The following is a 56,513-nucleotide window of genomic DNA, read 5'->3' as shown; positions in this document are numbered from 1 at the left end:
TTCTCACCTGTGTGCGGTTGGGTGGGCGACATGGGAGAAGACCTTCAGAGTCGCAGGGCGGTGATCGCCGGTGTGGGTGTGGGTGGCCTGGCACTGGCGCTGACCGCGTGCGGTAGTAATGACGCCACGTCCGGCACGCAGGCCTCGGCGGCCACGACGGAGTCCAGCGCTCCGGCTGCCGCGGGTGGCGCACTGGCGAAGACCTCCGAGATCCCCGTCGGTGGGGGGACGGTTTTCAAGGAGCAGAAGGTGGTGGTAGTGCAGCCCAAGTCGGGCGAGTTCAAGGCGTTCAGCGCGATCTGCACCCATCAGGGGTGTTCGGTGGCCAGCGTCGCGAACGGCACGATCGACTGCCCGTGCCATGGCAGCAAGTTCAAGATCGAGGATGGATCCGTCACCGCCGGGCCGGCCAAGAAGCCGCTTCCGGAGCAGCAGATCAAGGTGGACGGAGACCAGATCACGCTCGCCTAGGCGCACGCCCGCCGTACCAGGATGGCTGGTACGGCGGGCTGCCTTGTCGGTGCGGACCGTTAGTCTTTGAACGTGGCGAGATCAACGCGCAGCCCCCTGAGTTTCCGGCCCCGGTCGGGCTCCATTCCCGACTCTCCGGGGGTCTACCGGTTCAGGGACACGCATGGCCGAGTGATCTACGTCGGCAAGGCCAAGAGCCTGCGGCAGCGGCTCAACTCCTACTTCGCCGACTTCTCCGCGCTGCACCCGCGCACGCAGTCGATGCTCACCACCGCCGCCGACGTCGACTGGACGGTGGTCGGGACCGAGGTCGAGGCGCTGCAGCTCGAATACTCCTGGATCAAAGAGTTCGACCCGCGGTTCAATGTCAAATACCGCGACGACAAGTCCTACCCCTACCTCGCCGTCACCCTGGCCGACGACTTCCCGCGCGTGCAGGTGATGCGGGGCGCCAAGCGCAAGGGCACCCGCTACTTCGGCCCCTACTCGCACGCCTGGGCCATCCGCGAGACCGTCGACCTGCTGCTGCGCGTCTTCCCCGTCCGCACGTGCAGCGCGGGCGTGTTCAAGCGGGCCGGGCAGATCGGCAGGCCGTGCCTGCTCGGCTACATCGACAAGTGTTCGGCGCCGTGCGTCGGCCGGATCACGCCCGAAGAGCACCAACTCCTGGCCGAAGACTTCTGCGACTTCATGGCGGGCAACACCGGCCGCTTCATCAAGCGGCTGGAGCGCGACATGCGCGAGGCCGCCGCCGAGCAGGAGTACGAGCGGGCCGCCAGGCTCCGCGACGACATCCAGGCCCTGCAGCGCGCTCTCGAGAAGCAGGCCGTCGTCCTTGGCGAGGGCACCGACGCGGATGTGATCGCGCTGGCCGAAGACCCGCTCGAAGCCGCCGTCCAGGTCTTCTACGTGCGTGGCGGGCGCATCCGCGGCCAGCGCGGCTGGGTGGTCGACAAGGTCGAGGAGGCCTCGCCCGGCGAGCTCGTCGAGCAGTTCCTGCTGCAGATGTACGGCGACGCGGGCGCCGAGTCGATGCCCCGCGAGGTCCTCGTGCCCGTGCTGCCGCCCGACGCCGAGGCGCTCACCGAGCTGCTGTCGGAGCAGCGCCGCGCTCGGGTCGAGGTCCGGGTGCCGCAGCGCGGCGACAAGAAGTCGCTGATGGAGACCGTCGAGCGCAACGCGAAGGAGTCGCTCGCCCAGCACAAGATCCGCCGGGCCGGCGACCTGACCAGCCGCAGCAAGGCGCTGCAGGAGATCGCCGACGCGCTCGACCTCGACCAGGTGCCGCTGCGCGTCGAGTGCTACGACGTCTCCCACCTGCAGGGCGAGAATGTCGTGGCGTCGATGGTGGTGTTCGAGGACGGCCTGCCGCGCAAGAGCGAATACCGCCGTTTCGCCGTCAGGACCAAGGAAGGCGACGTCGCCTCCATCTACGAGGTCATCCAGCGGCGGTTCCGGCGCTACCTGGAGGAGCGCTCGGCCACCGGCGAGCTGGCGGCCGACGACGACGCCGACGGACCCAACGGGCCCATCGACCCGGAGACCGGAAAGCCGCGCAAGTTCGCCTACCCGCCCAACCTGGTCGTGGTCGACGGCGCGGGCCCCCAGGCGGCCGCCGCCCAGCGGGCGCTCGACGAGCTCGGCATCGACGACGTCGCCGTGTGCGGTCTGGCCAAACGGCTCGAAGAGGTGTGGCTGCCCGGCGACGATCAGCCGGTGATCATGCCGCGCTCCAGCGAGGGCCTCTACCTGCTGCAACGCGTGCGGGACGAAGCACACAGGTTCGCCATCACCTACCATCGTGCTAAGAGGTCCAAGAGCGTAAAAGAGAGCGCGCTCGACGCCGTGCCCGGCCTCGGGCCGGCGCGCAGGCAGGCGCTGCTCAAACACTTCGGCTCCGTGAAGAAGCTGCGCGAGGCCACCGCCGCCGAGATCTGCCAGGTCCCCGGCATCGGTCCGGCCATCGCCGAGGTGATCGCGTCGACGCTGAAGGGGGAGGGACAGTGAGCCCGCCGAACGGAGTGAGGCAATGAACACCGAGCCGGCGTTCGTCATCGTCACCGGCATGTCAGGGGCGGGGCGCAGCACCGCGGCGAAGGCGTTGGAAGACCTGGGCTGGTTCGTCATCGACAACCTGCCGCCGGGGCTGCTGTTCGCCATGGCGGAGGAGGCGGGCAAGGTCAAGCTGGCCGCCGACAAGGTGGCCGCCGTCGTCGACGTGCGCAGCCTGGCCTTCACCACCGATCTCAACGCCGCCATCGAAGAGCTCGAAGGTCGCGGCGTACGCGTGCGCGTGGTGTTCTTGGAAGCCAGCGACGAAGGGTTGGTGCGCAGGTTCGAGAACGTCCGCAGACCTCACCCGCTCCAGGGCGAGGGCCGTCTGGTCGACGGCATCGCCCGTGAGCGGGGCATCCTGCGCGAGGTGCGGGCCAACGCCGACCTGGTGATCGACACCTCCTCGCTCAACGTGCACGAGTTGCGCAACAAGATCGTCAACTTCTTCGGCGGCGAGGACCGGCCGGGGCTGCGGCTCAACGTGGTCTCGTTCGGCTTCAAGTACGGGCTGCCGGTCGACGCCGATCTCGTGGTCGACTGCCGGTTCCTGCCCAATCCGCACTGGGTGCCGGAGCTGCGGCCGATGAACGGGCTTGACGCGCCGGTGCGTGACTACGTGCTCGGCCAGCCGGGCGCGAAGGAGTTCCTTGACGCGTACGAGGAGGTTCTGCAGGTGATCGCCGCCGGATACGCGCGCGAGGGCAAGAGCTACGCGACGCTCGCGGTGGGCTGCACGGGCGGTAAGCACCGCAGTGTGGCCATGGCCGAGCAGGTCGCCGGCCGGCTGCGTGACCGCGGCATGGAAGTACAGGTCAGCCACCGGGATGTGGGGCGGGAGTGACCGATGAGGGCGAAGCCCCAGGTGACGCGGTCGTAGCAGGCCCGGCGTCCGATGATCGGCCGCGGGTGGTGGCGCTGGGCGGCGGTCACGGGCTCTACGCCTCGCTCTCCGCGCTGCGCGGCGTGGCGGGTGACCTGACCGCGGTGGTGACGGTCGCCGACGACGGCGGCTCCAGCGGGCGGCTCAGGCGCGAGCTCGGCGTGCTGCCTCCCGGCGACCTGCGCATGGCGCTGGCCGCGCTCTGCGGCGACGACGAGTGGGGGAGCACCTGGAGCGAGGTCGTCCAGCACCGCTTCCGCAGCGAGGGCGACCTGCACGGCCACGCCGTGGGCAACCTGCTCATCGTGGCGCTGTGGGAGCTGCTCGGCGACCCCGTGGCGGGCCTCGACTGGGTGGGCCGGCTGCTCGGCGCCCACGGCCGGGTGCTGCCGATGGCGTCGGTGCCGCTCGACATCGTGGCCGAGGTGGAGCTCGACGGCGTCATCTCGACCGTACGCGGGCAGGTGGCCTGCGCGCTGACCCCCGGCCGGGTGCAGGCCATCTCCCTGGTGCCGGAGGATCCGCCCGCGCGGCCCGAGGCCGTGCGGGCCGTGCTGGAGGCCGACTGGCTGGTGTTCGGGCCGGGGTCCTGGTTCACCAGCGTGTTACCGCATCTCAAGGTGCCCGCGCTGGCCAGGGCGCTGCACGAGTCGAAGGCCAAGCGGCTGGTCACCCTCAACCTGGCGCCGCAGCCCGGCGAGACCGACGACTTCTCACCCCAGCAGCACCTGGAGGTGCTCCGGCAGCACGCGCGCGATCTTCGGGTCGACGTCGTGCTCGCCGACACCGGCGTGGTCGACGACCCCGACGCCCTGGAGAAGGCGGCCGCCGCGCTCGGCGGACGGCTCGTCATGGCCGACGTCGCCGCCGCCGACGGCTCTCCCCGACATGACGCACGACGTCTTGCCTCCGTCCTGGACGAGATTTTCCTCCAGAAGCGTTGATCCTGGTCGGCGCGGCGCAAAGGTGCGAGAGACTGCTGAGAGTCGGTCTGAATGGGGGAGGACTAACGCTTATGGCGATGACGGGTGTGGTGAAGGACGAGCTGAGCCGCCTGCCAGTGCTGAAGCCCTGCTGCCGGAAGGCGGAGGTGTCCACGCTGTTGCGGTTCGCCAGTGGGCTGCACCTGGTGGGCGGGCGCATCGTGATCGAGGCGGAGCTCGACACCAACGCCACCGCGCGGCGGCTGATCAAGGACATCGGGGAGGTGTTCGGTCACAAGGCCGAGGTGCTCGTGCTGGCACCCGCCGGGCTGCGCAAGGGATCGCGCTATGTCGTGCGCGTCTACCGCGACGGTGAGGCGCTGGCCCGGCAGACGGGTCTGATCGACAACCACGGGCGCCCGGTGCGCGGCCTGCCTCGTCAGGTGGTGGCGGGGGCCGCCTGCGACGCCGAGGCCGCGTGGCGCGGGGCGTTCCTGGCGCACGGCTCGCTGACCGAGCCGGGGCGCTCCATGTCGCTGGAGGTCACCTGCCCGGGGCCCGAGGCGGCGCTGGCGCTGGTGGGCTCGGCGCGCCGGCTCAAGATCCACGCCAAGGCGCGGGAGGTGCGCGGCGTCGACCGGGTGGTGGTACGTGACGGCGACGCGATCAGCGCGCTGCTCACGCGGCTCGGCGCGCACGACAGCGTGCTGGCCTGGGAGGAGCGGCGGATGCGCCGCGAGGTGCGGGCCACGGCCAACCGGCTGGCCAACTTCGACGACGCCAACCTGCGCCGCTCGGCGCGGGCGGCGGTGGCGGCGGGGGCGCGGGTGCAGCGGGCGCTGGAGATCCTGGGCGACGAGGCACCCGACCATCTGGTGATCGCGGGGCGGCTGCGGGTGGAGCACAAGCAGGCGTCACTGGAGGAGCTGGGGCAGATCGCGGATCCGCCGCTGACCAAGGACGCGATCGCCGGACGTATCCGGCGGTTGCTGGCAATGGCCGACAAACGCGCGACCGACCTGGGCATCCCCAACACCGAGGCCAACCTCACCGTGGACATGCTCGCCCAGTAGACCCGTTCTCTGTCCGGCTCTGTGCGGGACGTTCTTTGTCCGGCTCTGTGCGGGTGCTCCCCGTGCGTGGCCTGCCGTCAAGGCGGTTCATGCTTTACGGCAGGCACGGTGGGCGCCAACCGCCGTCGTGAGCTGGGCCCTGTCCAGGGGAACGCTCCTCCGGTGGAGGGACTTCTCGCCGTGACGTGCGGGCTCGTCGGCCGATCCCGTGGATCGGGTTTGTGCGCCTGTTCCGGTGACAGGGGCTTGTGCGCCGAGTCCGTGGGTCGGCCCGTGCGTCGTTTCAGGCGCGGCCCGGGTCTCTTGGGGCGAAGAGGTCGCCCGTGGGGCGGGAGGGGTTGGTGGGGCTTTGGAGGGGCTCGAAGGGGGCCCGGTACTCCGGTTCGGCAGAGGTCGGGTCCTCGTCCTCGGGTGGGGTGACGGACGTTTGGCGGGCTCGGACGCGGCCCACCCGGATGCGTACGACCACATAGGCCGTCAGAGCCGCCGCGGCCAGGGGCAGCCAGGGCTCCCAGGAGTCCTTCAGCGAGGACCAGAGGTTCGTCAGCTCGCTCGGGAAGGTGGTTCTGAGGCGGTCGAGGCTCAGGTCCGGCTGGCCGCCGGTGCTCGTCGCGCGGGCGGTGGTCCAGCCCAGGGCCACCGCCGCGATCGCGCAGAGGGTTGACCACCAGGGCAGCACCCGGCTGCTCGATCTGACCAGGCATACCAGGACCGACAGGAGGAGCGCGATGACGAAGGCGATCGCGGTCAGCGCCCAGAGGCCGTCGCCGGCCGCCAGGAAGGCAGCCGGAAGGAAGCGGGCTCCGTAGTGGAGTGCCGCCGCTTGCGCGATGGTGCAGATGAGCGTGGCTATGAAGCCCACGACCAGGCCAGACAGCAGGCCGGACCTAGGTTGTGACATCTCAGCCCCCAGAGAATGCCCGAATTTACTCCGATGAGTCGGGCACTTTACTCGAAGCTCACAAATTACGCGCCCGGATCGCGGATTCGCGCTAAGGGGAGTCCAGTGGTCTAAACCAATTTGGGTCCGATAGGGTTTGTCATCGAGGTTTTCACTCGCCATCACGTACGAGGAGATCGGTTCCCGTGAGCATCCGCGTAGGCGTCAACGGCTTCGGCCGCATCGGCCGCAACTTCTGGCGTGCGGTGGCCGCCAGTGGCAAGGACATCGAGATCGTTGCGGTCAATGACCTGACCGACAATGCGACGCTCGCCCACCTGCTGAAGTACGACAGCATCCTCGGCCGCCTGCCTTACGAGGTGAAGGTCGCCGGCGACGAGATCATCGTCGACGGCAAGGCGATCAAGGTCTTCGAGGAGCGCGACCCGGCCAAGCTGCCGTGGGCCGACCTCGGCGTCGACGTGGTGCTGGAGTCGACCGGCCTGTTCACCGACGCGGCCAAGGCCAAGGTGCACGCCGACAACGGCGCCAAGAAGGTCATCATCTCCGCTCCGGCGAAGAACGAGGACGTCACGATCGTGATGGGCGTCAACGACAACGCCTATGACGCCGCCAAGCACACGATCATCTCCAACGCCTCCTGCACCACCAACTGCCTGGCTCCGCTGGCGAAGGTCCTCAACGACGCCTTCACCATCGAGAAGGGCCTGATGACCACGATCCACGCCTACACGCAGGACCAGAACCTGCAGGACGGCCCGCACAAGGACCTGCGCCGCGCCCGCGCCGCCGCCGTCAACGTGGTGCCCACCTCGACCGGTGCGGCCAAGGCCATCGGCCTGGTGCTGCCCGAGCTCAAGGGCAAGCTCGACGGGTTCGCGATGCGTGTGCCGATCCCCACGGGCTCGGCCACCGACCTGACCGTCGAGCTCTCCCGTGACGTGACCGTCGAAGAGGTCAACGCCGCGTACAAGGCCGCCGCCGAGGGGCCGCTCAAGGGCGTGCTCAGCTACACCGAGGACGAGATCGTCTCCAGCGACATCGTCACCGACCCGCACTCCTGCATCTTCGACGCCGGCCTGACCAAGGTCATCGGCAACCAGGTGAAGGTCGTCGGCTGGTACGACAACGAGTGGGGCTTCTCCAACCGCCTCGTCGACCTCATCCAGTTGGTGGGCGCGGACCTCTGATGCGTAGGCTCGACGATCTCGACGTGAAGGGTCGGCGCGTGCTCGTACGCGCCGACCTCAACGTCCCACTCGACGGTGAGACGATCACCGACGACGGCCGCATCCGCGCGTCGGTGCCGACGATCAAGGCTCTGACCGGCGCGGGCGCGAAGGTCGTCGTCTGCGCTCACCTGGGCCGCCCCAAGGGCCGCCCCAACCCCGGCTTCTCGCTGAAGCCGGTCGCCGAACGCCTCGCCGAGCTGCTCGGCGAGGACGTGGCCTTCGCCACCGACGTGGTCGGCGACAGCGCGCACGCCGTCGTCGACGCGCTGCGCGAGGGCCAGGTCGCCCTGCTGGAAAACCTGCGGTTCGAGCCGGGCGAGGAGTCCAAGGACGACGCCGAGCGGGGCGCGTTCGCCGAGAAGCTGGCCGGACTCGCCGAGCTCTACGTGGGCGACGGCTTCGGCGCGGTGCACCGCAAGCACGCCAGCGTCTACGACGTGCCCCGGCTGCTGCCGCACGCGGCGGGCGGGCTCATCGTGGCCGAGGTCGAGGTGCTCAGGAAGCTCACCGAGGACACCGAGCGCCCCTACGTGGTGGTGCTGGGCGGCGCCAAGGTCTCCGACAAGCTCGGCGTGATCTCCAACCTGCTGGCCAAGGTCGACCGGCTGCTGATCGGCGGCGGCATGGCCTACACCTTCCTCAAGGCCCAGGGCTACGAGGTCGGCAAGTCGCTGCTCCAGGAGGACCAGCTCGACCAGGTGCGCGGCTTCCTCAACGAGGCCGCCGAGCGTGGCGTCGACCTCGTGCTGCCCGTCGACGTGCTGGCCGCGACCGGCTTCGCCGAGGACGCGCCGCACGACGTGGTCGAGGCCACCGCCATCCCGGCCGACCGCGAGGGGCTCGACATCGGTCCCAGGACCCGTGAGCTGTTCGCGGCCAAGCTGGCCGACGCCAAAACCGTCTTCTGGAACGGCCCCATGGGCGTCTTCGAGTTCGACGCCTTCTCCGGCGGCACCCGCGCCGTGGCCGAGGCGCTGATCAGGGCCGAGGCCCTGACGGTGGTCGGCGGCGGCGACTCGGCGGCGGCCGTGCGTAAGTTCGGCCTGCCCGAAGACGGCTTTTCGCACATTTCCACCGGTGGCGGAGCGAGCCTCGAATATCTCGAAGGCAAGACCCTCCCCGGACTCGCCGCCCTGGAGGACTGACCGTGAGAAAGCCGCTCTTCGCCGGCAACTGGAAGATGAACCTCAATCACCTTGAGGCCATCTCGCTGGTCCAGAAGCTCGCCTTCGCGTTCACCGACAAGGACTTCGACCGGGTGGAGGTGGCCGTCCTGCCGCCTTTCACCGACCTGCGCAGCGTCCAGACGCTCGTCGACGGCGACAAGCTGCGCATCGTCTACGGCGCGCAGGACCTGTCCCAGCATGACGCGGGCGCCTACACCGGCGAGATATCGGGCGCGATGCTGGCCAAGCTGAGCTGCACGTTCGTCCTGGCCGGCCACTCGGAGCGGCGCCAATACCACCGCGAGGACGACGACCTGGTCAACGCCAAGGTGCAGGCGGCGTTCCGCCACTCGCTCACGCCGATCCTGTGCGTGGGCGAGGGCCTGCCCGTGCGCCAGGCAGGCGAACACGTTTCACATTGCCTGAACCAGCTTGACGGTGGACTGCGCAAGATCTCCGCTGAGCAGGCACAATCGATAGTAGTGGCCTACGAGCCGGTGTGGGCGATCGGCACCGGCGAGGTGGCCACGCCCGAGGACGCCCAAGAGGTCTGTGGAGCACTGCGAGGCAGACTCGCTGAGCTGTACGACCCCGAAGTGGCCTCCGCAGTACGTATCCTCTACGGAGGGTCAGTAAAGTCAGGCAACATCGCTGGGATCATGGCTCAACCCGATATCGACGGCGCGCTCGTGGGCGGTGCCAGCATCGATGCCGGGGAGTTCGTAAAGATCTGCCGTTTCTCCGATATGTCCGGCTAACTGAGTCGTTCCGGGGGTGCGACTTGACAACAAGCCGTACCCTCTAGAGGCAAGTTTGAATCGTCACGCGTGACAGAGCATTGAAGGACTAGGCATACCGTGGAAATCGGAATCTCCATCGCCCTCATCCTGGCGAGCTGTCTCATGATCCTGCTCGTCCTGCTCCACAAGGGCAAGGGTGGCGGCTTGTCTGACATGTTCGGCGGCGGTTTCTCGTCGAACTTCGGTGGTTCCTCGGTGGTGGAGCGTAACCTCGACCGGCTGACCGTCATCACGGGCACCGTCTGGTTCGTCTGCATCATCGCTCTGGGCCTGCTCCTGCGGCCCTGAGTCAGGTTGACGCGTGACAGTGATTCTCCCCCCGTGTGTCACGGGGCGATCGAGCGAGGAGTTCATCCGTGGGTAGTGGCAACGCGATCCGTGGCAGCCGTGTCGGCGCCGGCCCGATGGGGGAGGCCGAGCGCGGCGAGGCAGCTCCGAGAGTGCGGGTCTCGTTCTGGTGCGCCAACATGCATGAGACGCGTCCCAGCTTCGCCAGCGACGCGGCGGTGCCCGAAATGTGGGACTGCCCACGCTGCGGTCTCCCGGCCGGCCAGGACGAGCAGGCCCCGCCTGCCCCGCCCCGGAACGAGCCGTACAAGACGCACCTCGCTTATGTGAAGGAGCGCAGGAGCGACAAGGACGGCAAGGCGATCCTCGAGGAAGCGCTGGAGCGTCTGCGCAACAACAAGTCTCCCTGGTAGGAACAGCAGGATCTTGTTAGCTCAGAGGTACATATGTCAGAAGGGCCCCGGCACCGCGCCGGGGCCCTTCTGGCGTTGCGCCCGGGGGCCTTGCGGGTTGCGGGCTGTTGAGCGGGGGCGCGTGTCGGGTGGTCGCACTGCTGAAGTCGGTCGTCATTCAGGGGTCTGGTTGGCCGCGTAAGGCCGAGACGCGTTCGCGGACCTGGTGCAGGCGGCGTTCGAGCTCTGGGAGGAAGCGCGGGTCGAGCGAGTCCCGGTCCGTGGTCAGGCGGTGGGCGGCCTCCTCCGCGACCCGCTCCACCAGCCGTAGTACGTCGGCCCGGCCGCTGAGGTAGCCCTCGCGTACGGCGGCGGCGTGCTCGGCGGCCAGTTCGTGGTCCACCCCCGTGGTGTCCAGGTCCAGCAGGTCGCGCACTCCCGAGGCGCCGATGGTGAAGGCCAGCGGCCACACCAGCGCCGCCAGATCGGTCCAGTGCAGCGGTACGGGCAGCAGCCACCCGCACACCGCGAGGATCGACGCCAGCCAGGCCACGGCCGCGACCCGTCTTCCCAGCCCCAGGTCGCGCCAGTACACGACCGTCAACGGGACGGCGAAGAGCATCGAGTGCAGGAACGGCATCCGGGTGAGTCCCCCGGCGACCATCGTGCGCATGAGCGACGTCGAGACGAGCGCGTCCACCGCGCCGAAGCAGAGCCCCGCGGCCAGCACCCACGCGTGCGCCGCCGTGCCGCGGGCGACGATGCGCCGGTGCGCCCAGAGGGCGACCAGCAGCCCGGTCAGCGTGAGGGCCGCGCCGGCCGGGAGTGGCACGCCGTCCATGTCGCGCCAGGAGTGACTGAGTGAGCCGATGGCGCCCAGCGCGATGGCGATCGGTCCCGCGTCGAACGGCGGAGTGTGCGGCCGGGCATCCTCGGGCAGCACCACCTTTCTGGAGCCGATGCGCAGTTCCTGCCGTCGTCCGAGGGGCCGTGGCTGGTCCGCGGTGACGGTGAGCACGCCCGCGGGGGCCAGTCGTACCAGGGCGTCGTGCAGCGCGGCGGTCTGCGCGGGGGAGAGCAGCAGTGCGCCGCTTCCGGACGAGGGGCGGAACTCCACGTCGCGGGAGAGGTCCGGACTGGCCAGATTGTGGCGCTGTTCCCAGCGCAGCAACGCGACCGCCAGGTACTCGGCGTGGTCGGCAGTCTCCTCCGCCAGCCGTTGCCGCCAGGCCGACAGAGGTGACGCCACCGGGCGGCCCGGCCCCGCCAGCAGTGGCCAGGTACGGGTCAGCAGGTCCACCACGGTGTCGGCGCCCACGGCCACGCTGTGCCGGCCGGCCAGTTCGGCCTGGCTCCTGGCGGCCTGCCGCTCCGCCGCGGCCACGCGCAGCCGCTGCCGCAGGCGCCCGCGCAGGTAGCGGCCGATGAACACGCCACCTGCCACGCCGCCTGCGGGCCAGAGGAAGGGCGCGAGACTGTACGGCCAGCCAGCCACGGTCAGTGCCACGTTGGTCACCGCCCCAGAGGTGAGGGGCACGGCCAGTGCCGCCCAGCCGTGCTCCAGGGCCAGCTCGTATGCCAGGGGAGCGGCCAGCAGGGCAGGGGCGTCGATCGGGTCTCCGGAGAGTGCGGACCAGACGGCCACGTCGACGACGTCCAGCGCCAGCCGTACCGGGACGGGGATCCTGTGGCGTCTGAGGGCGAGGAACACCAGCACGTCGTACGGGCACGAGGCGAGCAGGGTGAGCGCCGCCACGGGCGGCGTGAGGGTCTTCCAGAGGGTCACGCAGATCGTCACCCGCGAGGCCAGCCGCAGGTTGAGGAACAGGCGGATCGCGGTGAAGGAGGTGGACCGCGCGGTCCCACTGAGCGGCTCACTCATCCCGTGGCGATGGCGGCGGTGAGGGCGGCGGTGAGGGCGGTGGGGGTGGTGGTGACAGGGACGGTGGTGGGGGTGTCTTGACTCTTGTCGCCCATGTCAGGAACCGGGCGATCTGCGGCAGTGACGGCAGCGACTGGGCGCGGTCCGGAGCCCGGCCGTCGGAGGTCATCGCCGCGAGCCGGGCCTGCCGGTTGAACCGCTCCCGTAATCGGATCCAGGCCCGCGACCGGGGGCTGGCCCGTTCGCCCAGCCGTTCCGGCAGGTGTTCCGCCAGGGCGTGCGCCACAGCCGCGTTGACCCGGCTGGCGGCCGAGAGGCCGAGCCTGATCTCCTCCTCGGGGTCGGCGGGGCCGGGCACGGTTCCCGACGGGGAGAGTACGGCGGCGCGCAGACGGGCCGCGTCCCCGAGCTGGCTGCGGTGGTAGAAGTAGTCGGCCCTGGCCTCCCGCATGCGCCTCCGGACCGCGCCGTCGAGGAAGTGGCCGGTGAGCACGATGACCGTGGTCTGGCGGCGGCTCCGGACCCGGCGGACGGCCTCGACGACCGCCACGCCGGGGAAGTGGTCGTCGGGGCGCCGCTCGTCGGCGGCGTCCACCAGCACGACGTCGACGCCCTCGTACGACCAGCCGGCCGCCGCCCGGTGGTCGAGTCCCGCGACCACCTCCACACCCGGTGTCTCGGACAGGATGGCGACGATGCCGGTGCGGCTGATGTCGTCGTCGTCCACGACGACCACGCGCTTGCCGTGTGTCCCCGTCACACGGTCATTAGACTCCGGACCCGATGGCTAGTGCCAGATCCTGATGACCAGCGCGCCCGCGTTGTCGCCGAGGCAGCGGTCCTGATCATTGATCCTCATGAGCAGCCGGCCGCTGGTCGTGGCCCGCCAGCTCCGGTGCGCGCCCAGGGCACGCGAGCCGGTTTTGACCCGGGACAGGAGCCGGGCGTACGGGGAGTCGTCGCGGATCTTGCAGCCCTGGTAGATGTGCGAGTCGGTGTCCCAGTCGTACCCGTCGGCGCCCACCCAGGGGAAGGAGTTGTGGTCGACCGTCCAACTGCCGCCCACCTGTTCGACCCGGACGCGGTCGCCGCCGAACACGTAGATCCCGGTGTCCTGCCAGCCGCGTCTGGACGTGATGACCACGTCCTGGCCGCGCTGGGTCGTCGCCTGCGCGACTCCGGGAATGGTCACCGTCATCGCGCAGGCGAGCGCCGCGACGGCCCACGTTCGCCGCATTACCATGTCAACCTCCGTTCGAGTCGGAGGCGACCGTACCCGGGAAGGGTGCGCGTTCCGGAGGGCCGGATCGCGCGGCTACCCCTCGTGTACGGCGACGCCGTCCACGAACGTCATGCGCGCCCGAGTCGTCCAGATGTCGCGCTCCGGCAGCTCGAACGGGTCGCGGTCCAGGACGACCAGGTCCGCCGGGCGGCCCGGCTCGATCACGCCGGCGGGTGAGCGGTTGATCCAGGCCGAGCCCGCCGTGTACGCCGTCAGCGCGGTCGCCAGGTCGAGGCGCTGGCCGGGCAGGAACGGGGTCTGCGCCGTCGGGTAGCCGGCGTGCACCGAGCCGCCGGGCTCGGTGCGGTTGACGGCCACGTGCACGCCCTGCAGCGGATCGGCGCTCGACACCGGCCAGTCGCTGCCCGCGCAGAACCGCGTGCCGTGGGCCAGTAGGTCGGCGAAGGGGTACTGCCACGACGAGCGGGGCTCGCCCAGGAACGGCAGCGTCAGCTCGTCCATCTGCGCGTGGTGGGTCGCCCAGAGCGGCTGCAGGTTGGCCGTGATGCCGAGCGCGGCGAAGCGCGGCACGTCCGACGGCTCGATGATCTGCAGGTGGGCGATGTGGTGCCGGTTGCCGGGGGAGGTGCCCTCGAGGCTGTCGAGCGCCTCGCGTACGGCCCGCTCGCCGATCGCGTGGACGTGCACCTGGAAGCCGAGCCGGTCCAGCTCGGCCACGTACGTCCTGAGCTTGCCCGGGTCGACGTAGGACAGGCCCGTGCCGCCGCAGAGGCAGTACGGCTCCAGCGTCGCGGCCGTGAAGTTCTCCGTGATGCCGTCCTGCATGATCTTCACCGAGGTCGCGCGGAACCGGTCCAGCCCCTCCGCCGAGGCGCGCCGCGCGGCCAGGTCGTCGAGCTGGTCGAGACCACGGGTTCGGTCCCACCACAGCGCGCCCACCACGCGGGCCCGCAGCCTGCCGGAGCCGGCCGCCGACACGTACGTGGGCAGCTGGTCCACCGAGCCCGCGTACGAGCCGACGATGGCGTCCTGCCAGCCGGTGACGCCGAGCGAGAACAGGTACCGCTCCGCCTCCGCCAGCGCCCGGTCCAGGTCCTGGGCGGCGGGGCGGGGGGTGAGCAGGCCGACGAGGTCCATCGCGCCTTCGTGCAGGACGCCGCTGGGCGTGCCGTCGGCATCGCGCTCGATCCGGCCGTCGGCGGGGTCGGGGGTGTCGGCGGTGACGCCGGCCAGCTCCAGGGCGCGGGCGTTGACCCAGGCGGCATGGTGGTCACGCTGGATGAGGTAGACGGGCCGGTCGGCGAAGGCGAGCTGATCACGGTGCGGCAACCCACCCGGGAAGGCCGACATGTCCCACCCACCGCCATCGATCCACTCTTTTTCCGGATTTTTCGCCGCATAGTCGGCGATCTTCGCCAAGTAGGCATCGAGTCCGTAAATTTCGGATAGATCGCACTTGGCGCGCTCCAGGCCCGCCTGCACCGGATGCACATGAGCATCGGTGAACCCGGGCACCAGCAGGCCGCCCTCCAGGTCCACGGTCTCGTGGCCCGGCGCCAGCCGTACCAGTTCCCGCTCGTCGCCCACGGCGGCGATCACACCGTCGCGGACGAGTACGGCCTCGGCGAAACCAGCGTCGGCGACATCGGTCTTCGCGGTGAAGACGCGTCCCCCTCGGAAGAGCGTGTGCATGGTGCTCCCAGATCTCGGTGATGGGTCGGTGGTCAGTGGCCGGTGATGAGGTCGGCCACGCGGGCCAGCGCGGACGTACGCGGCATCGACCGCTCCCGATGGTCGGCCATCCGGTACAAGCGGTACATCGCGTGCACCCCCAGCCAGCGCAGCGGCTCCGGCTCCCACGCCCGCACCCGGCGCCCCACCCACGGCAGCTCCGTCAGCGCCGTCCGTTCGCCCAGGACGAGGTCCCGCAGCGTACGGCCGGCCAGGTTGGCCGTCGTCACCCCGTGCCCGGTGTAGCCGCCCGCCCAGCCGAGGCCGGTGGCCGGGGCCACGTGCACGGTCGAGCACCAGTCGCGCGGCACCCCCAGCACCCCCGACCACGCGTGCGCCACCGAGGAGGAGGCCGCGGCGGGGAAGAAGTCGATCAGCAGCTCCCAGAGCGCCTCGACCGTCCGCTCGTGCGTGTGCCCCCTGGCGTCCACCCGCGAGCCGTACAGGTACGGCCGGCCGCGCCCGCCGAAGGCGATGCGGTCGTCGGCGGTCCGCTGGGCGTACATGTAGTAGTGGGCCATGTCCCCGAGCAGCTCGGACCCCTGCCAGCCGACCGTCTCCCAGAACGAGGCGGGCAGCGGCTCGGTGACGATCAGCGAGCTGTTCATCGGCAGCCACTGCCGCCGCAGCCCCTTCAGCCGCGAGGTGAACCCCTCGGTCGCGCGGAGCACGTGACGTGCCCGGACCGTCCCGAACGGCGTCACGGCCCGCCCCGGGGCGATCTCCGTGACGGGCGTCCGCTCATAGACGGTCACCCCGAGCTCCCGTACGGCCCGCGCCAGCCCCTGTACCAGCTTGGCGGGCTGGACCCGCGCGCAGTGCGGGCTCCAGGAGGCGGCCACGGCCCCCGCCACCCGCAGCCGCTCCGCGGGATCGACCAGCCGCAGGTCGGTCTCCTCGATGCCCCAGGCGCGGGCGGCCGACACCGAGGCCCGCAGCCGCGCCGCCTGGGCGGGAGTGCGGGCCACGTTGACCACGCCGCCCTTGACGACGTCGGCGTCGATGGCCTCCTTCTCGCAGACCCCGATCACCTCGTCGATCGAGGCGTACATCTCGCGCTGCAGCCGCCGCGCCGCCTCCACGCCGTGCGTCGCGGCATAACGCTGATGCGATCCGGCCAGGTCGCCGGTCAGCCAGCCGCCGTTGCGCCCCGAGGCCCCGAACCCGGCGAAGTCCTTCTCCAGCACCACCACGTTCAGCGACGGCCGCGCCTGCTTGAGGTAGTAGGCGGTCCACAGTCCCGTGTAGCCCGCACCGACGATCACCACGTCCGCCTGGAGGTCGCCGTCGAGGCGTGGACCAGGGGAAGGCACGCCGGAAGCGCGGTACCAGAAGGACACGTCGCCGTTCACGAATCCGGACGACAAGGAGACTTGCGCGTTCATGGCCGTTATCCTCCTATACGCCGCATCTCGCTATGAAATTCGCATTCGAAACACGGCGGTAGCGGCCAGGTAACACCTCCCCGGCATCCTCTTCGTATGGGATTCTTGCGCATTCGCACGACGGTGGACGAGCGTCCGGGACGGCTGGCCTCCCTGGCCGCGGCCCTGGCCGACAGGGGCGGCAACATCCTCGGCCTGAGCGTCCAGTCGGATGCGGACGGCACCGTCGACGAGTTCGTCGCCGACATCCCGGCCGGTCCGGAGGCGGTGCGCGAGGCGCTGGAAGCGGCGGGTGGACGCCGCGTCCAGGTGGTCCCCGCGACGGCGCACGAGCTGACCGACGAACCCACCCGCGCGCTGCTGCTCGCCTCCCGGCTGCGGTCCATGCCGTGGCGGCTGCCGGAGTTCCTGGCCGAGCTGCTGCGCGCCGACGATGCCCGGTGGATCTATGGTGAAGCCGTGAGTGATCTTCCCGACCCGACCCTGCTCGTGGTGCCCGTAGCGGCCAAGCGGGCCGTCCGGCTGCGCCGCGCCGAGCTGCCCTTCACGCTGACCGAGGCGGCCAGGGCGGCCTCCTTCGTCCGGCTCGCGCAGCCGCCGGTCGAGCAGAGCGCCGGCGAGCCCGTGATCAGGCTGAGCGACGGTGAAGAGGTCACGGTCCGGCCGCTCACCTCGATCTACCGCGAGGCCGTACGCGACCTGCACGACAGGTGCTCGCCCGAGGCCCGCAGGTTCCGCTACTTCACCTCGATGCCCGCGCTGCCGGCGCGGATGTTCGACCGGCTCTGCGACCGCAGCCGCGGCCACTCGATCGTGGGCGGGCACGACGGCCAGGTGGTGGCCATGGCCTCCTTGATGTTCACTCCCGATCCCGGCATCGCCGAGATGGCCTTCCTGGTCGAGGACCGCTGGCAGGGGCGCGGTCTGGGCACGGCCCTGGCCCGATCGCTGGTGCGCGAGGCGCGTGATCTCGGCTACGCCGAGGTCAGGGCCACGATGCTGTCCGACAACGTGCGGATGCGGCGGCTCCTGCTGTCGCTGGGCGCCACGCTCGGCTACACCGAGGACCCGGGCGTGATCGAGGCCAGGCTGCCGGTCGGCGCGCTGGCGTCAGCCTGACTCCCGCTCGCCTTCGTCCGGCCCGGATTCCCGCTCTGACGGTTCCGGGTCGGACGCCGCCCGGTCGGGCCGCTGGATGCCCAGGTGGCGCTCGATGCGGTCGAGGCTCTCCTGGATCTGGGTGAGCCGCTCGCCGAGCATCGAGCCGGCGGCGAAGAACATCTCACTCGGCCGCTCCTTCGACCCCTGGCCGACCCGGGTGAGCACGCGGTGCCGCAGGTCGCCCAGCTCCACGCCGCGATCCACGATCGCGCGGACGGCGAGCCCCTCGCCCTCCCTGATCACCCCGAGCAGGATGTGCTCGGTGCCGATGTAGTTGTGGCGCAGTTGCAGGGCCTCGCGCAGCGAGAGCTCCAGGACCTTCTTGGCGCGCGGGGTGAACGGGATGTGCCCGCTCGGCGCCGTGTCACCCTGGCCCACTTCGCGCTCGACGTACGCGCGCACGTTCCCCAGCTCGACGCCGAGGCTGTCGAGCGTCAGCGCCGCCACGCCCTCGCCCTCGTGGATGAGGCCGAGCAGGATGTGTTCCGTGCCGATGTAGTCGTGGCTCAGCATCCGCGCCTCTTCCTGGGCGAGGACGACGACTCTTCGGGCACGGTCGGTGAAGCGCTCGAACACCGGTGGTCCTCCGTTCGAGTGGCGTGCCTCCACTATGCGCTACAAACCAGCGGATGTGGGGTATTTGACCAGTGTGGATCTTGACGAGGTGGCCGGTCGCCTGTATGCGCTCCCGCCGTCCGAGTTCACCGCCGCGCGCGCGGCCGAGGCCCGTGCCGCCAAGGACGCGGGCGACGTACGGCTGGCCCGCGACATCGCCGGGCTGCGTAAGCCCACGGTGTCCGCCTCGGCCGTGAACCGGCTGGTCCGCGAGCATCCGGACGACCTCGGCGAGCTGCTGGCGCTCGGGGGGCGGCTGCGTGAGGCGTGGGCGGCGCACGACGCCGAGGCGCTGGCGGAGCTGACCCGGCGGCGCGGCGAACTGGCGGGGGTCCTGTCCCGGCTGCTCAGGCGGGACACCGGCCTGTCGGCCGCTGCGGCGGCCGAGGCCGAGCAGACGCTCGACGCCGCCGTCGTGGACGCGGGCGCGGCCGAGGAGGTACGGCGGGGCCGGCTGGCCAAGCCGCTCAGCTACAGCGGCTTCGCCCCGGCCCCGGTGCCGCGCGGCAGACCTGCCAAAAAGCCGGCGGACTCGGCGGCCGAGGCGAAACGGCGGGAAGAGGCCGAGACCAGGAAGGCCGCCGAACGGCAGGAGGCGCAGAACGCCCACCAGGAGTGGGTCGCCGCCCTGGAGCAGGCCGGGAAGGAGCACGACGAGCGGGCCGAGCGGGTCGCCCGGCTGGAGCGGAAGCTGGCCAAGGCCCGCAAGAGGCTCGCTGAGAGCACCCAGCGGCTGGAGGTCGCCCAGCGGGAGGAGCGGCACGCGCGGCAGCGGGCGGAGCGTTAGGTTATGGTGTACGAAACGGTTCCGTACACCTGGAGTAGTGATGACCTGGACCCCCGCCGACATGCCCGACCTGAGCGGCAAGACGGCCATCGTGACCGGCGCCAACAGCGGCATCGGCCTGCCCACCGCACTCGAGCTCGCCCGACACGGCGCCCGCGTCATCGTGGCCACCCGCTCGGCCGCGAAGGGCGGCGCGGCCGTGGCGGAGATCCGCCGGGCCGTCCCTGGCGCCGAGGTCGAACACGGCACGCTGGACCTGGCCGACCTCGCCTCGGTCAGGAGCTTCGCGGCCGGCGTCGACCGGGTGGACCTGCTGGTCAACAACGCGGGCGTCGGCATGATCCCGCGACAGCTGACCCGTGACGGCTTCGAGATGCAGTTCGGCACCAACCACCTGGGCCACTTCGCGCTCACCGGCCTGCTGCTGCCCCTGCTGCTGTCGCGGCCCGGCGCGCGGGTGGTCAACGTCTCCAGCGACGCCCACAAAGTGGGCAAGCTGGACTTCGACGACCTGGGCCTGGAGCGCGGCTACAAGAAGATGACCTCCTACGGCCGCTCCAAGCTGGCCAACCTGCTCTTCACCCTGGAGCTCCAGCGACGCGCTCAGCGGTCCCAGGCGGACCTGGTCAGTGTCGCCACCCATCCTGGTGTCACGGCCACCAACTTCTTCACGCTGGGGCCGCTACAGCCCCTCATGGGGGTGTTCCTGCAGAGCGCGGCGGCCGGTGCGGTGTCCTCCCTGTACGCGGCCACCTCGCCGGAGATCCACGGCGGGGAGTTCGTCGGCCCCAAGACCCAGCTGCTCACGCCGTCGAAGGCGGCCCGCTCCGAGCAGCTCGCCGCCGAGCTGTGGGACGTGTCCACGCGGCTGACCGGCGTACGATTCGACGAGATCACCTACAGCTGAAGGACGTGCACGTGGCACCACTCGACCCCGAGCGGGAGCGGGCCATCCTCGACGCGACGCTGGCGCTGCTGTCGGAGATGGGCTACGACCGCATGTCGGTCGATCAGATCGCCAAGCGGGCCAAGGCCAGCAAGGCCACCATCTACCGCCGGTGGGCGGGCAAGCCGGAGCTGGTGGTCGACGTCATCTGCCGCCGGTTCGACATGGACACCCCGGCCGCCGAGGACACCGGCTCGCTGCGCGGCGACCTCGCCTCGGTGTTCGGCGGCCTGTGCGGGGCCGTCGAACGCAAGCACGGCCTCATCATGGGGCTGTCCTCGACGCTGGTCTCGCACCAGGAGCTGGCCAGGACGCTGCGGGAGCACATGCCGGCCAAGGACCTGGGCGGGGTGGAGGCGCTGCTGGGGCGGGCCAGGGAGCGCGGCGACCTGCCGGGGCCGGTGGATGCGGGCCGGCTGTTCGGGGTGGCGGAGGCGCTGGTCTGGCACCGCATGATCTTCCTCGGGCCACTGTTCGACGAGTCCTTCGTCGCGGACTCGGTGGACACGGTCCTGCTGCCGCTGGTCCACGCCTGGTCCAGATAACCTCACATTTTTGTGTGAAATTTCGCCTGAAACTCTGTTTTGGGGCGAAATGACGGGCTTATGGTCGTCGCCATGACGACCCCCACCGACGCCTTCATCGACGCCCTGCCCAAGGTAGAGCTGCATGTTCACCTGGTCGGCTCCGCCTCCGTGGCCACCGTCCTGGAGCTCGCCCGCCGCCACCCGGGCGGCCCGGTCCCCACGACGGAGGAGGGACTGCGCGCGTTCTACGCCTTCCGCGACTTCCCCCACTTCGCGCAGGTGTATGGGGCGGTCAACGCGCTGGTCCGCGAGCCGGAGGACGTCGCCATCCTCGTGCTCGGCCTGGCCCGCGACCTGTCGTCCCAGGGCGCCCGCTACGCCGAGCTGCAGGTCACCCCGTACGCCCACAGCATCGTCGGGATGCCCATGCGCGAGGTCACCGAGGCGCTCGACCTGGCCGCCCGCCGATCCGCGACCGACCACGGGGTGGAGATGGCCTACATCTTCGACATCCCCGGCGAGTTCGGCGAGGAGGCGGCCAAGATCACGGTCATGCACGCTCTGGAGGAACCTCCCGCCGCATTGGTAGGTTTCGGCCTGGGCGGGATCGAGCAGAGCCGCCCGCAGTACCGTGACGCCTACCGGGACGCGTTCGCGGCGGCGCGCGCGGCGGGGCTGCACAGCGTGCCGCACGGCGGCGAGATGACCGGTCCCGAGAGCGTCTGGGAGGTCATCGAGGGGCTGGGCGCCGAGCGCGTCGGCCACGGCATCTCCTGCCTCCAGGACCCGCGCCTGGTGGCCTACCTGCGCGAGACGCAGCTCCCGCTGGACGTCTGCCCGACGTCGAACGTCTGCACCGGGCAGGTGGCCCGCATCGAGGACCACCCGCTGCCCAGGCTGCTGGAGGAGGGGCTGTTCGTCACGCTGAACAGCGACGACCCGCCCATGTTCGCCACCACCCTGGCCGGGGAGTACCGCGTGGCCGCCCACGTGTTCGGCCTCGGCGAGCCGGAACTGGCCCAGCTCGCCCGCAACGGCGTGCACGCGTCCTTCCTGGCGCCGGAGCGCAAGCGGGCGCTCCTGGCCGAGATCGACGCGCTGACCGCCTGAAACGGCTCAGGGGGAGGCGATGCGGCCCAGGCCCGGCGGGAGCTTGGCCGCGGCGGCCCGGTCGAGCAGGAACAGCGTCCGCACCCGGCCCCTGGCCCCGGCCGCGGGCACCTGCACGGGCCCGGAGTCGGACAGCGCCAGTCGTACCGCGCCCGACTTCTCCTCGCCCGCCGCCACCACCCACACCTCGCGCGAGGCCTGGATCGTCGGCAGCGTCAGCGAGACGCGTGTGGGCGGCGGCTTGGGAGCGCCGTGGACGGCCACCACGGGCCGCGTGTCGTACAGCGCCGGCATCCCGGGGAACAGGGACGCCACGTGCGCGTCGGGCCCGATGCCGAGCAGCATCACGTCGAAGTTGGGCACCGGCCCGTGATCCTCCGGCCGGGCCGCCTTGCGCAGCTCGGCCGCGTAGGACTCGGCCGACTCCTCCGCCGACATCCCCGAGTCGGGCCCGCGCATGACGTGCACCCGCTCGGGGTCGAGCTCGACGTGGTCGAGGAGCGCCTTGCGGGCGCCCGTCTCGTTGCGCTCGGGGTCACCGGCCGGCAGGAAGCGCTCGTCGCCCCACCAGATGTCGAGGTGGTGCCAGTCGACCGCGTCGCGCGCCGGCGTGGCGGCGATCGCGGCCAGCGTCGCGTGGCCGACCGTGCCGCCGGTCAGGACCAGCGACGCCGACCCCTTGGCCGACTGCACGTCGACCAGCCGGGTGATGATCCGCGCCGCCACGGCCTTGGCGAGGACGTCGCCGTCACGATGGACGACCACATTGGGAACGCTCACGAGCTCACTCTTTCACGATGGGCACCCACCGGCCGGGCGCGACCCCCAGGACAGGGCCCGCGCCGGCCGGTGGGAGATGGGGTCAGGACTTGTGCGTGCGGGCCAGCCGCTTGACCGCCACCCCGTAGATCTCGTCGGAGTCGAGCCGCCGCAGCTCCTCCGCCAGCAGCTCGGAGGTCTGCCGCCGGGCCAGGGCCACGATCCGGTCCGGCTGGCCGGGCCGCGACAGCGTCGCCAGCCTGGCGTCGCTCCTGGACACCGCCAGCTCGCCGTCGGTCATCGTGAGCCGTACGGCGGTGATGCCGGGCCCGTTGGACTCGCCCACCTTGACCGGCGCGCCGAGGCGTTCCGACAGCCACGCGGCCAGCAGCGGCGCGCTCGGGTTGCCCTCGGACGCCTCGACCCAGCCCTTGCGCAACTGGCCCGCGGGCTGGTCGAACGCCGCCGCCAGCAGGCTGCGCCACGGCGTCAGCCGGGCCCAGGACAGGTCCGTGTCACCGGGGGCGTAGCCCTTGGCCCTGGTCACCAGCGACTTGACCCCGCCGTCGTGCGCGGACCTGGCATCGGAGATGCGCCGCTGGGCGAGCATCCCGATCGGGTCCTTGGACATCACTTCGGGCGCCAGGCCCGGCCACCACGCCACGACCGGCGTGTCGGGCAGCAGCAGCGGGCTGACCACCGAGTCGGCGTGCTGGGTCAGCTCGCCGTACAGCCTCAGCACCACCACCTCGCCCGGCGTGGACTCGCCGATGCGCAGCTCCGCGTCGAGCCGGTTGGTCTCGTCGGACTCGCGGTTGATCACCACGATGATGCGCGAGGGGTGCTCGCGGGCCGCCTCGCTGGCCGCGCGGAGCGAGTCGTACTGGTCGCGCTCCTCGCAGACCACGACCAGCGTCAGCACCATCCCTATCGCGGGCGCGCCCATCTGGTGGCGCAGGTGCGTGAACTGCGCGGAGATCTTCCCCGCCGTCGTGTCGGTGAGCATAAAGGTGGTCATCAGAGTCTCCTCCACACACGACCGTCACGCGCCATCATCGCGTCGGCGGACTCCGGCCCCCAGGCACCCGACGGGTAGCCCTCGGGCTGGCCCTGCGTGGCCCAGAACTCCTCGATCGGGTCGAGGATCTTCCACGACAGCTCGACCTCTCGCTGGTGCGGGAAGAGCGGCGGGTCGCCGATCATCACGTCGAGCAGCAGCCGCTCGTACGCCTCGGGGGACGACTCCAGGAAGGACTCGCCATAGGCGAAGTCCATCGAGACGTCGCGCACCTCCATGGCCGTGCCCGGCACCTTGGAGCCGAACCGCACGGTGATGCCCTCATCCGGCTGCACCCTGATGACCAGCGCGTTCTGGCCGAGGATCTCGGTGTCGTCCTTGCTGAAGGGCAGGTGCGGCGCCCGCTGGAACACCACGGCCACCTCGGTGACCCGGCGGCCGAGGCGCTTGCCGGCCCGCAGGTAGAACGGCACGCCCGCCCAGCGCCGGTTGGCGATCTCCAGCTTGATGGCCGCGTACGTCTCGGTGGTGGAGTCGGCGGAGATGCCGTCTTCCTGCAGGTAGCCGACGACCTTCTCGCCGCCCTGCCAGCCCGCGTCGTACTGCCCGCGCGCGGTGTTGAGCCCCAGGTCGGAGGGGAGCTGCACGGCCTTGAGCACCTTCTCCTTCTCCCGGCGCAGCGCGGAGGCGTCGAAGGACGTCGGGTCCTCCATCGCCACCAGGGCGAGCAGCTGGAGCAGGTGGTTCTGGATCACGTCGCGGGCCGCGCCGATGCCGTCGTAGTAGCCGGCCCGGCCGCCGATGCCGATGTCCTCGGCCATGGTGATCTGCACGTGGTCGACGTAGCTGCGGTTCCAGATGGGCTCGTAGAGGTTGTTGGCGAACCTCAGGGCCATGATGTTCTGGACGGTCTCCTTGCCCAGGTAGTGGTCGATCCTGAAGATCGAGCTCTCCGGGAAGGCCGAAGTGGTGATCTCGTTCAGCTCGTGCGCCGACTTCAGGTCGTGCCCGAACGGCTTCTCGATCACCACACGCCGCCACGACCCGTCGGGCGCGTCGGACAGCCCGGTCCGCTTGAGCTGCTCCACCACCACAGGGAAGAACTTCGGCGGCACGGACAGGTAGAACGCATAGTTGCCGCCGGTGCCCCGGGTCTCGTCGATCTCCTTCAGCGCCATCGCCAGCGCGTCGAACGCGCCGTCGTCGGAGAACTCGCCGGGCACGAAGTGGATGCCCTCGCGCAGCTGCTTCCAGACCTCCTCGCGGAAGGGCGTCCTGGCGTGCGCCTTGACGGCGTCATGGGTCACCTGGGCGAAGTCCTGGTCCTTCCAGTCCCGCCTGGCGAACCCGACCAGCGAGAAACCGGGCGGCAGCAGCCCCCGGTTGCCCAGGTCGTAGATCGCCGGCAGCAGCTTGCGCTTGGCCAGGTCCCCCGTCACGCCGAACAGCACCATGACACAAGGTCCCGCCACCCGGGGCAGCCGCTTGTCGCGCGGATCGCGCAGCGGATTGGCGGCCGCCACTTCGATGGTGGTGGAGGTGCCCGCGGCTGAGGTGGCTATTGTGGCCGCCGCCGTGCTGTCAAGGGCGGCCTCCTCCGGAGGTGCTTCGGGCTCTGTCATCTCAAGCCTCCTGTGCGGCTTCGAGCAGGTACGCGACTCCAGCCGCGCGATCGGTCAAATGCAGGCGTACGGCCGGCCGCCCGCGCTGCAGCAGTGCCCCGAGGTCGCCGAGCGCCTGCGCGAGCTGGAGCTCACCCAGCGTGTACGGCCTGCCGGGCACCGGCACGTCGTCGGCCACGGCGCCGGTGATCAGCAGGAACACCCCGTTCTGCGGGCCGCCCTTGTGATATTGGCCGGTGGAGTGCAGAAACCGCGGCCCCCACCCGAAGGTGACCGGCCGGTCGGTGCGCAGGGCCAGCAGCGCCCGGAGCGTGGCCGGGTCGGCCGCCATCCACGCGTCGGTCATCTGCTCGAAGTCCGCGCCTTCGGGGACGAACACATCGAAGGCCGACAGCCGGTCCAGGTACGCCATCACGGCCAGGTAGCCGTCATCGGGCACCGCGTGGAGCAGCTCGCTCAGCACGCCGGGCAGATCCTTGGCCCCGGTCGAGCCGTAGACCTCCACCGGCCCGTCGACCAGTACCGGCTCGCCCAGCGGCAACGCCTCCATGTCGAGCAGTGCGGCCGTGCTGGCCTTGGACTCGGCCACGTTCGGCTGGTCGAACGGGTCGATCTCCAGCAGCAGCCCGGCCACGGCCGTGGCGTACTCCCAGATGAGGAACTGCGCGCCGAGCGGCCCGTCGACGCGCACGTCGCCATCGTCGGAGTCGATCCCGACGACCAGCTCGTCACGGGCGCCGTTCGGCTCGGCGCCGACGACCGGCAGGATGCCCACGCCGTCCTTGCCCGTGGACTCGGCGACGAGCTGCTCGATCCACTCGGGCAGCCCGCTGATCGAGGACAGCCGGTCGTCGAGTATCAGCTTGTCGCGTCCGGCGAGCGCCGCTCCGCCGAGCGCCGCGCCCAGGTCGAGCCCGGGATTGCCGGTGTCGAGCGAGAGCAGGGGCAGGACCTCGTCGGCGTCGTCGAGCAGCCGTTTCACGTCGGCTCCGGCCAGCGCGCTCGGCACCAGGCCGAACGCCGACAGCGCCGAGTAGCGGCCGCCCACGTCGGGCACGGCCAGGACCACGGGGTAGCCGGCGTCCACGGCCGCCCGCTCCAGCGGCGAGCCCGGGTCGGTGACGACCACGATCCGGCCGGCCGGGTCGATGCCCGCCTCGCGGAAGAGCTCCTCGTAGACGCGCAGGTGGCTGTCGGTCTCGACGGTCGAGCCGCTCTTGCTGGCCACGACCAGGATCGTGGTGTCGAGCGGCTCCTCCAGCGCCCGCCGCACCTGACCTGGGTCGGTGGTGTCCAGGACGGTCAGCGGCACGTCGGCCGTCGCGCAGATCACCTCGGGCGCCAGCGACGAGCCGCCCATGCCGGCCAGCACCACGTTGGTCAGGCCCTCGGCGCGCGCCCGCTCGGCCAGCTTGCCGAGCTCGGGCAGCAGCTCGCGCGAGGTGCGCGGCAGGGTCAGCCAGCCCAGCCGGACGGCCGCCACCGCCTCCGCGTCCGCGCCCCACAGCGTGGGATCGCCGGCGGCGAGCCGCGTGGGCACGCCATCGGCGACGAGCCGCCCCGCGGCGGAGGAGGCGGCCTCGGCCACCCCCTCCTCGCGGTACGTGACGGTCATCAGGGGACCAGGTTCTTGCTGACGCTCTCGAGGAGTTCGTTCCAGGAGGACTCGAACTTCTCCACGCCCTCGTCCTCCAGCACCTTGACCACGTCGTCGTAGTCGACGCCCGCCTCCTTGAGCGCGGCCATGGTGTTCCACGCGTCCTCGTAGAAGGGGCGCACGGTGTCGCCGGTGATGACGGCGCCGGCGGCGGTCGCGTCGAGCGTCTTCTCCGGCATCGTGTTGACGGTGCCGGGGGCGACGAGCTGGTCGACGTACATCGTGGGCGAGTAGTCGGGGTTCTTGACGCCGGTCGAGGCCCACAGCGGGCGCTGCGGGCGGGCACCGGCGGCGCGCAGCCGCTGCCAGCGCTCGGAGTTCATCACTTCCTCGAAGGCGGCGTAGGCCAGGCGCGCGTTGGCGATGCCGGCCTTGCCCTTGAGCTCCGGCCTGCCGAGCTGGTCGAGCCGCTTGTCGATCTCGGTGTCGACCCGGCTGACGAAGAACGAGGCCACCGACTCGATCGTGCCCAGGTTGAGGCCCTTGGCCTGGGCGGCCTCCAGACCGGCCAGCCAGGCGTCCATGACCGCGCGGTAGCGCTCCAGCGAGAAGATCAGCGTGACGTTGACGCTGATGCCCTCGGAGATCGCCTGCGTGATCGCGGGCAGCCCTTCGAGCGTCGCCGGGATCTTGATGAACAGGTTGGGCCGGTCGACCAGCCACCACAGCGCCCGCGCCTCGGCCACGGTCTTCTCGCTCTCGCGGGCCAGCCGGGGGTCGACCTCCAGCGAGACGCGGCCGTCGACGCCGGCGGTGGCGTCGTAGACCGGGCGCAGCACGTCGGCGGCCCAGCGGATGTCATAGGCGGTGATGGCGCGCACGGCCTCGCCGATCTCGACGCCACGCACGGCCAGGTCGTGCAGCTGGGCGTCGTAGGCGTCGCCCTTGCTGAGCGCGCCGGCGAAGATGGTCGGGTTGGAGGTGACGCCCACCACGTTCTTCTCGCGGATCAGCTGCTCCAGGTTGCCCGTGCGCAGCCGCTCCCGGCTGATGTCGTCCAGCCAGATGGACACGCCCTGGCCGGAGAGCTTGTTGAGGATCTCACTCATTTTCGTTCAGTTTCCCGTCGTCTCGCCCTTGTCGTGACCCAGCTTGGCGAGGCTCGCCTTGGCCGCCGCGGCCACGCGCTCCGCCGTCAGCCCGAATTGCTCGTACAGCGTCTTATACGGTGCCGACGCGCCGAAGTGTTCAAGGCTGACGACCTCACCCTTCTCGCCGACGAACTCTCGCCAGCCGAGGGCGATGCCCGCCTCGACCGCGACCCGGGCCTTGATCGCTGACGGCAGAACAGTCTGCCGATACGCAATGTCCTGCCCGTTGAACCACTCGACACACGGCATCGAGACGACCCGCGTCGGGATGCCTTGCGCTTCGAGCAGTTCGCGGCCGTTGACGGCCAGCTCCAGCTCGCTGCCCGTGCCGATGAGGATCACCTGGGGCTGCCCGTCGGACGCCTCGTGCAGGATGTAGCCGCCCTTGGCCACGCCCTCGGGGCTGGTGCCCTCGAAGACCGGCAGGTTCTGCCTGGTCAGGGCGAGCGCGGCGGGCCTGTCGACGTGCTGGAGCACGCTCTGCCAGGCGTAGGCCGTCTCGTTGGCGTCGCCGGGGCGCACCACGTCGAGGCCGGGGATCGCGCGCAGCGCCCACAGGTGCTCGATCGGCTGGTGGGTCGGTCCGTCCTCGCCCAGCCCGATGGAGTCGTGCGTCCACACGTAGGTGACCGGCAGCTTCATCAGCGCCGCCAGACGCACCGAGGGGCGCATGTAGTCGGAGAAGACCAGGAACGTGCCGCCGTACGGCCGGGTGCCGCCGTGCAGGGCGATGCCGTTGAGAATGGCGCCCATGCCGTGCTCGCGGATGCCGAAGTGCAGCGTGCGGCCGTAGCGGTTACCGGGGAAGTCCTTGGTCTGGTACTCCTCCGGGATGAAGGACGGCTCGCCCTTCATCGTGGTGAGGTTGGACTCGGCCAGGTCGGCCGAGCCGCCCCACAGCTCGGGCAGCACCGGCGCGAGCGCGGTGAGCACCTCGCCGGACGCCTTGCGGGTGGCCATCGAGCCGCCCTTGTCGAACGTGGGCAGCGCCTTCGTCCAGCCGGCGGGCAGCTCGTGGTGGGAGATGCGGTCCAGCTCGGCGGCCCGCTCGGGGTTGGCCGCGCGCCAGGTTTCGTAGCCCTTCTGCCAGGCGGCGTGCGCCTCGTGGCCCCGGTGCGCCACCTCGCGCGCGTGCGCCAGCACCTCGGCGGGCACGTCGAAGCTCTTCTCGGTGTCCATGCCGAGGACCCGCTTGGTGGCGGCCACCTCGTCGGCGCCGAGGGCGGAGCCGTGGATCTTGCCGGTGTTCTGCTTGTTCGGGGCGGGCCAGCCGATGATCGTGCGCAGGCGGATGAACGACGGCCGGTCGGTCTCGGCGCGCGCCGACTCCAGCGCCGCGTGCAGCGCCTGAACGTCCTCGACGTAGTCGCCGGTCTCGGTCCAGTCGACGCTGAGCGTGTGCCAGCCGTAGGCCTCGTAGCGCTTGACCACGTCCTCGGACTTCGCGATCAGCGTGTCGTCCTCGATGGAGATGTGGTTGTCGTCGTAGATGACGATGAGGTTGCCCAGCTTCTGGTGGCCGGCGATCGCGCTGACCTCGTGGCTGACGCCCTCCTCGATGTCACCGTCGCTGACCATGCACCAGATGTGGTGGTCGAACGGCGAGGTGCCCACCTCGGCGTCCGGGTCGAACAGGCCGCGCTCGCGGCGGGCCGCCATGGCCATGCCGACGGCGTTGCCCAGGCCCTGGCCGAGCGGGCCCGTGGTGGTCTCCACACCGGCCGTGTGCCCGTGCTCGGGGTGGCCGGGGGTCAGGCTGTCCCACTGGCGCAGCCGCTTCAGGTCGTCCAGGTCGAGCCCGTATCCGGACAGGAACAGCTGGATGTACAGGGTCAGGCTGGAGTGCCCGCACGACAGGACGAAACGGTCACGCCCGATCCACGTGGGATCTGTGGGGTCGTGGCGCATCGCGCGCTGGAACAGCAGGTACGCGGCGGGAGCCAGGCTCATGGCGGTGCCCGGGTGACCCGAACCCGCCTTTTCGACTGCGTCCATGGCCAGGGCTCGAACGACGTCGACCGCTTGCTTGTCTAGGTCGGTCCATTCGAGGGCTGGCACGAGTTCGGTGCTCAAGTGCTCGGTCTCCGGAATCTAGTTGTCTTGTGGTGGTACCGGTTGGCATATCCCGCCCACACCGGACCCTAACTGAGTGGAGTCGGCGATCGATTCCCCCTCCACCCCGTGCGTGTCCCCCCATTGGCCGGACCGGACGACCCTGCTACTACAGTTTGGTTGTTCTCGTTGTCACAGGGACGCCTGGCGTCCGTCCATGAGATTCCGCTCCAATCAGAGGTTACGCGTTGACTCCGCACGTGCTGGAAGCGCCTTGACGGTGCTGACGAACAGGCAGACGACGGCCCCCGCTCCCGCGGCCGAGCCGCCAAGGACGATCGGCATGCTCGTCAAGGCCTACATCGCTCTCACCAAGCCGCGGATCATCGAGCTCCTGCTGATCACGACGCTCCCCGTGATGTTCCTGGCGGCCGGCGGGCTGCCGCCGCTGTGGACGTCCGTGGCGGTCATGGTGTTCGGCACCCTGTCGGCGGGCAGCGCCAACGCGCTCAACTGCTACGTGGACCGCGACATCGACCAGAAGATGCGCCGCACCAGGCGGCGACCGCTGGCCAGGCACCAGGTCTCGCCGACCGGCGCGCTCATCTTCGGCATCGTGCTCGGCGTGCTGTCCTTGGTCGGTCTCTGGCTGACCACCAACTGGCTGGCCGCCATGCTCTCCACCGGCGCCATCCTGTTCTACGTCATCGTCTACTCGATGATCCTCAAGCGGCGCACCGCCCAGAACATCGTCTGGGGCGGCATCGCGGGCTGCATGCCGGTGATGATCGGCTGGGCGGGCATCACCGGGCGGCTCGACTGGGCGCCGCTGGTGCTGTTCGGGGTGGTGTTCTTCTGGACGCCGCCGCACACCTGGACGCTGGCCATGCGCTACAAGGAGGACTACGCGGCGGCCGAGGTGCCGATGCTGCCCGTGGTGGCCACCGAGCGCCGGGTGATCCTGGAGTCGATCGCCTACACCTGGGCCACCGTGCTCTGCTCGCTGGCCTTGTGGCCGGTGGCGGGCACCACGCTGTTCTACCCGATCGCGGCCGGCGTCCTGGGCGTCATGTGCCTGTGGGAGGTGCACCGCCTGCTGGCCCGGCTCAACTCCGGCAAGAGCGGTGTCGACCTGCGGCCGATGCGCTTCTTCCACTGGTCCAACGCCTATCTGGCGCTGCTGTTCCTCGCCGTGGCCATCGACCCGCTACTGAGCTGACAGGCCACGCCACCTGGGCAGGACAGCACCATTTTGATCGGTTACAGTCACCGTATGGCGTCCCGTGATCCACGCTGGGTGTTGAAGGACCGCCCGTCGTTCGCGTTGATCATCGGGCTGATCGTGACCGGCCTGTGCGCGCTCGTCTCCTTCGCTTTCGACGTGTTCAACGGCGCGCCCGTGCAGTTCTTCATCTCGCTCCTCCTCGCGCTGGCGCCGGTGCCGCTGCTGCTGGCCGCCGTGCTCGCGCTCGACCGGATGGAGCCGGAGCCGCGCAGCAACCTCATCTTCGCCTTCGCCTGGGGGGCGGGGGTGGCGGTGCTGGTCGCGGGCCTGATCAACTCGCTCAACCTGCACTACATCATCGACACGGCCAACCTGAGCGCGGCCAACGCGCGCAACGTCGCCGCAACGTTCGGCGCGCCGGTGGTCGAGGAGTCGATGAAGGGGCTGGTGCTGCTCGGGCTGCTCAGATTCCGCCGGGCCGAGTTCGACGGGCCGACCGACGGCGTCATCTACGCCAGCATGGTCGGCCTCGGCTTCGCGATGAGCGAGAACGTCAGCTACTACGTCGCCGCGCTCAACTCCGACCAGGGCGGCATGGGGCTGGCCGTCACCGTGGTGCTGCGCGGTGTGCTGTCGCCGTTCGCGCACCCGCTGTTCACCTCGATGATCGGCGTCGCGGTCGCCTACGCCGCCCAGCGCAACGGGTCCGAGCGGGTCTTCATCATCATGGCCGGCTGGGTCGGCGCGATGCTCCTGCACGGGCTCTGGAACGGTCTCACCTCCTACGGCGGCTTCCCCGGCCTGGTCATCGCCTACCTGGTGCTGCTGGTCGTGCTGGTGGTGCTCATCGCGCTGGTGCTCAGGGACCGGCGGCGCATCGTCGCGCTGATCCACCGCTACCTGCCGCCGTACGAGCCGACCAAGCTGGTCAACCGGGCCGACATCTACATGCTGTCCGCCCTGTCGCGGCGCCGGCAGGCCAGGCAGTGGGCCAAGGTCCACGGCGGCAAGCGGGGGCTGCGCGCGATGCGCGACTACCAGCTCGCGGCGACCGAGCTGGGCCTGCTGCACGAGCGGGCCGCCAAGCGGATGGTCGACGAGCAGACCTTCCACGAGGAGCAGCGCGCCCTGCTCGAATGCATGAGCGCCGCCAGGGCCGGCTTCCCGATGACGCCCGCCCACTTCAGGGCCGCGGCGCGGGGCACCCCGCCACCGGGCTACGCGCCCGGCGCCCCCGGCTGAGCCAGGATCCGCCGCAGCGAGGTCTCGCGCGGACCGGGATAGACCGGGTCGGAGTGCAGCAGCAGCGCGTCGGCGAACGCCTTGCCGGTGGCGAACAGCTCACGGGTGGCCGAGGCGTAGGTGGTCACGGCCCACTGCTTGGCGGAGTCGTCGCCCACGCCGAAGGTCGTCAGCCCCGCCGTACGGCAGAGCGTGACCGCTCTCGGCAGGTGGAACACCTGCGTGACCACGGTCAGCCGCTCGGCGCCGAAGACCTGGCGGGCCCGCACGCACGAGTCCCAGGTGTCGAAGCCGGCGTAGTCGAGCACCATCACCGCGTCGGGCACGCCCCTGGCCCGCAGGTAGTCACGCATGGCCGTCGGCTCGTCGTACTCCTTGCGGCTGTTGTCGCCCGACAGCAGCAGCGCCTTGACCTTGCCCGCTCGGTAGAGCTCGGCCGCGATGTCGAGCCGCCGGGCCAGAAAGGGGGAGGGGTGGCCGCTGAACAGGCCCGCGCCCAGCACGAGCGCCACCTGCGAGGCGGGCACCCGGGCCAGCCAGCCGCCGGTGTCGGCCACCACGCGGCTGTCCGAGCTGTCGAGCCACGCCCACGTCATCGGCGCCAGGGCGAGCACGCTGAGCAGCACCAGTCCTTGGTACAGCCGGCGCAGGGTCTTCCGAGCGGGGCGGGCGAAAGCCACTCGACGACCTCACAGATAGGGGGACGTAGTCCCTCACACCTTAGACTTTGGCCGGTGTTTCCGTGGGGGAGGCGGCGGCCGGGGCCGTCAGCGGGTCGCGGGTGCGCAGTGAGGTGACCACTCTGAGCGTGGCGATCCAGACCAGGGTCGAGCCGAGCACGTGCACGCCGACCAGGAAGGCGGGCACCGCCAGGAAGTACTGGGTGTAGCCGATCACGCCCTGGGCCAGCTCCACCATGATCAGCACCAGCGCGGCCCGGCGGGCCGATCTGGGCGAGTCGGTCACGTGCAGCGCGAACATCAGCGCGAACGACAGCCCGACCACGAGGTAGACGATGTCGGCGTGCAGCCGCGCCACGCTCTCGATGTCGAGGTCGAAGCGGGAGGCCAGCGCGTCGCCGGAATGCGGCCCCGTGCCGGTCACCAGCACCCCGGCCAGCAGCAGCACGACCACCGCCGCGACCAGCACGTGGCCGAGGCGCCGGATGTCCCGGTGCGTCACCCGGCGGACCGGTCCGTCGCCCTCACTCGAGCGCGCGTAGAGCGCCCAGCAGGCGGCGATCAGCGCGATGGAGACCAGGAAGTGCACGCTGACCGTGAACGGGTTGAGCAGGCTCCTGACCACCAGCCCGCCCCACAGCGCCTGGAAGACGATGCCCGCGGGCTGCAGCAGGGCCAGCCGGAGCAGCGGACGGCGCCGCGGGGCCAGCCGCATCGCCGACACCACGCAGGCGAACCCCACCGCCAGCACCAGGAACGTCAGCAGCCGGTTGCCGAACTCGACGGCCATGGTGACGGGCGAGATCTCCGGATGCGCGATCGGCACGAAGCTTTCGGGGGTGCACCTGGGCCAGGTCGGGCAGCCGAGCCCCGAGCCGGTGACCCGCACGGCCGCGCCCGTCACCGTGATGCCCGCGTTGACCACCACGGAGGCCAGTGCCCAGCCGCGCATCGACTCGGCGGTCGGCGCCCAGAAGGAGAACAGGCGCCGGACCAGGGCGTTGGAGTGGTCCGTGGGTAGTTTCACGTCAACGAGCTTCACGTCAACGATGGTAAGGGCCTGGTTGTCCGGTCCTCCCATCGGGAACGTGCTTCTCAAGCGGCATGGGTATGTGACATATTACAGACCGGGAGGTGAAATGTCCGATGTGATCGTCATCGGCGCCGGAGTGGTGGGCGCCGCGTGCGCTTATTACGCCGCCCGGGCCGGACTCGACGTGACCGTGGTGGACCGCGGCCCGGTGGCGGGCGGCACGACGGGCGCGGGCGAGGGCAACGTGCTGGTCTCGGACAAGGAGCCGGGTCCGGAGCTGGACCTGGCACTGCTGTCCAACCGCCTCTGGGGAGAGCTGGCCGCGCTGGGCGGGTTCGAGTACGAACCCAAGGGCGGACTCGTCGTCGCCGAGACGGACGAGGTCCAGAAGCAGCTCGCCGAGCTGGCGGCGGAGCAGGGCGTCGAGTACGCCGTCGTGCCCGCCGCCGACCTGCGCGGCTACGAGCCGCACCTGGCCGAGGGGCTCGCGGGCGGCGTCTACTACCCGCAGGACGCCCAGGTGCAGCCCATGCTGGCGGCCGCGCACCTGCTCAGGCACGGCGCGGAGAGCTTCGGCCACGGGACGCTGCACCTGCGCACCGGGGTCACCGTGACCGGATTCACGCGGTCCGGCGACCGGGTGACGGGCGTACGCACCGACCGGGGTGACATCCTCGGCGGCGCGGTGATCAACGCGGCCGGCACCTGGGGCGGCGAGATCGCCCGGCTCGCGGGCGTGGACCTGCCGGTCCTGCCCAGGCGCGGTTTCATCCTGGTCACCGAGCCGCTGCGCGAGCCGCTGATCCGGCACAAGGTCTACACCGCCGCCTACGTCACCAACGTGGCCAGCGACTCGGCCGATCTGGAGACCTCGGCCGTCGTCGAGGGCACCCCGGCGGGGACCGTGCTCATCGGGGCGAGCAGGGAGCGGGTCGGGTTCGACCGGACGACCTCGCCGCGGGTGCTGTCCCGGCTGGCGGCCCAGGCCGTCGCCCTGTTCCCGGTGCTCCGGGACGTGCGGGTGATCAGGTCGTACTGCGGTTTCCGGCCGTACTGTCCCGACCATCTGCCGGTGATCGGCGCGGATCCGCGCGTGCCCGGGTTGTATCACGCGTGCGGGCACGAAGGGGCGGGGATCGGTCTCGCGCCCGCGACCGGGCTCGTGTTGTCCCAGCTGCTGACCGGCGCCCGCCCGGACCTCGACCCGCACCCCTTCCGCCCGGACCGCTTCGAGTCCTCTCACGCGAGCGAGGAGTCCGAGTGACCTTCCAGATCACGATCGACGGCCGGGCCGTGCCGGTCGAGCCGGGGCAGACGATCGGCGCGGCCCTGCACGCCGCCGGGGTCCGCGCGTGGCGCACCACCCGCTTCGGCGGGCGGCCGCGCGGGCTGTTCTGCGGCATCGGCGTCTGCTTCGACTGCCTGATCACGGTGAACGGCCGCCCACCAGAACGCGCCTGCCTGCTGGAGGCCCGGCCCGGAGACGAGGTGACGACCTCGTGAGCGCGCCCGACGACCGCCTGAGCGACAGCGACGACCGCCTGAGGGCGACTGACGACCGCGTCCGCGACGACCGCGTGAGTGCGGCCTGCGATCTCGTCGTGGTCGGAGGTGGGCCTGCCGGAGTGGCGGGCGCTCTGGCGGCGGCGTTGCGCGGCCTGAATGTGGTCCTCATCGACTCCGGAGCCCGTCTCGGCGGTCAGTACTTCCGTCACCCGGCCGACGCGGCGCGCGCCGTCACGCCGGGTCTGGACCGGTTCCTGCGGCAGGCCCGCGCGCTGGGCGAGCGGGCCGAGGTGCTGCTCGGACACCAGGTGTGGACCGTGACGCGCGACGGCGACCGGCTGACCGTCCACTGCCAGACACCGGACGGGCGCCCGGTGGAGATCCGCTGCCGTGACCTCCTGATCGCCACCGGCGCGCATGACCGGCCGCTGCCGTTCCCCGGCTGGGACCTGCCCGGCGTCCTGACGGCGGGCGGCGCCCAGGCGCTGCTCAAGGGCAACGGCGTCGTCGCCGGCGGCCGGGTGGTCGTCGGCGGCACCGGGCCGTTCCTGCTGCCCGTGGCCACGGGCCTGGCCGCGGCGGGGGCCGAGGTGCTGGGCGTGTTCGAGGCCAACGGCGGCCTGGCCCTGGCCCGGCATCCGGTGCTGGCCCTGGGCAAGGCGGGGGAGGCCGCGGGCTACGGCCTGGCCATGGCCAGGCACCGCGTGCCGTACCGGACGCACCAGGCGGTGATCGCCGCGCACGGCGAGCGCGAGCTGGAGGCCGTCACCGTGGCGCGGCTCGACGCCGACTGGAACGTGCTCGCCACCAGGGAGCTGGCCTGCGACACCCTGGCCGTCGGCTACGGCTTCGTCCCCCAGATCGAGCTCGGCGTCGAGCTGGGCTGCCAGACCCGCCAGGACGCGGACGGCATGCCCGTACTCGCGGTGGACGGCCGCCAGCGCACCACGGTGGAGGGCGTCTGGGCGGCCGGCGAGCCGACCGGTGTGGGGGGCAGGCACCTGGCCGAGCTGGAGGGCCGCATCGCGGGCCTGGCCGTGGCCGGAGCGCCGGTCCCCGGCGTGCTGGCCAGGCGGCGCCGGCGGATGCGCGCGTTCGGGGAGGCGCTGCACCACGCCTATCCGGTCAAGCCGGGCTGGCAGAGCTGGCTGCGCGACGACACGCTGGTGTGCCGGTGCGAGGAGGTGCCGGTCGCCCGCGTACGCGCGGCGCTGGCGCTCGGCGCCACCGACGCGCGCTCGGTCAAGCTGCTGGCCAGGCCCGGCATGGGCTGGTGCCAGGGCCGCGTCTGCGGCTACGCGGTCGCCTGCCTGGCCGGGGAGCAGCCCCGGCCCCCTCGCCGCCCCATCGCGCAACCCATCTCTCTCGGCGCCCTCGCCGACCTCGACACCCACTGATTTTGGAGGAAACTTTAATGACAAATCGCGCTAAGTCCTGGCACGGTGTCATGGTGGCCACGGCGCTCCCGCTGCACCCGGATCTGTCCGTCGACTTCGACGGCTATGCCGACCACTGCCGCTGGCTGGTCGAGAACGGCTGCGACGGCGTGGTCCCCAACGGATCGCTGGGCGAGTACCAGACGCTCACTCCCGAGGAGCGGGCCCGGGTCGTGGAGACGGCCGTCGAGGCCGTCGGCGGGGCGAACGTGATGGCGGGCGCCGCCGCGTACGGCGCGGCGGAGTCGCGGCGCTGGGCCGAGCAGGCGGGCGCGGCCGGCTGCGGCTCGGTGCTGCTGCTGCCGCCCAACACCTACCGGGCCGACGAGCGGTCCGTGATCGCGCACTACCGCGAGGTGGCCAAGGCCGGGGTGCCGATCGTGGCCTACAACAACCCGTACGACACCAAGGTGGACCTGACGCCCGCGCTGCTCGCGGCCCTGCACGGTGAGGGTCTGATCGTGGCCGTGAAGGAGTTCAGCGGTGATCCGCGCCGGCCCTACGAGCTCGCCGAGCTGGCCCCCGGGCTGGACGTGCTGATCGGGTCCGACGACGTGCTGCTGGAGCTGGCGGTGGCCGGCGCCGTCGGCTGGGTCGCGGGCTACCCCAACGCGCTGCCCGCCTCCAGCGTCGCCCTCTACCGGGCCGCGCTGGCCGGTGACCTCGACACCGCGCTGCCGCTCTACCGCACGCTCCACCCACTGCTGCGCTGGGACTCCAAGACGGAGTTCGTGCAGGCCATCAAGCTGTCGATGGACCTCGCGGGTCGTCATGGCGGGCCCTGCCGCCTGCCGCGCGTGCCGCTGACGGAGGAGCAGGCGGCGGCCGTACGCGGTGCGACGGAGAAGGCGCTCGCGGAGGGCCTGCGATGAGGACGAAACGGGTCTTCCACGCCGTCGACTCGCACACCGAGGGCATGCCGACCCGCGTGATCACCGGCGGCGTGGGCGTGATCCCCGGCGCGAGCATGGCCGAGCGGCGCGTCTACTTCCGCGACCACCTCGACCACATCCGCCGGCTGCTGATGAACGAGCCGCGCGGCCACGCCGCCATGAGCGGCGCCATCCTGCAGCCGCCGACCAGGCCCGACGCCGACTGGGGCGTGCTGTTCATCGAGGTGTCCGGGCTGCTGCCGATGTGCGGCCACGGCACCATCGGCGTGGCGACCGTGCTGGTGGAGACCGGCATGGTGGAGGTCGTCGAGCCGGTCACCACCGTACGCCTGGAGGTGCCCGCCGGGCTCGTCGAGGTGGACGTGGCCGTCGAGGACGGCATGGCCATGTCGGTGACGCTGCGCAACGTGCCCGCCTACAGCGATAGACTCGACGCCGTCGTCACCGTGCCGGGCTTCGGCGACATCCGCTACGACCTGGCCTACGGCGGCAACTTCTACGCGATCGTCGACCTCGACGACTACGGCCTGCCCTTCGACCGCAAGGCCAAGAACGAGATCCTCGCCGCCGGGCTGGCCACGATGGCGGCCATCGACGCCGCCGACGAGCCCGTGCACCCCGAGGACGACCGCATCCGCGGCTGCCACCACGTCTACTTCGCCGCGCCGGGCTCCAACGCGCACCACTCGCGGCACGCGATGGCCATCTACCCGGGCTGGTTCGACCGCTCGCCCTGCGGTACCGGCACCAGCGCCCGCATGGCCCAGCTGCACGCCCGCGGCGAACTGCCGGTGGGCCCGGACGGCTGGGACTTCGTCAACGAGTCGTTCATCGGTACCCGGTTCGTCGGCCGGCTGCTGGGGGAGACCACCGTCGGCGGGCGGCCCGCGGTCGTGCCCGCCATCACCGGCCGCGCCTGGGTCACCGGCACCGCCCAGTACTTCCTCGACCCGCGCGACCCGTTCCCCGAGGGGTTCGAGCTATGAGCGTCACCACGGTCGACTACCACACCGCGGGCGAGCCGTTCAGGATCGTCATCGGCGGCGCCCCCGACCTCCCGGGCGCCACCGTGCTCGAACGCCGTGCCGCCGCCCCCGGCGGACCGGCCGAGCGGGTGCGGCGGCTGCTCTGCCACGAGCCGCGCGGCCACGCCGACATGTACGGCTGCTTCCTGGTCCCGCCCGACGACCCCGGCGCCCACTTCGGCGCGCTGTTCTGGCACAAGGACGGCTACTCCACCGCCTGCGGCCACGGCACGATCGCCCTCGGCGTGCACGCTGTCCGCGAGGGGCTGGTCGAGGCGGACCCCGGCGGCGAGACGGACGTGGTCATCGACGTGCCGTCCGGCCGCGTCACGGCCCGCGTCCGCGGCTCGCGGGACCGCGTCGAGTCGGTCACCTTCGTCAACGTCCCGTCGTACGTCATCGCCCGCGCCGTCCCCGCCGCCGGCGTCAAGGTCGACCTGTCCTACGGCGGCGCCATCTACGCCGCCCTGCCGGTCTCGGCCGTCGGCCTGTCCGTCGAGGCCGCGAACCTGCCCGAGCTCATCGGCCACGCCCGCCGGATCAAGGCCGCCCTGGCGGACCACCCGGCCACGCGGCACCCGGCGGACGACCGGCTGTCCGGCGTCTACGGAGTGATCTTCTACGAAGGGGAAGGGCCGCACCAGCGCAACGTGACGGTGTTCGCCGACGGCGAGGTGGACCGGTCGCCGTGCGGCTCCGGCACGGCCGCGCGGCTCGCCCTGCTGTACGACGAGGGCCACCAGGGGCCGCTGATCCACACCGGCATCGCGGGCGGCACGTTCGTCGCCACCGTGGGGAAGGTCACGGACCAGGGCGTCGTCGCCGAGATCGAGGGCATGGCCTACCGCACCGGCAGGCACACCTTCGAGCTCGACCCCGCGGACCCCCTCGGCACCGGGTTCGTGCTCCGGTGAGCCCGCTGCCCTACCTCGACGCCGCCACCATCGAGCGGCTGGTGCCCGTGGCGCGGGCCGTACGGATCCTGGAGGAAGCCCTGCGAGCCGGGCTCGATCCGGAGGAGACGCCGCTGCGGCCGGTCGTCGAGCTGCCCGCCGGGCAGCTCCTGCTGATGCCCGCCGCCGCGGGACGCTACGCGGGCGTGAAGGCCGTCACCGTCGCGCCCGGTAACGCCGCGCGCGGGCTGCCCCGCATCCAGGGCACGTACCTGCTGCTCGACGGCGACACCCTGGCCCCGCTGGCCGCCATGGACGGCGTCGCGCTCACCTCGCTGCGCACCCCGGCGGTCTCCGCGCTGGCCGTCACGCACCTGGCCGAGCCGGACGCCCGCACCCTGGTGGTGTTCGGCACCGGCCCGCAGGCGTGGGGGCACATCCTCGCGCTGAGCGCGGTCCGGCCCGTCGAGCGGGTCACGGTCGTCGGCCGCGACCGCGCCCGCGCCGAGGAGCTCGCCGCCCGCTGCCGCGAGCACGGCCTGCCCGCTCTGGCCGGGCACGGTCCGGACCCCGACCTGCGTGCCGTGGCCGAGGCGGACCTGATCGCCTGCTGCACCACGGCCAGGGAGCCGCTCTTCCCCGGCGAGCTGGTCCGCGACGGCGCCACGGTCGTCGCGGTCGGGTCGCACGAGCCCGACGCCCGTGAGCTGGGCGGCGACCTCCTCGCCCGCGCCACCGTCGTGGTCGAGGCCAGGTCGGCGGCGCTGGCCGAGGCGGGGGATGTGGTCATCCCGGTGCGCCAAGGTACGATCACCACCGGTCACCTCGCCGGTAACCTCGCCGACCTGATCGCCGGCCGGGTGCCCACGGGTGCCGGTCCCCGCGTGTTCAAGAGCACCGGGATGGCGTGGGAGGACCTGGTGGTCGCCGCCGCCGCGTACGAGGCGTGGGCCTAGCGGGGCGTTCCCCAGCGGGCGTGTACTGAGAGTGAGGGGATGGCCGGATGACTGCCGAGAACCGGCTCGACCTGCCGATGGTGGGCGAGCGGCAGAGCTTGCGTGAGCAGGTCGCGCACGCGCTCCGTGCCGCGCTGGTCACCGGCGAGATGCGCCCGGGGGTGGTCTACTCCGCGCCGGTGCTGGCCGCGCAGTTCGGCGTCTCCGCGACGCCCGTCCGTGAGGCCATGCTCGACCTGGCCAAGGAGGGGCTGGTCGAGGCGGTGCGCAACAAGGGCTTCCGGGTCACCGAGCTGTCCGACCGCGATCTCGACGAGCTGACCGAGATCCGGCAGCTCATCGAGGTGCCCACCGTGACCCGCCTGGCCGACGCCTCGCGCGCCGCGGAGTTCGAACGGCTCAGGCCGGTCGCCGAGGAGATCGTCGCCGCGGCCGAGCGGGGCGACCTGCTCGGCTACGTGGACGCCGACCTGCGCTTCCACGTGGAGCTGCTGACCCTGTCGGGCAACGCCCACCTGGTCGAGGTGGTCAAGGACCTGCGCAACCGGGCCCGGCTCTACGGCCTCTCGCAGTTGCGGGAGCGCGGCACGCTGTCGGAGTCGGCCCGCGAGCACGTCGCGCTGCTCGACGCGCTCAAGACCGGCGACACCACGGCGGCCCGCAGCATCATGTCCGAGCACATCCAGCACGTCCGCGGCATCTGGGCCGACCAGCACTGATCACACCCTGGGGGCTATTTCGTGGCGCGCGTGGTCCCCAGGCTGGCGGCCACGATGCAGATGATCGCCGCCCACTGCTGCGCGTGCAGCATCTCGCCCAGCACCACCACGCCGACCAGCGCGGCCATCGCGGGCTCCAGGCTCATCAGGATGCCGAACACGTGTTTCGGCATCCGGCGCAGCGCGTTCAGCTCCAGCGAGTACGGGATCACCGACGACAGCAGTCCCACTCCCAGCCCGATCAGCAGCAACTGCGGCTGGAGCAGGTCGCCGCCGCCCGAGGTGATGCCCACCGGCGCGATCACGAGGGCCGACACGATCATCGCGAACGACAGCCCGGTCGTGCCGGGGAAGCGCCGCCCGACCGAGGCGGACAGCAGGATGTAGGCGGCCCAGCACGCGCCGGCCGCCATCGCGAGCCCGATGCCGACCCAGCTGATCGACGCCGACTGGCCCCACGGCGCCAGCAGCGCCACACCCGCCGCCGCCAGGCCGATCCACAGCAGGTCGAGCCGGCGCCTGGACGCCGCGACCGCCACGCCCAGCGGCCCGAGGAACTCGATCGCCACCGCGATGCCCAGCGGCAGCCGCGCGATCGCCTCGTAGAACACGAGGTTCATGACCGCCAGCGTCACGCCGAAGGCGACCCCGACCCCGAGATCACGCCACGACATCCCCTTCAGCTTGGGCCTGGCCACCGCGCCCATGATCAGCGCGCCCGCCCCGATGCGCAGGAACACCACCGCGCTCGGCGGCAGCGCCGCGAACAGCTCCTTGGCGAAGCCCGCCCCGAGCTGCACCGAGAAGATCGCCAGCAGCACCAGCCCGGAAGGCGGGATGGAGTCGGCAGCGGCACGCAGCACGCTGCCGGGTTTGGGGAGCCCCGATCCGCGGTCGAAAGGATCATCCAGGGCGAACGCGGTCACGGCACTCCTCGGTAGGTCGGCTGGCGGGTAGAACGGTACCGAGCCAGGCCGACATTCCCTCCCTGAGGTGGTACTAATACGCACTGGATCATTGAAACCCCCCATGCTCGTCCTGATCGCCGCCGACCTGGGCGTCCCGCTGGCCGGGGTGGCCTCCGCGCTGATGCCGGTGCTGGGCGCGCTGGTGGTGTCGAGGATCGTGGCACCCGCCCAGCCCGCCGACCTCGGCCCGGGGCGGGTGCCACGGCCCTGGAGCACAACGGGGTACGGCCGGCGGTGCACGTCAGCCTGACCGCTCGCCGCGCTCACACCCCCGCCGCGTTCAGGGGGCTGCTCACTCCCAGCGGAACGTACGCGAGGCCAGGCCCAGGGACAGCACCGCCCAGGCGGCCAGCACCGCCAGCGCCCCCAGCGGCAGGGCCGCGCCCCCGGCGAGCACGGAACGCAGCCCGCGGGTCAGCGCCGAGATCGGCAGCAGCTCCAGGACCGGCCGCACCCCGGCGGGGAACTTGTCCAAAGGGAAGATCACCCCACCCGCGCCGAGCAGCACCAGGTAGACCAGATTGGCCCCGGCCAGCGTCGCCTCGGCCCGCAGCACGCCCGCCATGAGCAACCCCAGCCCGCTGAAGGCCGCCGTGCCCAGCAGCACGAGCAGCAGCGCGGCCACCGGCGAGCCCTGGGGCCGCCAGCCGAGCGCCAGCGCGACCGCCACGAGCACCACCACCTGGACGCCCTCCACCGCGAGCACGGCCGCCGTCTTGGCCAGCAACAGCCCGGCCCTGGACAGCGGGGTCGCGCCGAGCCGCTTCAGCACGCCGTAGCGGCGCTCGAAGCCCGTCGCGATGGCCTGCCCGGTGAACGCCGTCGACATGATCGCCAGCGCGAGCACGCCCGGCGCGAGGAAGTCGATCCGCCGGCCGCCGCCGATGTCGATCAGCGGGGCCAGGGAGAACCCGACGAGCAGCAGCACCGGGATGATCAACGTCAGCAGCAGCTGCTCGCCGTTGCGCAGCGTCTGGCGCGTCTCGGCCGCCGCCTGCGCCAGCACCATGCGCGCGAACGGCGCCGCCGCCGGTGCGGGAGTGAAGTCGAGCGTGGTCATCGCAGCTCCCTGCCGGTCAGCTCCAGGAACACGTCTTCGAGCGTTCTTCGCTCGATGCTCAGGTCGGCGGCCATGACGCCCTCGGCGGCGCACCAGGTCGTCACGGTAGCCAGCAACTCCGGGCCCACCAGGCCCTCGATGATGTAGTGGCCCGCGGGCGACTCCTTGGCCGCGCTGCCGCCGGGCAGCGCGTTGAGCAGCTCGTCCAGCGAGAGCCCCGGCCGGGCCCTGAAGCGCAGCTGGCGCTCGGCCCCGGTCAGCGACGCCGGGCTGCCCTCGGCCACCACCCGCCCCCGATCGATGATCACCACCTGGTCGGCCAGGCGTTCGGCCTCGTCCATGTGGTGCGTGGTGAGCACCACCGAGACCCCCGCGGCCCGCAGCTCGCCCACCAGGTCCCAGCAGGCATGCCTGGCCTGCGGGTCGAGCCCGGCCGTCGGCTCGTCGAGGAACACCAGCTCCGGCCGGCCGATGACCGCCGCGGCCAGGGAGAGCCGCTGCTGCTGGCCCCCCGACAGGCGGCGGTAGGGGGTGCGGACATGGTCGGCCAGGCCGAGCCGTACCAGAAGCGCGGGAGCGTCGAGGGGATGGGCGTAGAAGCGCGAGACCAGGCGGAGGAACTCCCCGCAGCGCATCGCGGGCGGCACGCCGCCCGCCTGGAGCATGACGCCCACCCGGGGTCGCAGCTCGGGCCGGTCGGGCGGCAGGCCCAGCACCCGCACCGTGCCGGAGTCGGCCGTCCGGAACCCCTCGCAGATCTCGACCGTGGACGTCTTGCCGGCGCCGTTGGGCCCGAGCACGGCGGTGACCGCGCCACGCTCGGCGCGCAGCGACAGGCCGTCGACGGCGGTGCTGCCGCCGTAACGCTTGACCAGGCCGATGAGCTCGACGGCTGGGGATTCCATGGCCACGAGTTTAGGGACTGTCCGTAACGGTCCGCCTGGCAACCCTGCCCGGTCCGTCCGGGAGGCCGGATCCTGGCCGGATATGGACAGCTGTTGACCCGGCCATTTCTCGGAAAGTCCCCACCAGGAGTGAAAGTCTGAGAGTGACGTCCACATCACAGGAGGTTGCCATGTCACAACGCAGTGGCTATGCGCCCGGCGTCCCATGCTGGGTGGATCTGTCGAGCACCGACGTCGAGGCGTCCGTCCGCTTCTACGACGAGGTGTTCGGCTGGCGGGCGGAGATGATCGACGACCCGGCGGCCGGGGGCTACGGCCAGTTCACCTACGACGGCAAGAAGGTCGCCGGAGTGGGCCCCGTCTTCGGCGAGGGCATGCCCGCGACCTGGAACACCTACATCACCACCGAAGACGCCGCCGCCACCGCCGACCGGGTCAGGAACGCGGGCGGGACCGTCGTCATGGAGCCCATGCAGGTGTTCGAGGAAGGCACCATGGCCGTCTTCCAGTCGCCCGACGGGTCGTTCGTCTCGATCTGGGAGGCCGGCCGGCACCAGGGCGCCGAACTGGTCAACGAGCCGACCTCGTTCTGCTGGAACGAGCTCGTCACCCGCGACGTCGCCGGCGCGGAGCGCTTCTACTCGGCCGTCTTCGGCTGGACCCCCCACCTCCAGGAGATGGAGGGCGTCAAGTACACCGAATGGCACGCCGGGGACGCGAGCATCGCCGGCATGATCGAGATGGCGCCGCAGTACCCGCCGGAGACGCCGTCCCACTGGATGACGTACTTCGCCGTCGCCGACCTCGACGCCACCGTCAGCGCGGCCGAGCGGGCGGGTGCCACGATCCTCGTCGGCGCCATGGACGCGCCTCCGGGGCGGTTCGCCATGCTCACCGACCCGCAGGGAGCGGCACTCTCCGTGATCCAACTCCGCGAAATCAGCTAAACATCCCATAATCGGGAATCTGGCAGACCGGATCTTGGTTGAACCCCTCGGCCCTCGTGGGTCACACGCCTGCGAGGGAGAGGGGTTCACGCATGTCCGTGGCAGAAGCCACGCCAGTCATCACGTCACCTGTCGTCAAGGAGAAGCGCCGCGGACTCCTGCTGCTCGTCCTGGGAGCGCTGTCGGCCATCGGCCCGCTCTCGATCGACATGTACCTGCCCGCGCTGCCCGCCATCACCGGCGAACTGCTCAGCACCCCCGCGCAGGTACAGCTGACGCTGACCGCCTGTCTCATCGGCGTCTCCGTCGGCCAGGTGGTCGCCGGACCGGTGAGCGATGTGCGCGGCCGGCGGTTGCCGCTGATCGTGGGCGTGGCCGGGTACGCGCTCGCCTCGCTGCTGTGCGCCTTCGCCCCCTCGGTGCCCGTGCTCATCCTGTTCCGCCTGCTGCAGGGCATCCTCGGCGGCGCGGCCCTGGTCATCGTCCGGGCCGTCGTCCGCGACCTCTACGACGGCGCCGCCATCGCGCGCATCTTCGCCACGCTCATGCTCGTCAGCGGCCTCGCGCCGATCCTGGCCCCGATCCTGGGCGCGCAACTGCTCGCCTTCACCTCCTGGCGCGGCGTCTTCGTCGCGCTGAGCATCGCCGGGATCGTGCTGCTCGTGGCCATGCTCGGCGGGGTCCGCGAGACGCTGCCCGCCCACCAGCGGGAGAGCGGCGGCCTCAAGCACACCGTGCGCATCTTCTGGCGGCTGCTGCGCGACCGCTCGTTCATGGGCGGCGCGCTGACCGCGGGGCTGGCCTTCGCCGCCATGTTCGGCTACATCTCCGGCTCGCCGTTCGTGCTGCAGGAGGTGTACCACGCCACACCGCAGCAGTATTCGCTCATCTTCGGGCTCAACGCGCTCGGCCTGACCCTCATGGCCCAGGTCGGCGGGCGGCTCTCGGGACGGGTGGCGCCGGCCCGCCTGGTGGTCGCCGGCCTGTGCGTGGCCCTGGCCGGCGCGGCGCTGCTGCTGGCCGCCGCCGTCCTCGGGCTGGGCCTGGCGGGCATCGTCGCCGCGCTGTTCGTTATCATGTGCGGCCAGGGCCTGGTGCTTCCGGGCACCGGAGCGCTGGCCCTGGCCAGCCAGCCGCAGCAGATCGCGGGCAGTGCCTCCGCCCTGCTCGGTGTGCTCCAGTTCGCGCTGGGCGCCCTGGCCGCGCCGCTGGTCGGGCTGGTGGGGGCGGCCACGGCAGTGCCGATGGCCTCGGTGATGCTGGCGCTCATCGCCTGCTCTGCGGTGACCTTCCTGGTCATCGGCCGAGTTAGGTAAGCCTACCCTGCGTGAGAAATTCCATTCCTCGTCTTTCAGGATCCATTTGTGAAGCGGGAAGGAATTACGGCACACTGATGTTGTGAAAAACGTGCCCACGTCAATCGAGCCAGGAAACGAGCGCGGCACCCGCGCCCGGGTCGCTCGGCTGATCCTTGAGCACGGTCCTGTCGCGGCGGTCGCGCTGGGCGAGCGGCTCGGGCTCACGCCCGCCGCCGTCCGCCGTCATCTTGACGCGCTGCTGGCTGACGGGATGATCGAGCCTCGTACGGTGCGTCCGCGCGGACAGCGCGGACGAGGGCGACCGGCCAAGCTGTTCGCCATCACCGACGCGGGGCGCAGTGCTTTCGAGCACGCCTATGACGACCTGGCCAACAGCGTATTGCGTTTCCTGGCCGAGCGCGTGGGCGACAAAGCAGTGACCGACTTCGCCCGCTCGCAGGTGTCCAGCCTGATGCGACGACTGGAGCCGGTCATGCTGACGGTGCCGGCCGACCAGCGCGTACAAGTGCTGGCGCAGGCGCTGTCGGCGGAGGGGTACGCCGCCTCGGCCACCAAGGCCAAGTCGGGCGGCGACCAGCTCTGCCAGCACCACTGCCCGGTGGCGCACGTGGCGGCGGAGTTCCCGCAGCTGTGTGAGGCCGAGACGGAGGCGTTCGCGCAACTGCTCGGCACCCCGGTGCAGCGCCTGGCCACGATCGCGCACGGCGACGGGGTCTGCACCACCCATGTGAGCCCGCACGCGCTGGGCCTTGCAACGAGCAGGGCCACCCATAGCGACAAAAGCAAGGAGACCGGAAGGTGACTGTCACCGACCGCCCGGAGCTGGAAGGCCTCGGGAATTACAAGTTCGGCTGGTCCGACTCGGATGCCGCAGGGGCGGTGGCCAAGCGCGGCCTGTCCGAGGAGGTCGTCCGCAACATCTCCGCGCTCAAGAACGAGCCGGAGTGGATGCTCGACCTTCGCCTGAAGGGCCTCCGCCTGTTCGGCAAGAAGCCCCTGCCCACCTGGGGTTCCGACCTCACGGGCATCGACTTCGACAACATCAAGTACTTCGTGCGCTCGACCGAGAAGCAGGCCGCTTCCTGGGACGAGCTGCCCGACGACATCAAGAACACCTATGACAAGCTCGGCATCCCCGAGGCGGAGAAGCAGCGCCTCATCGCCGGTGTCGCCGCCCAGTACGAATCCGAGGTCGTCTATCACAAGATCCGTGAGGACCTCGAGGAGAAGGGCGTCATCTTCGTCGACACCGACACGGGCCTGAGGGAGCACGAGGAGCTCTTCAAGGAGTACTTCGGCTCGGTCATCCCGGTCGGCGACAACAAGTTCGCCTCGCTCAACACCTCCGTGTGGTCCGGTGGCTCGTTCATCTACGTGCCGCCGAACGTCGAGGTCGAGATCCCGCTGCAGGCCTACTTCCGGATCAACACCGAGAACATGGGCCAGTTCGAGCGGACGCTGATCATCGTCGACGAGGGCAGCTACGTCCACTACGTCGAGGGCTGCACCGCGCCGATCTACTCCTCCGACTCGCTGCACTCCGCGGTCGTCGAGATCATCGTGAAGAAGAACGCCCGCTGCCGTTACACGACCATCCAGAACTGGTCCAACAACGTCTACAACCTGGTCACCAAGCGCGCCGTCGCCTACGAGGGCGCGACCATGGAGTGGATCGACGGCAACATCGGCTCCAAGGTCACCATGAAGTACCCGGCCGTCTACCTGATGGGCGAGCACGCCAAGGGTGAGACGCTGAGCGTCGCCTTCGCGGGCGAGGGCCAGCACCAGGACGCCGGCTCCAAGATGGTGCACCTGGCTCCGCACACGAGCTCCACCGTCATCTCCAAGTCGGTGGCGCGCGGCGGCGGCCGCACCTCCTACCGCGGTCTCGTCCAGATCGAGGAGGGCGCCCACGGCAGCGCCAGCACGGTCAAGTGCGACGCGCTCCTGGTCGACCAGATCAGCCGCTCCGACACCTACCCCTACGTCGACGTCCGCGAGGACGACGTCTCGATGGGTCACGAGGCCACGGTCTCCAAGGTGAGCGAGGACCAGCTGTTCTACCTCATGAGCCGCGGTCTGGGCGAGGACGAGGCGATGGCGATGATCGTGCGCGGCTTCGTCGAGCCGATCGCGCGCGAGCTCCCCATGGAGTACGCCCTCGAGCTGAACCGCCTCATCGAGCTGCAGATGGAAGGAGCCGTCGGCTGATGGGCCTGACCGAGAAGCCCTTGTCGACCCTGCACGAGAAGGCGTCCTACGACCTGGACGACTTCGAGGTCCCGACGGGGCGCGAAGAGGCGTGGCGCTTCACGCCGCTGTCCCGCCTGAAGGGCCTGCACAGCGGCAAGGCGGAGATCACCGGGCGGGTGCTCACCCAGGTCTACACCCCGGCGGGCGTCGCCGCCGAGTGGGTCGGGCGCGAGGACGCGCGCATCGGCAAGGCGTACGTGCCGGCCGACCGCGTCAGCGCGCAGGCCTACAACGCCTTCGAGAAGGCGCTGGTCGTGACCGTGCCCAAGGAGACGGTGCCCGGCGAGGAGATCCGCATCGAGCTGCGCGGCGGCGGCAGCGACGGGGTCAGCTACGGCCACATCGTGGTCGTGCTGGAGCCGCTGGCCGAGGCCGTGGTCGTCATCGAGCACCAGGGCAGCGCGGTCTACGCCGACAACATCGAGTTCGTCGTCGGCGACGGCGCCACGCTCAAGGTCGTCAGCCTGCAGGACTGGGACGACGACGCCGTGCACGTCTCCCACCACCACGCCCAGCTCGCCAAGGACGCCACGTTCAAGGGCTTCGTGGTGACCCTGGGCGGCGACCTGGTGCGCCTGTCGCCGAGCGTGTCCTACATCGGCCCGGGCGGCGACGCCGACCTGTCCGGCGTCTACTTCGCCGACGCGGGCCAGCACCTGGAGCACCGCCTCCTGGTCGACCACTCGCAGCCCCACTGCAAGAGCAACGTCGACTACCGCGGCGCTCTGCAGGGCGAGGACGCGCACGCCGTGTGGATCGGCGATGTGATCATCAGGGTCGAGGCCGAGGGCACCGACACCTACGAACTCAACCGCAACCTGATCCTCACCGACGGCGCCCGCGCCGACTCGGTGCCCAACCTGGAGATCCTCACCGGCGAGGTGGCCGGCGCCGGCCACGCCAGCGCCTCCGGGCGCCTCGACGACGAGCACATCTTCTACCTGCAGGCCCGCGGCATCCCCTTCGACGAGGCCCGGCGCCTGGTCATCAAGGGCTTCCTCGGTCAGCTCATCGAGAAGATCCAGGTGGCGGAGATCCGCGATCGCGTCCTGAACGCGGTGGAGGCGGAGCTCGCGCGATGAGTCTTGAGAAGGTGTGCAAGGTCGAGGACATCCCCGACGGCGGAGTGATCGGCGTGGAGGTGGGGGAGACCCCGGTCGCGCTGGTCCGCAAGGGCGGCGAGGTGTTCGCCCTGCACGACGTCTGCTCCCACGCCGAGGTGAAGCTCAGCGAGGGGGAGGTCTACGACGGCACACTCGAATGCTGGTTGCACGGCTCGTGCTTCGACGTCCGCTCCGGCAAACCCACCGGGCCGCCCGCCACCAGACCCGTGAACGTCTACACAGTCCAGATCGACGGCGACGACGTCCTCGTCTCGCTCTCGAAGGAGTCATAAAACACATGTCCACCCTTGAGATCCGTGACCTGAAGGTCGCCGTCGAGGACAAGGAAATCCTGCGCGGCGTCAACCTCACCGTGCAGTCGGGGAAGACCCACGCCATCATGGGGCCCAACGGCTCCGGCAAGTCCACCCTCGCCTACGCCATCGCCGGCCACCCGAAATACACCATCACCGGCGGCGAGGTGCTGCTCGACGGCGTCAATCTGCTGGAGCTGACGGTCGACGAGCGGGCCCGCGCCGGCCTGTTCCTGGCCATGCAGTACCCGGTCGAGGTCCCCGGCGTGTCGGTCTCCAACTTCCTGCGCACCGCGGTCACCTCGGTCAGCGGCGAGGCGCCCAAGCTGCGCCAGTTCGCCAAGGACCTCAAGAGCGGCATGGACGCGTTGCAGATCGACGGCGCGTTCGCCCAGCGCAACCTCAACGAGGGCTTCTCCGGCGGTGAGAAGAAGCGCCACGAGATCCTCCAGCTGGAGCTGCTCAAGCCGAAGATCGCGGTGCTCGACGAGACCGACTCCGGGCTCGACGTCGACGCGCTGCGCGTGGTGTCCGAGGGCATCAACCGCTTCCGCGCCTCGGGCGACACGGGCGTCCTGCTGATCACGCACTACACCCGCATCCTGCGGTACGTGAAGCCCGACTTCGTGCACGTCTTCGCCGCTGGCAAGATCGTGGAGGAGGGCGGGCCGGAGCTGGCCGACAAGCTCGAGGCCGAGGGCTACGAGCAGTACACGAAGGCATCTGTATGACTTCCACCAGCTTGGACGTGGAGAGGATCAGGAAGGACTTCCCGGTTCTCTCCCGCGAGCTGCCCGGCGGGCGTCCGCTCGTCTATCTCGACTCGGGCAACTCCTCCCAGAAGCCCACCGCGGTCGTCGAGACCATGCGCGAGCACCTGGCGATGCACTACAGCAACGTCGGGCGCGCCATGCACGTGCTCGGCGCGGAGTCGACCGAGGCCTACGAGAGCGCGCGTGACAAGGTGGCCGAGTTCATCGGCGCCCCGTCGCGCGACGAGGTGATCTTCACCAAGAACGCCTCCGAGGCGCTCAACCTGGTCGCCTACTCCTTCGGCAACCCGGCCAACACCGACCCCCGCTTCACCCTCGGCCCCGGCGACGAGATCGTCATCTCCGAGATGGAGCACCACTCCAACATCGTGCCGTGGCAGTTCCTGGTGCAGCGCACCGGCGCGACGCTCAAGTGGTTCGGTGTCACGGACGACGGCCGCCTCGATATTTCGGATATTTCAGGACTGATCACTGAGCGCACGAAGATCGTGTCGATCGCGCATCAGTCCAACGTGCTCGGCACCATCAACCCGGTGGCCGACGTGCTGCGCCGGGCCCGCGAGGTGGGCGCGCTGGTGCTGCTCGACGCCTCCCAGTCGGTCCCGCACCACGCCGTGAACATGGCCGAGCTGGGTGTCGACTTCGTCGCCTTCACCGGCCACAAGATGGTCGGTCCCTCGGGCATCGGGGTGCTCTGGGGCAAGGCCGAGCTGCTCGACGCCATGCCCCCGTTCCTGGGCGGCGGCGAGATGATCGAGGCGGTCTGGATGGACCACTCGACGTACGCGCCGGTGCCGCACAAGTTCGAGGCGGGCACTCCGCCGATCGTCGAGGCCATCGGTCTCGGCGCGGCCGTCGACTACCTGACCGGCATCGGCATGGAGGCCATCGAGGCGCACGAGCGCGGCCTGACGGCCTACGCGCTCGACGCGCTGCGCGAGGTGCCCACGCTGCGCCTGATCGGGCCCGACTCGCTCGACCAGCGGGGCGCCACCCTGTCGTTCACGCTCGGCGGCATCCACCCGCACGACGTCGGCCAGCTGCTCGACGACGACTTCGGCATCGCGGTACGCGTCGGGCACCACTGCGCCCGGCCCCTCCACCTGCGGTTCGGAATACCGGCGACCACTCGGGCGTCGTTCTACCTGTACAACACCACGGGCGAGATCGACGCCCTGGTCCGCGGCCTCCATCATGTTCAGAAGGTGTTCGCATAGCCATGATCGGCGAGTCGATGTACCAGGAACTGATCCTGGAACACTACAAGCACCCGCAGGGGCGGGGGCTGCGTGACCCGTACGACGCCGAGGTTCACCACGTGAACCCCACGTGCGGCGACGAGATCACGCTCCGGGTCAAGTTGGGCGACGCCGGCAAGATCGAGGACGTCTCCTACGACGGGCAGGGCTGTTCGATCAGCCAGGCCGCCGCCTCGGTGTTGCACGAGCTGACCACCGGCTCGACGGTCGAGGACACGCTGTCCGTGGTCGACGAGTTCACCCGCCTCATGCAGGGCCGGGGCAAGGTGGAGGCCGACGAGGACGTGCTCGGCGACGCGGTGGCGTTCGCGGGCGTGGCCAAGTTCCCGGCGCGCGTCAAGTGCGCGCTGCTGTCGTGGATGGCCTACAAGGACGCTGTTGTGAGGAGTGCTGCGCGATGAGCAAGCCGGTGGAGACGCCGACCGGGTTCGATGGTGAGGCCACCGTCGACGAGGTCATGGAGGCGCTCAAGGACGTCGTCGACCCCGAGCTCGGCATCAACGTCGTCGACCTGGGCCTGATCTACGGGCTCAACCTCGACCCCGCCGAGGGCGGCCGGCCGGTGGCCACCATCGACATGACGCTGACCAGCGCGGCCTGCCCGCTGACCGATGTCATCGAGGATCAGGCGCATTCCGCGCTCGAGGGCATGGTTTCCGATGTTAAGATCAATTGGGTCTGGCTCCCGCCGTGGGGACCGGACAAGATCACTGACGAAGGGCGCGAGCAGCTTCGTATGCTAGGCTTCAACGTCTGATCATTGCTGTAGGGCTGACATCTTGGTGTCAGCCACTTCAGCCTGCCGAAGTCTGATAACTCAGATACTCGGGGAATACATGGTGTCTTCCCCGTGTTGGCAACACGTGCACCTAACGCACCAAAGTGCGTTTCACGCCGCCTGCGGCCGGCAAATGGGTGCGCGTAGACGGCCCGTCCTCCGGGCCAGTCCCCACCCAGCGGATGCCGACCATCCGCGCCTCGCAATGAAGTACGGCTCTGCCGTACGTCCCGGCTCGTCCTTTTCGCAGAAGTGACGCGCCACTCTGACTGAAAGGCACGAAGTTCGTGACCATGCTTGACGCTGTCCTGCCCGAGCTCAACGAGAACACCCCCGAGCCGGGTCCGTCCGAATTCGAGCTGCTCGGCCTGCCGAAGCCGCTCATCACCGGACTGGCCAAGCAGGGCATAGCCAGCCCGTTCCCCATCCAGAGCGCGACGATCCCCGACGTCCTCACCGGCGCCAACGTGCTCGGCCGCGGCCAGACCGGCTCCGGCAAGACCCTCGCTTTCGGCCTGCCCCTCATGGCCCGCATCTCCGGCGTCCGGCCCACCCCGGGCCGCCCCCGCGCGATGATCCTCGTGCCCACCCGTGAGCTCGCGCTCCAGGTGCACGACGCCCTTGAGCCGCTCGGCCGGGGCCTCGGCCTGCGCATGAAGGTCATCGTCGGCGGCATGTCGATGGGCAAGCAGATCGAGGCGCTGCGCCGCGGCGTCGACGTCGTCATCGCCACCCCCGGCCGCCTGGGCGACCTCATCCGGCAGGGCGAGTGCTCGCTGGGCGACATCGAGGTCAGCGTCCTCGACGAGGCCGACCACATGTGCGACCTCGGCTTCTTCCCCGTCGTCACCGAGCTGCTCGCGCAGACCCCGGCCGACGGGCAGCGGCTGCTGTTCTCCGCCACGCTCGACGGCGACGTCGACAAGCTGGTGCGGCGCTTCCTCAAGGACCCGATCACGCACTCCGTGGCGCCGGCGACCTCCCCGGTCGAGCTCATGGAGCACCACGTGATCCAGGTGACCCGCGACGACAAGTTCGACGTCACCGCGGAGATCGCCAACCGCGAGGGCCGTACGATCATCTTCGTCCGCACCCAGCACGGCGTCGACCGGCTGTGCAAGCAGCTGGCCCGCGTCGGCATCAAGTCGGGCGGCCTGCACGGCGGCAAGCGCCAGAACCAGCGCACCCGCATCCTGGCCGAGTTCCGCGAGGGCTCCGTCAACGTGCTGGTCTGCACCGACGTGGCGGCGCGCGGCATCCACGTCGACAACATCAGCCTCGTGCTGCACGTCGACCCGCCGCAGGACCACAAGAGCTACCTGCACCGCGGTGGCCGCACGGCCCGCGCGGGTGAGAAGGGCACCGTCGTCACGCTGGTGCTGCCGAGCGAGCGCCGCTCGACCGACCAGCTCACCCGCAGGGCCGGGATCCACCCGTTCCGCCTCAAGGCCGAGCCGGGCAACCCGCGCCTGTCCGAGGTGACCGGCGCCCGCGTCCCGAGCGGCGAGCCCGTCCCCGTCTGGGAGCCCGACGTCCGCAAGCCGCTGCGCCCCCGCCGCGAAGGCGGCCACAGCGGCTCCGACCGTCGCGGCCGCCGTCCGCGCCGCGAGTTCGACGGCGAGCGCCGTCCGCGCCGCCACGAGGACGGTCAGCGTCCCTTCGTCGCGGGCGACGACCGGCGTCCCCGTCGCCACGACGGTGACGACCGCTACCCGCGCCGGCACGCCGAGGGCGGCTCGCCGGAGCCCCGCACGACCGGCGACGACCGTGGCCAGGCCGGCGGCTACCGCGGCGGTGACCGTGGCCCGCGTGGCGGCGGCTTCCGCTCGGACGACCGCGCCCCCCGCGCGGACGCCCCGCGTGGCGGCGGCTACCGTTCCGACGACCGTCAGAGCGGCCCCCGCTCCGACGACCGTCAGGGCGGCGGCTACCGTTCGAACGATCGTCAGGGCGGATACCGTTCCGACGACCGTGGTCAGGGCGGCGGCTTCCGCTCCGACGACCGTGGCACCCGCGCCCCCAGCGGCGACCGTGGCCGGCCGTTCACGGCCGACCGCGACCGGCCCGTGCGTTCCGACGACCGCCCCGTGCGTTCCGACGACCGTGGCGCTTCGCGGGGCGGCTACCGCTCCGACGACCGTGGCAACGGCGGTTTCCGCAGCGGCACCGCCCGCCGCTTCGACCGCTGACACCGGCGGGTCACCGGTGACCCACCGCTGACCAGCACACGGCGCTGCCCGCCGTACCCCTTTTGCGGGGGTACGGCGGGCAGCGCCGTTTTCGCTGTGCTCAGGGGGACAGCTGCCGTGCTCCCAGGGCCTTCAGGCTGGAAGCCGACGCGAGCCCGGTGAGCGGTATCCCGCGTGCCCGGGAGAGCGGGAGGAGGGTGGCGGTCAGCGGGGCCTGAGCAGCGCCACCACGGCGAGCCCCACTACCGCACCGGCCGTGATGACCATCGGCGGCGCGACCCACTGGGCGGCCGAGCCCGCCACGGCGAAGCCGATGCCCTGCCAGAACATCAGTCCCGCCGTCTGGATGCTCAGCGCCCTGCCCACCACCGGCTCCGGGGCCGCGTCCATGAGGAGCTGGTCCAGCCCCAGGTGGTGGGCCAGCCCCATGCCCGACAGCACCAGCAGCCCCACCGCGAGCGGCAGCCCGGGACGCAGGCCGAAGGCGAGCTGCGGCAGGAACATCAGCAGCGCCAGCGGCACGATGAGCCGCAGGCGGCGGGCGGGCGAAGGGATCCACAGGCACAGCACCTCACCCAGCACCGTGCCGACCGGCAGCGCCGACATGAGCAGCCCCAGCCCCACGGTCCCGAATCCGGCCAGCTGGGCGTACGGCGCCGCCAGCGCCTCGGGCGTCACCCCGATGGCGGGGACGGCCCAGCCGAACACGAGCACGCGGCGCAGCGGTACCAGCCGGAAGACCTTCCCCAGCCCCGCCAGCGAGTCACGGACGAGCGAGAGCGACGTGGCCGAGGTGACGGCGGGACGGGACTTGACCCCCGCGGCCAGCAGCGCCGCCGAGGTCAGGAAGGCGCCCGTGTTCAGAAGGAGCGCGGCGCGTGGTGTCAGCGCGATGAGCAGCAGCCCGCCGAGAGCGAACCCACCCACCTGCGCACCCTGCGCCACCAGCCGGAACAGGCTGCGCCCCGCGATGTAGGCGTCGCCGTCGAGGATGCGCGGCAGCAGCGCCGCCCGCGCGCCCGCGAAGACCGGGGCCACCAGTCCCATCCCGAACGCCAGCACCAGCACGACGCCGACGGGCGAGCCGGTCGACGCCATCGCCGCGGCCAGCGCGGCCGTCGTCAGGTTGCAGCCCACCAGCAGGCGCCGGATGGCCATCCGGTCGGCCAGCGCCGACAGCAGCACGCCACCGAACAGATAGGGGACGAACGCGACGGTGAACACCAGCGCGGCCAGGAAGGGCGAGCGGGTCTGGCGATAGACCAGCACG

At 70.9% G+C, this 56,513-nt stretch carries 55 protein-coding genes and 1 pseudogene (1 of these 56 only partly in view); 37 read left to right on the top strand and 19 right to left on the bottom strand.

Going from position 1 to position 56,513, the window contains the following annotated elements:
- Positions 1-30 precede the first annotated feature (30 nt).
- The 5 genes from ACGFNP_RS46120 (at position 31) to whiA (ending at position 5,402) form a co-directional block, all read left to right on the top strand.
- Complete coding sequence (locus ACGFNP_RS46120) at positions 31-471, top strand: Rieske (2Fe-2S) protein (protein WP_219528589.1); 441 nt, start codon at positions 31-33, stop codon at positions 469-471.
- Between the two features lie 96 nt (positions 472-567).
- Positions 568-2,478, top strand: a complete 1,911-nt coding sequence (gene uvrC, locus ACGFNP_RS46115; protein ID WP_393329366.1) for an excinuclease ABC subunit UvrC — start codon at positions 568-570, stop codon at positions 2,476-2,478.
- A 22-nt stretch (positions 2,479-2,500) separates the two neighbouring features.
- Positions 2,501-3,367 (top strand): RNase adapter RapZ, encoded by an 867-nt coding sequence (rapZ, locus tag ACGFNP_RS46110; RefSeq protein ID WP_214636241.1) that lies wholly within the window; start codon positions 2,501-2,503, stop codon positions 3,365-3,367.
- 65 nt (positions 3,368-3,432) lie between these two features.
- A complete protein-coding gene (gene yvcK / locus ACGFNP_RS46105; RefSeq protein ID WP_219528670.1) occupies positions 3,433-4,350 on the top strand; it encodes a uridine diphosphate-N-acetylglucosamine-binding protein YvcK in 918 nt (305 codons plus the stop codon).
- 71 nt (positions 4,351-4,421) lie between these two features.
- Entirely contained in the window at positions 4,422-5,402 is a 981-nt protein-coding gene (whiA, locus tag ACGFNP_RS46100; protein WP_219528586.1) for a DNA-binding protein WhiA, read from the top strand.
- Positions 5,403-5,685: 283 nt separating this feature from the next.
- On the opposite strand, the gene ACGFNP_RS46095 is transcribed toward whiA, so the two are convergent.
- Complete coding sequence (locus ACGFNP_RS46095; protein WP_358324785.1) at positions 5,686-6,303, bottom strand: hypothetical protein; 618 nt, start codon at positions 6,301-6,303, stop codon at positions 5,686-5,688.
- A 185-nt stretch (positions 6,304-6,488) separates the two neighbouring features.
- Between ACGFNP_RS46095 and gap the strand changes: the two genes are divergently transcribed.
- From gap to ACGFNP_RS46070, 5 genes are all read left to right on the top strand, one after another.
- Positions 6,489-7,493 (top strand): type I glyceraldehyde-3-phosphate dehydrogenase, encoded by a 1,005-nt coding sequence (gene gap / locus ACGFNP_RS46090; RefSeq protein ID WP_358324782.1) that lies wholly within the window; start codon positions 6,489-6,491, stop codon positions 7,491-7,493.
- The gene (locus ACGFNP_RS46085; protein ID WP_393329330.1) at positions 7,493-8,680 is read left to right on the top strand and encodes a phosphoglycerate kinase; all 1,188 of its coding nucleotides are present in this window, start codon (positions 7,493-7,495) and stop codon (positions 8,678-8,680) included. Before gap ends, ACGFNP_RS46085 begins: the two co-directional genes overlap by 1 nt.
- Complete coding sequence (gene tpiA / locus ACGFNP_RS46080) at positions 8,677-9,459, top strand: triose-phosphate isomerase (RefSeq protein ID WP_358324901.1); 783 nt, start codon at positions 8,677-8,679, stop codon at positions 9,457-9,459. The genes ACGFNP_RS46085 and tpiA overlap by 4 nt, the downstream gene beginning before the upstream one ends.
- Before the next feature lie 99 nt (positions 9,460-9,558).
- A complete protein-coding gene (secG, locus tag ACGFNP_RS46075; RefSeq protein WP_214636246.1) occupies positions 9,559-9,789 on the top strand; it encodes a preprotein translocase subunit SecG in 231 nt (76 codons plus the stop codon).
- 68 nt (positions 9,790-9,857) lie between these two features.
- Positions 9,858-10,202 (top strand): RNA polymerase-binding protein RbpA, encoded by a 345-nt coding sequence (locus ACGFNP_RS46070; protein WP_214636247.1) that lies wholly within the window; start codon positions 9,858-9,860, stop codon positions 10,200-10,202.
- Positions 10,203-10,359: 157 nt separating this feature from the next.
- Here ACGFNP_RS46070 and ACGFNP_RS46065 read toward each other — a convergent pair whose 3' ends face one another.
- The 5 genes from ACGFNP_RS46065 to ACGFNP_RS46045 all read right to left on the bottom strand — a co-directional run bounded on the left by ACGFNP_RS46065 (position 10,360) and on the right by ACGFNP_RS46045 (position 16,422).
- Positions 10,360-12,063: a hypothetical protein gene (locus ACGFNP_RS46065; RefSeq protein ID WP_393329328.1), complete on the bottom strand. Its 1,704-nt coding sequence runs from the start codon at positions 12,061-12,063 to the stop codon at positions 10,360-10,362.
- Positions 12,056-12,823, bottom strand: coding sequence for a hypothetical protein (locus ACGFNP_RS46060; protein WP_393329326.1), 768 nt, complete (start codon positions 12,821-12,823; stop codon positions 12,056-12,058). Before ACGFNP_RS46060 ends, ACGFNP_RS46065 begins: the two co-directional genes overlap by 8 nt.
- Positions 12,824-12,850: 27 nt before the next feature.
- Positions 12,851-13,300 (bottom strand): hypothetical protein, encoded by a 450-nt coding sequence (locus tag ACGFNP_RS46055; RefSeq protein ID WP_393329324.1) that lies wholly within the window; start codon positions 13,298-13,300, stop codon positions 12,851-12,853.
- Positions 13,301-13,378: 78 nt separating this feature from the next.
- On the bottom strand, positions 13,379-14,998 hold the full coding sequence (locus tag ACGFNP_RS46050) for an amidohydrolase (RefSeq protein WP_393329322.1): 1,620 nt from the start codon (positions 14,996-14,998) through the stop codon (positions 13,379-13,381).
- A gap of 32 nt (positions 14,999-15,030) precedes the next feature.
- Positions 15,031-16,422: an NAD(P)/FAD-dependent oxidoreductase gene (locus tag ACGFNP_RS46045; protein ID WP_393329320.1), complete on the bottom strand. Its 1,392-nt coding sequence runs from the start codon at positions 16,420-16,422 to the stop codon at positions 15,031-15,033.
- A gap of 96 nt (positions 16,423-16,518) precedes the next feature.
- Between ACGFNP_RS46045 and ACGFNP_RS46040 the strand changes: the two genes are divergently transcribed.
- Positions 16,519-17,541, top strand: a complete 1,023-nt coding sequence (locus ACGFNP_RS46040) for a GNAT family N-acetyltransferase (protein ID WP_393329318.1) — start codon at positions 16,519-16,521, stop codon at positions 17,539-17,541.
- A gap of 201 nt (positions 17,542-17,742) precedes the next feature.
- Here ACGFNP_RS46040 and ACGFNP_RS46035 read toward each other — a convergent pair.
- Positions 17,743-18,159, bottom strand: a pseudogene (locus ACGFNP_RS46035) (Clp protease N-terminal domain-containing protein); the annotation flags it as partial.
- A gap of 64 nt (positions 18,160-18,223) precedes the next feature.
- Between ACGFNP_RS46035 and ACGFNP_RS46030 the strand changes: the two are divergent.
- The 4 genes from ACGFNP_RS46030 to add all read left to right on the top strand — a co-directional run bounded on the left by ACGFNP_RS46030 (position 18,224) and on the right by add (position 21,568).
- The gene (locus ACGFNP_RS46030; protein WP_393329316.1) at positions 18,224-18,985 is read left to right on the top strand and encodes a hypothetical protein; all 762 of its coding nucleotides are present in this window, start codon (positions 18,224-18,226) and stop codon (positions 18,983-18,985) included.
- Positions 18,986-19,025: 40 nt separating this feature from the next.
- Positions 19,026-19,892, top strand: coding sequence for an oxidoreductase (locus tag ACGFNP_RS46025; protein ID WP_358324756.1), 867 nt, complete (start codon positions 19,026-19,028; stop codon positions 19,890-19,892).
- Between the two features lie 11 nt (positions 19,893-19,903).
- Positions 19,904-20,476 (top strand): TetR/AcrR family transcriptional regulator, encoded by a 573-nt coding sequence (locus tag ACGFNP_RS46020; RefSeq protein WP_358324753.1) that lies wholly within the window; start codon positions 19,904-19,906, stop codon positions 20,474-20,476.
- A gap of 72 nt (positions 20,477-20,548) precedes the next feature.
- A complete protein-coding gene (gene add / locus ACGFNP_RS46015; RefSeq protein ID WP_393329314.1) occupies positions 20,549-21,568 on the top strand; it encodes an adenosine deaminase in 1,020 nt (339 codons plus the stop codon).
- Between the two features lie 6 nt (positions 21,569-21,574).
- Here the strand turns inward: add and pgl are convergent, their stop codons facing one another.
- The 6 genes from pgl to tkt form a co-directional block, all read right to left on the bottom strand.
- Positions 21,575-22,348, bottom strand: a complete 774-nt coding sequence (pgl, locus tag ACGFNP_RS46010; protein ID WP_358324749.1) for a 6-phosphogluconolactonase — start codon at positions 22,346-22,348, stop codon at positions 21,575-21,577.
- 82 nt (positions 22,349-22,430) lie between these two features.
- Positions 22,431-23,345, bottom strand: coding sequence for a glucose-6-phosphate dehydrogenase assembly protein OpcA (locus tag ACGFNP_RS46005; RefSeq protein ID WP_358324746.1), 915 nt, complete (start codon positions 23,343-23,345; stop codon positions 22,431-22,433).
- Entirely contained in the window at positions 23,345-24,967 is a 1,623-nt protein-coding gene (zwf, locus tag ACGFNP_RS46000) for a glucose-6-phosphate dehydrogenase (RefSeq protein ID WP_358324743.1), read from the bottom strand. The genes ACGFNP_RS46005 and zwf overlap by 1 nt, the downstream gene beginning before the upstream one ends.
- A gap of 1 nt (position 24,968) precedes the next feature.
- Positions 24,969-26,582: a glucose-6-phosphate isomerase gene (locus tag ACGFNP_RS45995; protein ID WP_393329311.1), complete on the bottom strand. Its 1,614-nt coding sequence runs from the start codon at positions 26,580-26,582 to the stop codon at positions 24,969-24,971.
- Positions 26,582-27,673, bottom strand: a complete 1,092-nt coding sequence (gene tal, locus ACGFNP_RS45990) for a transaldolase (RefSeq protein ID WP_393329309.1) — start codon at positions 27,671-27,673, stop codon at positions 26,582-26,584. The genes ACGFNP_RS45995 and tal overlap by 1 nt, the downstream gene beginning before the upstream one ends.
- Before the next feature lie 6 nt (positions 27,674-27,679).
- A complete protein-coding gene (gene tkt, locus ACGFNP_RS45985) occupies positions 27,680-29,710 on the bottom strand; it encodes a transketolase (RefSeq protein WP_393329307.1) in 2,031 nt (676 codons plus the stop codon).
- Between the two features lie 331 nt (positions 29,711-30,041).
- Here tkt and ACGFNP_RS45980 point away from each other — a divergent pair, with 331 nt between their 5' ends.
- Positions 30,042-30,986 carry a heme o synthase gene (locus ACGFNP_RS45980; RefSeq protein WP_358324733.1) on the top strand — a complete coding sequence of 315 codons (945 nt, stop codon included), beginning with the start codon at positions 30,042-30,044 and terminating at the stop codon, positions 30,984-30,986.
- A gap of 54 nt (positions 30,987-31,040) precedes the next feature.
- Positions 31,041-32,234 carry a PrsW family intramembrane metalloprotease gene (locus tag ACGFNP_RS45975; protein ID WP_358324730.1) on the top strand — a complete coding sequence of 398 codons (1,194 nt, stop codon included), beginning with the start codon at positions 31,041-31,043 and terminating at the stop codon, positions 32,232-32,234.
- Here the strand turns inward: ACGFNP_RS45975 and ACGFNP_RS45970 are convergent.
- A complete protein-coding gene (locus tag ACGFNP_RS45970) occupies positions 32,210-32,914 on the bottom strand; it encodes a vancomycin high temperature exclusion protein (RefSeq protein WP_393329305.1) in 705 nt (234 codons plus the stop codon). The two genes, ACGFNP_RS45975 and ACGFNP_RS45970, sit on opposite strands and share 25 nt — an antisense overlap.
- A gap of 40 nt (positions 32,915-32,954) precedes the next feature.
- Positions 32,955-33,956 carry a COX15/CtaA family protein gene (locus ACGFNP_RS45965; protein WP_358324724.1) on the bottom strand — a complete coding sequence of 334 codons (1,002 nt, stop codon included), beginning with the start codon at positions 33,954-33,956 and terminating at the stop codon, positions 32,955-32,957.
- A 97-nt stretch (positions 33,957-34,053) separates the two neighbouring features.
- On the opposite strand from ACGFNP_RS45965, the gene ACGFNP_RS45960 reads away from it, so the two are divergent.
- From ACGFNP_RS45960 to ACGFNP_RS45925, 8 genes are read left to right on the top strand one after another with little or no spacing between them, the layout of a single operon-like run.
- On the top strand, positions 34,054-35,211 hold the full coding sequence (locus ACGFNP_RS45960) for an NAD(P)/FAD-dependent oxidoreductase (RefSeq protein WP_393329303.1): 1,158 nt from the start codon (positions 34,054-34,056) through the stop codon (positions 35,209-35,211).
- The gene (locus ACGFNP_RS45955) at positions 35,208-35,450 is read left to right on the top strand and encodes a (2Fe-2S)-binding protein (protein WP_214636266.1); all 243 of its coding nucleotides are present in this window, start codon (positions 35,208-35,210) and stop codon (positions 35,448-35,450) included. The genes ACGFNP_RS45960 and ACGFNP_RS45955 overlap by 4 nt, the downstream gene beginning before the upstream one ends.
- Positions 35,447-36,850 carry an NAD(P)/FAD-dependent oxidoreductase gene (locus tag ACGFNP_RS45950; protein WP_393329302.1) on the top strand — a complete coding sequence of 468 codons (1,404 nt, stop codon included), beginning with the start codon at positions 35,447-35,449 and terminating at the stop codon, positions 36,848-36,850. Before ACGFNP_RS45955 ends, ACGFNP_RS45950 begins: the two co-directional genes overlap by 4 nt.
- A gap of 17 nt (positions 36,851-36,867) precedes the next feature.
- On the top strand, positions 36,868-37,761 hold the full coding sequence (locus ACGFNP_RS45945; RefSeq protein ID WP_358324715.1) for a dihydrodipicolinate synthase family protein: 894 nt from the start codon (positions 36,868-36,870) through the stop codon (positions 37,759-37,761).
- Entirely contained in the window at positions 37,758-38,768 is a 1,011-nt protein-coding gene (locus ACGFNP_RS45940; RefSeq protein ID WP_358324712.1) for a proline racemase family protein, read from the top strand. Before ACGFNP_RS45945 ends, ACGFNP_RS45940 begins: the two co-directional genes overlap by 4 nt.
- Positions 38,765-39,721, top strand: a complete 957-nt coding sequence (locus ACGFNP_RS45935) for a proline racemase family protein (RefSeq protein WP_393329299.1) — start codon at positions 38,765-38,767, stop codon at positions 39,719-39,721. Before ACGFNP_RS45940 ends, ACGFNP_RS45935 begins: the two co-directional genes overlap by 4 nt.
- A complete protein-coding gene (locus ACGFNP_RS45930) occupies positions 39,718-40,656 on the top strand; it encodes an ornithine cyclodeaminase family protein (RefSeq protein ID WP_393329297.1) in 939 nt (312 codons plus the stop codon). Before ACGFNP_RS45935 ends, ACGFNP_RS45930 begins: the two co-directional genes overlap by 4 nt.
- Positions 40,657-40,703: 47 nt before the next feature.
- Positions 40,704-41,375, top strand: coding sequence for a GntR family transcriptional regulator (locus tag ACGFNP_RS45925; RefSeq protein WP_393329295.1), 672 nt, complete (start codon positions 40,704-40,706; stop codon positions 41,373-41,375).
- A 14-nt stretch (positions 41,376-41,389) separates the two neighbouring features.
- On the opposite strand, the gene ACGFNP_RS45920 is transcribed toward ACGFNP_RS45925, so the two are convergent.
- The gene (locus tag ACGFNP_RS45920; RefSeq protein ID WP_358324700.1) at positions 41,390-42,301 is read right to left on the bottom strand and encodes an EamA family transporter; all 912 of its coding nucleotides are present in this window, start codon (positions 42,299-42,301) and stop codon (positions 41,390-41,392) included.
- 103 nt (positions 42,302-42,404) lie between these two features.
- Here ACGFNP_RS45920 and ACGFNP_RS45915 point away from each other — a divergent pair, with 103 nt between their 5' ends.
- Positions 42,405-42,593 (top strand): hypothetical protein, encoded by a 189-nt coding sequence (locus tag ACGFNP_RS45915; RefSeq protein ID WP_393329294.1) that lies wholly within the window; start codon positions 42,405-42,407, stop codon positions 42,591-42,593.
- 42 nt (positions 42,594-42,635) lie between these two features.
- On the opposite strand, the gene ACGFNP_RS45910 is transcribed toward ACGFNP_RS45915, so the two are convergent.
- Together ACGFNP_RS45910 and ACGFNP_RS45905 are read right to left on the bottom strand one after the other, a co-directional pair.
- Entirely contained in the window at positions 42,636-43,403 is a 768-nt protein-coding gene (locus ACGFNP_RS45910) for an ABC transporter permease (protein ID WP_358324694.1), read from the bottom strand.
- Entirely contained in the window at positions 43,400-44,308 is a 909-nt protein-coding gene (locus tag ACGFNP_RS45905; protein ID WP_358324691.1) for an ABC transporter ATP-binding protein, read from the bottom strand. The genes ACGFNP_RS45910 and ACGFNP_RS45905 overlap by 4 nt, the downstream gene beginning before the upstream one ends.
- 170 nt (positions 44,309-44,478) lie before the next feature.
- On the opposite strand from ACGFNP_RS45905, the gene ACGFNP_RS45900 reads away from it, so the two are divergent.
- The 11 genes from ACGFNP_RS45900 to ACGFNP_RS45850 all read left to right on the top strand — a co-directional run bounded on the left by ACGFNP_RS45900 (position 44,479) and on the right by ACGFNP_RS45850 (position 55,243).
- Complete coding sequence (locus ACGFNP_RS45900) at positions 44,479-45,255, top strand: VOC family protein (protein WP_358324689.1); 777 nt, start codon at positions 44,479-44,481, stop codon at positions 45,253-45,255.
- A 92-nt stretch (positions 45,256-45,347) separates the two neighbouring features.
- On the top strand, positions 45,348-46,571 hold the full coding sequence (locus ACGFNP_RS45895) for a multidrug effflux MFS transporter (protein ID WP_358324686.1): 1,224 nt from the start codon (positions 45,348-45,350) through the stop codon (positions 46,569-46,571).
- Between the two features lie 91 nt (positions 46,572-46,662).
- Positions 46,663-47,376 carry a metalloregulator ArsR/SmtB family transcription factor gene (locus tag ACGFNP_RS45890; RefSeq protein ID WP_358324683.1) on the top strand — a complete coding sequence of 238 codons (714 nt, stop codon included), beginning with the start codon at positions 46,663-46,665 and terminating at the stop codon, positions 47,374-47,376.
- Positions 47,373-48,785: a Fe-S cluster assembly protein SufB gene (gene sufB / locus ACGFNP_RS45885; RefSeq protein WP_393329291.1), complete on the top strand. Its 1,413-nt coding sequence runs from the start codon at positions 47,373-47,375 to the stop codon at positions 48,783-48,785. Before ACGFNP_RS45890 ends, sufB begins: the two co-directional genes overlap by 4 nt.
- Entirely contained in the window at positions 48,785-49,909 is a 1,125-nt protein-coding gene (gene sufD, locus ACGFNP_RS45880) for a Fe-S cluster assembly protein SufD (RefSeq protein ID WP_358324678.1), read from the top strand. Before sufB ends, sufD begins: the two co-directional genes overlap by 1 nt.
- Entirely contained in the window at positions 49,906-50,223 is a 318-nt protein-coding gene (locus ACGFNP_RS45875) for a non-heme iron oxygenase ferredoxin subunit (protein WP_214636280.1), read from the top strand. The genes sufD and ACGFNP_RS45875 overlap by 4 nt, the downstream gene beginning before the upstream one ends.
- 5 nt (positions 50,224-50,228) lie before the next feature.
- Positions 50,229-50,975, top strand: coding sequence for a Fe-S cluster assembly ATPase SufC (sufC, locus tag ACGFNP_RS45870; protein ID WP_358324676.1), 747 nt, complete (start codon positions 50,229-50,231; stop codon positions 50,973-50,975).
- The gene (locus ACGFNP_RS45865) at positions 50,972-52,234 is read left to right on the top strand and encodes a cysteine desulfurase (RefSeq protein WP_358324673.1); all 1,263 of its coding nucleotides are present in this window, start codon (positions 50,972-50,974) and stop codon (positions 52,232-52,234) included. Before sufC ends, ACGFNP_RS45865 begins: the two co-directional genes overlap by 4 nt.
- Positions 52,235-52,236: 2 nt before the next feature.
- Positions 52,237-52,677 carry a Fe-S cluster assembly sulfur transfer protein SufU gene (gene sufU / locus ACGFNP_RS45860; RefSeq protein WP_219528548.1) on the top strand — a complete coding sequence of 147 codons (441 nt, stop codon included), beginning with the start codon at positions 52,237-52,239 and terminating at the stop codon, positions 52,675-52,677.
- Entirely contained in the window at positions 52,674-53,033 is a 360-nt protein-coding gene (locus tag ACGFNP_RS45855) for a metal-sulfur cluster assembly factor (protein ID WP_214636283.1), read from the top strand. Before sufU ends, ACGFNP_RS45855 begins: the two co-directional genes overlap by 4 nt.
- A gap of 314 nt (positions 53,034-53,347) precedes the next feature.
- Positions 53,348-55,243 (top strand): DEAD/DEAH box helicase, encoded by a 1,896-nt coding sequence (locus ACGFNP_RS45850; protein WP_358324669.1) that lies wholly within the window; start codon positions 53,348-53,350, stop codon positions 55,241-55,243.
- Positions 55,244-55,447: 204 nt separating this feature from the next.
- Here the strand turns inward: ACGFNP_RS45850 and ACGFNP_RS45845 are convergent, their stop codons facing one another.
- Positions 55,448-56,513: the 3' portion of an MFS transporter gene (locus tag ACGFNP_RS45845; protein ID WP_393329287.1), read on the bottom strand. 125 nt of this gene lie beyond the right edge of the window; only the last 1,066 of its 1,191 coding nucleotides appear in the window; its start codon lies off the right edge, out of view — the gene reads right to left on this strand; its stop codon occupies positions 55,448-55,450.

The organism is Nonomuraea sp. NPDC049269 (assembly GCF_043197155.1).
Lineage (GTDB): Bacteria > Actinomycetota > Actinomycetes > Streptosporangiales > Streptosporangiaceae > Nonomuraea.
Note: the sequence above shows the minus strand (reverse complement) of the source record. Positions and strands in the feature narration are given on the sequence as shown.

Coding starts and splice junctions, on each gene's coding strand:
- ACGFNP_RS46120 (WP_219528589.1), top strand. CDS start 31: ATGGGAGAAGACCTTCAGAGTCGCAGGGCGGTGATCGCCGGTGTGGGT.
- rapZ (WP_214636241.1), top strand. CDS start 2,501: ATGAACACCGAGCCGGCGTTCGTCATCGTCACCGGCATGTCAGGGGCG.
- whiA (WP_219528586.1), top strand. CDS start 4,422: ATGGCGATGACGGGTGTGGTGAAGGACGAGCTGAGCCGCCTGCCAGTG.
- ACGFNP_RS46095 (WP_358324785.1), bottom strand. CDS start 6,303: ATGTCACAACCTAGGTCCGGCCTGCTGTCTGGCCTGGTCGTGGGCTTC.
- ACGFNP_RS46085 (WP_393329330.1), top strand. CDS start 7,493: ATGCGTAGGCTCGACGATCTCGACGTGAAGGGTCGGCGCGTGCTCGTA.
- ACGFNP_RS46065 (WP_393329328.1), bottom strand. CDS start 12,063: ATGAGTGAGCCGCTCAGTGGGACCGCGCGGTCCACCTCCTTCACCGCG.
- ACGFNP_RS46055 (WP_393329324.1), bottom strand. CDS start 13,300: ATGCGGCGAACGTGGGCCGTCGCGGCGCTCGCCTGCGCGATGACGGTG.
- ACGFNP_RS46050 (WP_393329322.1), bottom strand. CDS start 14,998: ATGCACACGCTCTTCCGAGGGGGACGCGTCTTCACCGCGAAGACCGAT.
- ACGFNP_RS46045 (WP_393329320.1), bottom strand. CDS start 16,422: ATGAACGCGCAAGTCTCCTTGTCGTCCGGATTCGTGAACGGCGACGTG.
- ACGFNP_RS46040 (WP_393329318.1), top strand. CDS start 16,519: ATGGGATTCTTGCGCATTCGCACGACGGTGGACGAGCGTCCGGGACGG.
- ACGFNP_RS46025 (WP_358324756.1), top strand. CDS start 19,026: ATGACCTGGACCCCCGCCGACATGCCCGACCTGAGCGGCAAGACGGCC.
- add (WP_393329314.1), top strand. CDS start 20,549: ATGACGACCCCCACCGACGCCTTCATCGACGCCCTGCCCAAGGTAGAG.
- ACGFNP_RS46005 (WP_358324746.1), bottom strand. CDS start 23,345: ATGACCACCTTTATGCTCACCGACACGACGGCGGGGAAGATCTCCGCG.
- zwf (WP_358324743.1), bottom strand. CDS start 24,967: ATGACAGAGCCCGAAGCACCTCCGGAGGAGGCCGCCCTTGACAGCACG.
- ACGFNP_RS45995 (WP_393329311.1), bottom strand. CDS start 26,582: ATGACCGTCACGTACCGCGAGGAGGGGGTGGCCGAGGCCGCCTCCTCC.
- tal (WP_393329309.1), bottom strand. CDS start 27,673: ATGAGTGAGATCCTCAACAAGCTCTCCGGCCAGGGCGTGTCCATCTGG.
- tkt (WP_393329307.1), bottom strand. CDS start 29,710: ATGGACGCAGTCGAAAAGGCGGGTTCGGGTCACCCGGGCACCGCCATG.
- ACGFNP_RS45975 (WP_358324730.1), top strand. CDS start 31,041: ATGGCGTCCCGTGATCCACGCTGGGTGTTGAAGGACCGCCCGTCGTTC.
- ACGFNP_RS45960 (WP_393329303.1), top strand. CDS start 34,054: ATGTCCGATGTGATCGTCATCGGCGCCGGAGTGGTGGGCGCCGCGTGC.
- ACGFNP_RS45945 (WP_358324715.1), top strand. CDS start 36,868: ATGACAAATCGCGCTAAGTCCTGGCACGGTGTCATGGTGGCCACGGCG.
- ACGFNP_RS45940 (WP_358324712.1), top strand. CDS start 37,758: ATGAGGACGAAACGGGTCTTCCACGCCGTCGACTCGCACACCGAGGGC.
- ACGFNP_RS45935 (WP_393329299.1), top strand. CDS start 38,765: ATGAGCGTCACCACGGTCGACTACCACACCGCGGGCGAGCCGTTCAGG.
- ACGFNP_RS45925 (WP_393329295.1), top strand. CDS start 40,704: ATGACTGCCGAGAACCGGCTCGACCTGCCGATGGTGGGCGAGCGGCAG.
- ACGFNP_RS45915 (WP_393329294.1), top strand. CDS start 42,405: ATGCTCGTCCTGATCGCCGCCGACCTGGGCGTCCCGCTGGCCGGGGTG.
- ACGFNP_RS45910 (WP_358324694.1), bottom strand. CDS start 43,403: ATGACCACGCTCGACTTCACTCCCGCACCGGCGGCGGCGCCGTTCGCG.
- ACGFNP_RS45905 (WP_358324691.1), bottom strand. CDS start 44,308: ATGGAATCCCCAGCCGTCGAGCTCATCGGCCTGGTCAAGCGTTACGGC.
- ACGFNP_RS45900 (WP_358324689.1), top strand. CDS start 44,479: ATGTCACAACGCAGTGGCTATGCGCCCGGCGTCCCATGCTGGGTGGAT.
- ACGFNP_RS45895 (WP_358324686.1), top strand. CDS start 45,348: ATGTCCGTGGCAGAAGCCACGCCAGTCATCACGTCACCTGTCGTCAAG.
- sufD (WP_358324678.1), top strand. CDS start 48,785: ATGGGCCTGACCGAGAAGCCCTTGTCGACCCTGCACGAGAAGGCGTCC.
- ACGFNP_RS45875 (WP_214636280.1), top strand. CDS start 49,906: ATGAGTCTTGAGAAGGTGTGCAAGGTCGAGGACATCCCCGACGGCGGA.
- sufC (WP_358324676.1), top strand. CDS start 50,229: ATGTCCACCCTTGAGATCCGTGACCTGAAGGTCGCCGTCGAGGACAAG.
- ACGFNP_RS45865 (WP_358324673.1), top strand. CDS start 50,972: ATGACTTCCACCAGCTTGGACGTGGAGAGGATCAGGAAGGACTTCCCG.
- sufU (WP_219528548.1), top strand. CDS start 52,237: ATGATCGGCGAGTCGATGTACCAGGAACTGATCCTGGAACACTACAAG.
- ACGFNP_RS45855 (WP_214636283.1), top strand. CDS start 52,674: ATGAGCAAGCCGGTGGAGACGCCGACCGGGTTCGATGGTGAGGCCACC.
- ACGFNP_RS45850 (WP_358324669.1), top strand. CDS start 53,348: ATGCTTGACGCTGTCCTGCCCGAGCTCAACGAGAACACCCCCGAGCCG.